Genomic DNA, 57,137 nt, shown 5'->3' on the forward strand with positions numbered 1-57,137 from the left:
GTCTTGAAGATGATCCCAAACCCGAGGCGGTCAGAAATCTCTTTAAGAGCCGATGCGACCTCAAGCGCGTGCGCTCGGCTTTCCAGCTGACAGGGGCCAGCAATCACCGAAATCGGAAGGTGGTTGCCAAACTTCGCGGACTTGAGCTCGACGACGGGATTAGCACGCAATTCGGACATATCTGCACTCCAGGGACACCTGCGGTCTAGTGCATTCTGAGAAGCACTTCAACCCGCCGCTTTGAAGCAGACAAATGGGGCTAATCCGCGTCGTTTACAAGCGCCGCAAACGGCTCAGATCACGTAGTTAGGCTCGACGGGCAAGTAGCCGTTGTCGAACAGCCACTGGAAGATACGCTCGGCTTCCGCTTCCGGCGCCTCACCCTTTTCAGCCACAACGATCTCCGGCGCCTCTGGCGCTTCATACGGACTATCGATCCCTGTGAAGTTGGGGATCTCGCCCGCACGGGCCTTTTTATAGAGCCCCTTGACGTCGCGTGCTTCGGCAATAGCAAGAGGTGTGGCCACGTGGATTTCGACGAACTCGCCGGTCTCCAGGAGCTCCCGGGCCATCTGACGCTCTGCCCGGAAGGGCGAAATGAAGGAGACAAGGGTAATCAGACCCGCCTCTGTCATAAGCTTTGCCACTTCTGCCACCCGCCGGATATTTTCCACGCGGTCCGCATCCGAGAAGCCAAGGTCCTTATTCAGGCCATGGCGGACATTGTCGCCGTCGAGCAGGGTTGTGTGATAGCCAAGGCTTAAGAGTTTTTTCTCAAGAAGGTTGGCGATGGTAGATTTTCCGGCACCTGAAAGCCCGGTAAACCATAAGACGGCCGGCTTCTGACGTTTGATCTCAGCTCTGGCAGCCTTCGACACCTCTAGTGCCTGCCAGTGCACATTGCTGGCACGGCGCAGAGAATGATCGATCAATCCCGCCCCAAGCGTAAGATTGCTGATGCGGTCAATCAGAATAAACGCGCCCGTGGCCTTATTCTCAGCGTAGGCATCAAACGCAATCGGCGCCTGAGTGGCGATGTTTACCGTCGCCACCTCGTTGAGCTTTAGAGTTTTGGCAGCGAGCTTTTCAAATGAGTTCACATCCGTCTTATGGCGGATGTCTGTGACGGTCGCCGTAACCGTACGCGCACCGATCTTTAGGAGGTACGGCCTGCCTGGCAGAAGCTCGTCTTCGTTCATCCAGATGAGGCTGGCCTGAAACTGATCTCCGACTTCAGGCCGTGAGACAGGCGATGCGAGGACATCACCGCGCGAGATGTCTATCTCGTCTTCCAGCGTAACGGTAACCGCCTCGTCAGCGCCAGCCACCGGCAGTTCACCGTCATAGGTCACGATCGACCTGACCTTCGAGGTCTTGCCGGATGCCGCAACGACGATGTCATCGCCCGGCCGCAGAACCCCTGAAGCGATCGTGCCGGAGAAGCCACGGAAATTCAGATCAGGGCGATTGACCCACTGGACCGGCAGACGGAAGGGCTTTTCCCAAAGATTGCGCTCAATCTCTACCGTCTCCAGGTGCTCCACCAGAGTAGGGCCGTCATACCAGGCCATACTCGGCGAACGCTCCAGCACATTGTCGCCAAAACGCGCCGACAAAGGAATGGCTTGCAGGCTCTCAAACCCGAAATCCGCCGCGAAGGCTTTATAGTCCTCATGAATGCGTTCAAAGACGCTTTGAGAATACGCCATCAGGTCGATTTTATTGACGGCCAGCACCACGTGCTTGATACCCAAAAGAGACACGATGAAGGAATGGCGCCGTGTCTGTGTCAGGATCCCTTTGCGGGCGTCTATCAGGATTACGGCGAGGTCGGCATTCGATGCCCCTGTCGCCATATTTCGGGTGTACTGCTCATGCCCGGGCGTATCCGCGACGATGAACTTGCGCTTTTCGGTTGTGAAAAACCGATAGGCGACGTCAATTGTGATCCCCTGTTCGCGTTCTGCCTGAAGGCCATCGACGAGAAGGGCGAGATCGATCTCTTCGCCCACCGTGCCAAAGCGCTTTGAGTCCTTCTCCAGGCCCGCCAGCTGATCTTCAAAGATCAGCTTGGTGTCATAGAGAAGGCGGCCAATAAGGGTTGATTTTCCATCGTCGACGCTTCCGCACGTCAAGAACCGCAAAAGGCTCTTCTTCTCATGCGTGGCGAGGTATTCGGTAAAGACTGAGGTGTCGATCTTTCCCAGAGCGGTCATTAGAAATACCCTTCGCGCTTCTTCTTTTCCATCGACCCCGCTTCGTCGTGATCGATTAACCGCCCGGATCGCTCTGACGTGCGCGCGACCAGCATCTCTGCCACAATCTCTTCAAGTGTTGCCGCTTCCGACTCAATAGCGGCGGTCAGCGGGTAGCATCCAAGGGTGCGAAACCGGACATTGCGGATTTCTGGCACTTCGCCCTCTCCAAGCGGAAGGCGCTTATCGTCGACCATAATCCACTGCCCACCACGTTCGACGACGGGTCTCGGCGCCGAGAAGTAGAGCGGTACGATTGGTATGTCTTCAACAAGTATGTATTGCCAGATATCGAGCTCCGTCCAGTTCGAGAGCGGGAAGACACGGATCGATTCCCCGGGCTTAATGCGGGCGTTATAGAGGTTCCAAAGCTCGGGTCTCTGGTTCTTAGGATCCCAGCCATGGTTTTGGGTTCTGAAGGAGAAAATGCGCTCTTTAGCGCGGGACTTCTCCTCGTCTCTGCGAGCGCCACCGAAGGCAGCATCAAAACCATGGGCAGTTAAGGCCTGCTTGAGGGCATCGGTCTTCATAATGCCCGTATAGACAGAGCTTCCATAGTCAAATGGATTTACGTTATCGCGCACACCGTCCGCATTCGTATGCTTGATTAACTGCAATCCAAGACGGGCGGCCGTGTCGTCGCGAAACTTGATCATCTCGCGGAACTTCCACGTCGTGTCGATATGCATCAGCGGGAAGGGAGGCTTTGAAGGGTAAAACGCCTTCAAAGCCAGATGTAGCATTACTGATGAGTCTTTGCCGATCGAATAGAGCATGACCGGGTTTTTGAACTCGGCGGCGACCTCACGCATAATGTGGATCGCTTCAGCCTCGAGGCGCCTCAAGTGTGTCAAACGTTCAGGTGTAATCGACATGCTTCGCCACAGAGCCTCTTTGCGGTGATCCCGCTCTTTTCCTGTCCGGCTTTTACGAAGGTTGGAAGCGTCCCACAAACGTAAAAGCCTAGCGGCTCGATTCAGAGAAGCTAATCTTTCTTAAGGCCCAAATCACCGTAGGCGACGAAGTAAGGATTAGCAAAATCGATTGCGTCCTGACGGTCGCGCTTTCCATACTGCAGCGGCATTCCGTCGAGGGTCGTAACAAGCCCCCCTGCTGCTCTTAAGATCGCATCACCTGCAGCCGTATCCCACTCCATGGTGCGTCCCATACGGGGATAGATATCAGCAGCCCCTTCCGCCACGCGGCAGAACTTCAAGGACGAGCCAGCTGCAACGAAGTTTGCGACCTCATAGCGCGCAAGCCACGCATCCGTTTCTGCGCTGCCATGCGAACGGCTCCCGATAGCAACAATCTTTGTAGGCGCCCTACGCACTTTCAGGGCGACTTGAGGGCCGATTTTTCCGTTTTCAACACTGGCTTTGAAGGCACCGTGAGATGCGTCGCCCCAGAAGATCTCCCCAAGGGCCGGAGCGTAGACGACCCCCATCACAGGCACCCCGTTTTCAATCAGCGCAATGTTAACGGTGAACTCGCCATTTCTGGAGACAAATTCACGCGTGCCGTCGAGTGGATCGACCAGATAAAAGCGCTCGGCTGTTTGCGGCATGAGCCCGCCTGAGACGGCTTCCTCCGCCACCACAGGCGTCGAGGGACTGAGTTTTGCCAGTTCTTCCAGAATTATGCGCTCGGCCGCAGCATCAGCCTCGGTGACCGGAGATGCATCTGACTTTGCCTCGACGGCGAAGTCAGATGCATAAATCTCCATGATCCTGGTCCCCGCCTTTAATGCCACCGTGTTGATCAATAGTGCGGGAACGTCACTCACTGTCGGACTCCATGAACTGCCTTGCCGGCCTTTAGGCAAATATTGCGCCCGGCTCAAGCGCGATGCAGGCTTCAGACCGAAGCCTTGCCCATTTCATCGATCGCACAGATGATGTGATAAAGGGTTGACGCTGGCGCTGGCTCTTCGACGAAGCTTCCATCAGGATTCATTTTATCGCGATAAAGCCCTTTAAGAGGGACATCGAAATAGAGCTCAAGGCCTTCGGCGGCTTTAATCAGGGTATCGACATATCCAGCCTTTTGGCCGTCGTCTGAAGCGACAGACTGCAAGGCAACATAGGCTTTCATTCGCTCCGTTTGGGCCCAAAGACGCGCCTTATTGTCCTTGACGCTAAAGTCGTCCCAAAGTTCAAAAATCGTGGCATTTCGGGCGTGGTCTGTGCCGTAGGTTTCCGCGATTTCGACGAGACGCTTTGCCGGTGCGATGAACTTCGGATCACCGCTAATGGCCGCCCAGCGTATAAGAAGCCACGCCCATTCAAACTGGTGGCCGGGCTCGATAATGCGGCCCATTTCGCCTTCGATGGGGTTCCAGTCCCCATCGAAATATTCGCGCAAGGAGCCATTTTCCGGGTGCAGAAACTTATCCAGGCAAAGATCGGCTATTTCGGCTGCGATCGTTTTCCAGGTTTCATCACCCCCCGCCTCAATCCAGGCCAGAGAGGCCTCGAACATGTGCATGTGCGGGTTGGTCTTTAATGGCAGAGTGCGCGGATAGGCTTCCTCAAACCCTCTGACGGGGTGTTTGTATCTTGACAGGAGGACGTCACGGATGGCGATGGCCCGGCTTTCGAGGGACGTATCGTGCGGGCGGACCGCCTTGGCAGAGGCATAGGCCAAAAGTGCAAAGGCATGGTCGTAGAAATCGAACTCGCCCTTTACGACCTTGCCATCGGGCGTCAGAACCGCGCTGACCAGACCGTTGTCTGCGGCCGCAGGCCCTGAAAGCCAGGCAAGCCCAGCATCAATCACCGTGTCTACGTCCCCCTCATACCCCATGCGTCTGGCCAGCGCATAGGAGTAGACCTGGCGGGCCGCCACACGGGTTCTGCGGTCCACATCGACGGGGCTCCCGTCAAGACCGAGCGTCTCGTAGACGCCTCCTTTTTCCCTATCGACACCGACATCGCGCCAGATCGGCAGAGCGTTTTCAAACAGCCAGTGTTTCAGACGGATTTGGGTTTGGTCGAGGCGTTGAGACAATGCGGTCATGGAAATTGCCTTTTCGGAAAATATATCCAGAGGCATAGCCCGCGCCTCATAAGAGGCCAATTAAAAAAGAGCGCTTCACTGTGTTTTCATATGAAATTGCAGCTGAATGGCTTTGCCGCTTCCGCCGACGGGCGCTGTTGCACTGGCGTTACCAATCGACACGACCCGAAGAAGGGGCACGCCACCTTCGGGCGCATTGCGCAATTGCGCTAAAGCCGGCTGGGCATTGAGCAATGCCTTATGGAAAGACACGGAGCGCTCAACTGATAGCGCCTGATCGGCCCGCCCCTGCGCTGTATACATGTTCACGTCTGCAGTCCCGACAATCACGACCGCCTCAAGCTTTCCCTGCCCCGGACAGCCTTCGGCGGGCACCCCGTAAGAGAGGCATGGCAGCCGCTTTGCGAGAGATTGCGCCAGATTGGAGACGGCCGAGAGCCCCTCTGGGGTAAGATCGCTCGTTCCGGCGCGAAAGAGCCGGTCCGCATCAAAATTCGTCGATGCGTCCGACAGACTGACCTCCGCCCAGGAGATAGCGGGTGACAGATCAGCCTTCAGATCCGCGGCAAAAAAAGCGACGGACGCCGCAGACCGTTTTTCTTCATCAGACGACGGATTGATGGCTGTCTGACCTGAAAACGCAAAGCAGCGGCGATCCTTCCCACCCTCCGGGCCCACGAGATCAGCCTCCTGAACGCAGACGATGTGATTTTCCCGGTCGACGTCAATGGTGGCATTCAAAGATTTAAGGTCGGTTGCCCGCTTAAGGAGGGCGCTCGTTTGTGGATCCTTCGCCTGGGTGAGCTCTGTGGTTGTCTCCCGGAAATTCAGGGCAAAATAGGCGAGCATGATGATAAAGATGAAAAGGACGCCGACCATCAGATCCGTCATGGAGATGTAATAGCTCTCACCTTCCTCAATCTCTTTTGAGCGACGATGTCGAAAGGCCATCACGCCCCCCCTTTTGCGGCTAAGGAGGCTTCTATCCTCTGGAGCGCTTTTAGCTGTTCCAGCGCGACCTTTTCTGGCGGCATAAAATTCAGGCAGCTATCGAGCATCACAAAGAGTTCCGCTTCTGCCGTCTGGATTGCTCTTCTGCGTGAACGCGCAAAAAGACGCAAAAAAATGGATGAGAGGACGCCTGCAATTGACGTCCAGAATTTTGTGGCCGCGATCGCTAACAACCCCATCAGGGACGCCTGCATGGTACCGCTTGCAGGACTTCCTGCCATGGCCAGTGTGGCTTCTGAAAGCGCGGCGACAATACCTAGAAAGGTAATAACCAGGCCAACCGCGACCATAATATTCGCCCACCATTCAAGCGCGCGTGCGGGTTCATCCAGCTGGTCAAACGCCTCAGCGGCCCTGACCGAACCTACAAAGCTATCGCCATTTTCGACAAGAACGCTCCTATAGTTTGACCAGCCAAGCAACAACGCGCTGTTTGCCTGGCCCAGACCAGCGGAGCTTGAAAATCGCCTGTCCGCCTCACTGAAGCGGGCATAAAAGGATGCCGGCCTCGCACGGCTATCCAGGCCATTGAGAAGGTTCCAACGCTCGCGCAATTCGACCAGGAGCGGTTTGTATGTCCTGACGTTTGAGTACACGATCAACGCCGCCGAGAAAGCCAGGATTGCGCCTGCCAGCAGAAGCGCCACGCCGGGCGATCCAAAGGCCATAACCACCAGGTTTGTGACCGGATCCAGTTTTTGTGCCATCACTTCTCTCAGCGGCAGTTAGCGACTTTAGCTCCATATTCTCTGTGATTGCGACGTAAAGTCGGCAGCCGTATAAGAAACCGGTGTCGCCCCCACTGGAATTTATAATGGGGCAATCCATAGGTCGGCGGCGTTGTTTCCTTCGGATACACCGCCGGGTATTGTCGCCGCAAAAACAGAACAGTAATGCGAACCACTCACGGTTTGATTGATTAAAATCCACATTACAGTCGATAAAAAGTGAAATTAATGAAAAAAAGAATTTTCCGCTTGGTCCGAGATATAGATATATTATTGGTCATGCCGCATCTTTTCTAATTATATTATCGCCCGCCTTTATAGAGGGAATTATTGGCTTTTTTTCGTGGCCCGGCCTGCTTGTTTTACATTTGTTTTGGATTTGCGTTAATATGTGGGTAAACCGGTGCCCAAACTGTGGGCTATCGGTCGGGTGCGAATACAATAAAGACGCTACGTTTCTTCCCTATACTCCTGTCGCCATTCCAAATGCGGAATGTAGCAGATGCGGGTGCCGGATTTGAGGCAACGGCTAGTGGGAATAGCTCACAATTATGCTCGATTGAGACCTCTGACACAGGTTTAGGCCTTTTAACGGCTAAGCTTTAAACTCCTGCGGCCTCTTCAGCGTTCGCGGCCTGAACCTCCAGGCTGGCGTGATTTCTCAAGATCAATTCCGGTGTGGGTCTCAATGTAGTTTGAAACAATACTGGCCTGTAACCGCTCAAGCGTAGTGCCGTTCTGGAGTTTTTCCCAGAGACTGGAGTAGGTCTGAAGAGCATAACTGTCATCGGCGGGCCCGCGGGTTCCGGTTTGGTCAACATCCCTGTTTTCATCTGGCCTACGATCCGGAAATCTCTCAGATCTATAGGTTGCCGCCATCTCGACGCCTCTGTCGCGCAGAGCCTGAGCATATCTCTGGCGTAAGTATACCGGCAAGTTGGCACCCAGATAAAGTCGATCACCCGCTAACGAGCGACTTTTTACGATGAGATGCAGATGAGGGTATTCAGAAGCGCGGGGAGATGGGTCTGTCTCTTTTTTATGCAGAGCCTTCACGTACTGGAATCCTTCGAACACTTCCGCAATAACCTCAGATGCCGCCGACTCTAGAAGGGCGGGGTCAACAGCTTTAGGCGCACAGAAAACGAAGCAGTGATACTCGGTCAGCGTGCTTTCATCAGGGATAGGCGTACCACCATCGCGCCATTCAAGACCCAGTGCGTACACTTGGTCTTCACCGACGATCGTCTCACCGTCTTCGTTTTCAAGGGGAAGCTGGCCTGAACGGCTGATATAGTTGAGGCTGTCTTTTACACGGCGAAAAGACTTTCCCCCACTCCATGACTTGATAACGGCTTGAGGCGCCCCTTTCGCCACCGACAATAGTTCGGACGGCCTGTGCTTTTTCCAAGTCTCCAGTCTGGCTGATAGATCTACTGTGCGGACAAATGCCCCAGTCGCCGAATTGATGCGTCTGCGGCCTTTCGGTTCGACGTCACCCTCATTGAAAACGGCGCCGGCTTTCTTCTTTGGCATGACTTCACCGGGTTATACCCCACCTCATTAGGTTTGCCCGTACGAGTTCGGCGACCAAGAATGTGTGATGAGCTATATCTGTCGAAAGGCGGTCTACCTCACTGGAAGACCCTGAGAAAGCCACGGACCTGAGGGCCCGGCTGAGCTTCAGCAGGGCGAGATTTGAGCTCGTAAGTGCCTCCAGCTCGAGCTGGCCGAAATGGGGTTCGCGAGTAAGATGTGACCTGATGAGCCAGTGGATCCACCGCGCATCACTGAGACCCATGGCTCGGGCAGATTCACGTATGGCGGTCTGCTCAGAAGCTGTGAGGCGAATTTGGCACTTTTTTGTGGCTCCCTCTGTCTGGCCGTAGCTGAACCTGTAAGGGTTAACATCCGTGCCAATCGTCAGGTTAAAGACGGCCTTGCGCACGGCTTCCGCAATCGTAAGGCCATTTTCTTTTGCGAAGGCGCGCAATTCATCGTGAAGAGGTCCGAGCTGGACCTGTAGGTGTGATGACGGCTTTTGCATGGCTAAACAATCCGACCCTAAATTGTACCATGACGTTTATTATAAACTCACTCAATTAAAGATGGCAATAGGGAAAGCCTGTCTAAAGCCCAGATCGCCTGGTGGGTTTCTGCAGAAATGTTTCCACCCGAGAGGATGACCAGAACCGTTTTTCGTTCGGTCTGCGTTTGAAGCCACCGCACTACACCCGCCATCGACATCGCGCAGGTAGGCTCGATCACAAGCTTCAGGAGATGTGACAACCACTGGGACCAGTAGACGATCTCATCTTCCTCCACCTCATAAAAGCCGTCGAGCCTCTGAAGGTAGGAGAGCGTTCTTGAGGACACCGCGAGCGTTCTAACGCCATCGGCAATCGTCATCGGGGTCTCGGAGAGCCTGACGATTTCGCCCGCCTGAACGGAACGATGGGCGTCATTGGCCATTTTGGGTTCGCACGCGTAGACCTTAGCCTGAGGTCGCGCGAGCCGGGTTGCAAGCCAGGTGCCCGACATAAGCCCACCACCGCCGCACGGCGCAAAAACGGCATCCGCTTCAACGCCGTCCTGCAGTGCTTCGAGACAAGCCGTGCCCTGTCCGGCAATGACGTAAGGGTTGTCATAAGGGTGCACAAAGGTTGCGCCCTTAGAGATTAATTCGGCAACAGAGGCTTCGGCAATCTGACGGCTTTCGGTAACGACAACGTCTGCACCGCAGGCCCGCGTGGCGGCGATCTTTACTGCAGATGCCTGCTTGGGAATAAAAATAGTGGCTTTCACACCAAGCTCGCGGGCAGCATAGGCCACGGCCTGCGCATGGTTCCCCGATGAGAAGGCACAGACCGAACGCCCCAACGTCCCCTCTTCCTTTAGGGCCAGGAGCGTGTTCATCGCACCGCGCAGCTTGAAAGCTCCGATCTTTTGCAGGTTCTCAGCCTTAAATATAACGCTGTGGCCTAGGGCCTTGTTGAGCGTGTCAGACTGAAAAAGAGGTGTGCGGTGAATGAATAGAGCGATGCGCGCCTGTGCAGTGAGCAGGTCTTCGGGGAGGACATCAGACATCAGACTTACCCCCCCCTTGTTGCTGAGCGCGAAATCTCGAGAAGAGGCAGATGATCGAACCAGTGGCGATTGCAGCGGGGCTCATAAAGATCACCGTGACCCAGCTGGATCTCTAACTCGTCCTCCACCTTCTTAAAGGTCTTATGAGCGGGCTGACCACAGACAGCGCAGTGCGCTCTCAGTTTGACGACCTCATCGGCCATTGCCATCAGAAGACCCGTGGCCGAGAACGCATCGCCTTTCCAGTTGGTATCAAGACCGGCAGCCACAACGTCGGTACCCGTCTCCAGCAGGCCCTTTATCAACTCGACGACGTCGCGATCCATATTCTGGAAAAACTGGACCTCATCGAAACACACAAGGTCTGCCTCTTTCAGGCGCGTCTCTACATCTGAGAAGGCGTGAAGAACCACGGCTTCTGCCGCCAGGCCGTCATGGGTTATGACTTCTGTGCGCGAATAGCGGACGTCAAATGCCGTCTTAAGGACGAGGACATCTTTGCGCTCGCCATTTCGGGCCCAGAGAATACGCTTCAGGAGTTCCGTGGTTTTTCCGGCAAACATAGGGCCGCAGATGACCGTCAATCGTCCATACATTCGCGTTCTTCCTCACGTTCGAATCATTCGTCAGCTTAATGGTGAGGACTAGCCTGCCGAAAGTGAAAAGCGGGCCTGTCCACCATGAGGGTGCGTCAAGCGAAAATGTCACAGCTTCGGTCTCAGATATTCAATTGAAGATTGTGACGCTTTTATAAAGGCGAGTTTCGGCGTACGGTAACGGGTGCTCTTCGCTTATGCCCGCAAAGTAATCGAAAATGTCGCACCCAACGATCGGGATCACCAAGCTTTCCCCAAGGGAAAAACAGGTTTTACGCCTTACCCTTACTGGTTACACCCAGAAGGAGATCGCGCGTGAACTGCAAATTGAAGTCACCACCGTCAAAACACACGCCAACAGCGCCTGCCAGAAGCTTGGCGAGACGACAACACGGGCCGCCGCGCGGGCTTTCGCAGAAAATGAATATGGATGCGCGTCCTCCGCAGCCGCGGCCCTCATCCGTGAAGGAGGACCTCCCTCAGAGAGGATTTCCGATGATCTCGGTGCCGTGCACGGTGAGGAAGGAGCGGTCACCGCCCAGTCCATGAATGGTCACCGCACAGAAACGTCTAGCGCCGTTTCTGGCCCGGCCCTCCTGCCCGTGTCTTCGATAGCGGTTCACAAATCGCCAGTGACCACATGGGAGGCATTCGAAAAGTGGGTAAAAGCGACCAGCACAACTCAGTGGCTGATCACCCTTGTGCTTCTTGCCATTGGACTGGGGCTGTCGGTGAGTTCGCTCCTGTTTGTCAGTGCGCATATGCTTCAAACCCTTAACCGGATCATCCCCTAGTGGCCGGAGTGCCGGCCGGATTAAAGGAAAGCACACATGAAAAGAGCAGAGATTGTGAGAACAGGTGCAGCCCGCCTTATTCAGGCTGAGGGCGCGATTGAGACGGCGATCTGTGACGTTGCCGATCTAATCAGCTATCTCGGGCGCACAAGAATGGAAGAAAAGATTGCGCTGGAGATCGGAGACGAGGCCATGACCAGCCTCGTTGCGACTATGGCGGCACTCTCCGAGGCGAGATCTTCGATACTATGCGCGCACGGCCAACTCAACGCTGTGAAGGGTCAATTGGGATACAGCACAGTGGCCGTTGGGACAGGCGAAGACAAGTTTACCACCAAGCCCAAGGGCCTTCTGGTCGTAGAGAATACGCGGGAGAGCGCGTGACGTTAGACTTGGGAGCCGTGGATTTATGGGCCTGGACAGGACACTTTTTGATGGCGGCCCTCGTGATTTGGGCGCTTTGGCGGGGTGAAGTAGCTGAACGCCTAAGCGCCCTCATCATTTTTGTCGGCTGGTCGCTCACTCCGATGGTGCAGTCGGTAGGCGTGATCGGCTTAGACCCGGGCACCACCCTTGTTGACGTTATAGCCACGATCTGTTTGATCTGGCTTTCAGAGAGGGAACGAAAGTTGTGGCTACTGCTAGCATCAGCTTGCGCGCTGCTAGGAACAACGGGCCATTTCGCATCTGAAATCTCGCCACCGACAGAATTCCGTGCCTATTTTTTAAACAATGGCTTCTGGTCCGGTTACATGCTCCTGCTCGCCCTTTTTATAGGCATGCTAAATGCCGAACGCGGACGAATGCCCGTTAATAGTCAAGGCTGAGGTTGCGGACGAGAGCCATGATGGCCTTTCGCTGATTGGCCGTCAGCTTGGAAAAGTACGAGGAGAGTTCCGTGCCTTCCTTCGTCAAAAGGAAGTGAGAGACGGATATCTCACTTTCGGACTGGCTGAACTCTCCCCCAAGTTCTGTGCCTTCAAAGAAATAATCTATCGGAACTGCCAGAGCTCGGGCCGCATCATGCATTTTTGACGCACTTATACGATTGAAACCCCGTTCGTATTTCTGCACCTGCTGAAAGGTCAGACCGAGGTTCCTCGCCAGTTCGCCCTGGCTCATACCCAACTCTTTACGGCGTGCACGAATACGCTGTCCCACGTGAACATCGACTGGGTTGGGTGCGTTCAATGCGGTGCTCCTGAATTGCAAAATCGGAAGAATGGCTTAGGCACTTCAACAGGGATATTGGCGGCATTTTGTCTGGATGAACAAGTCAAGAGCCAAAAAAAAAAGGTCACCGCTCGGGTGACCCTTCTCGAGAAAAAATGAACTTGTTTCAAAAAACTCAATGAATAACGAGACGTTAACTCTTTTTTCGCAGCGCACAACAAATTTCTGTCCACACCCCATGAATTGGGTAGGCTCCACAACGCTGTGGCGAAAGGCGGGCGATGAGGCGCATCAAAATCGCTCGAGAGGGGAAAATCTTCAGGCGTCAATCGATCGCCCGCTTTTCTCCATCTGTCAGAAGGTACTCCAGCATCAGGAAGTGGTCCTCAAACATTTGAGAGCGCATAGTCAGCGCCTCTTCCGTACTCACCCATTTCAGTGCGGCCGCATCATCGCCGGCTAGAAGTTCATTTATCGTCTGCTCCGTCAGATCAAAATAAAACGCATGGGTCACGGTGCGACCCCGCGAGCTACGGCTCGGATCATCAAAGACGCGGTTGCGGACAAGAGAGGCTTTCGCCACTTCATAGGAGAGATCTAAACCGGTCTCTTCCCGCAACTCTCTGAAGGCGGCCTCAAAAAGCGTCTCATCGGCATCAAGAAATCCGCCGGGCAGCGCCCACAGACCTTTTCCCGGCATGCCTCCTCTTTGGATTAGAAGCACCTTGTCGACACACTGAATAAGGATATCCGCCGGCACAAGAACGGGAGGATACGGCGCAGCCTCCCAGCTCTTTCTGTACTCAGAAATATAGCTTTGCTCCTCCCAAAGCGGAGTGCGCATCTCAGTACTTAAAGACTGATCGCATATCTGTCCGACGGCTTCAGAAACGTACTCGACGGTGCCTAACTCAAGCAGTCGGTTTTTGGCCATCTCCATTTCCGACAAATTCGGTGCAGCCACAGCTTCCACCGAGCCACCCGACCAGTCCTCCTGGAGGAACCGGCCATAGGCGTGATCAAAAAGAAGGATATCTGCCTCAGGCGCGATACTGACAAACTGCGCATGTCGCGCCTGCCGACCCAGCACCTCGTCGATGGCAATGGCCTCAAACCCTGCCGCCTTTATCATGGCTATCTGCTCTTCAGCGGAGAACGGGTAGCGATGCGATCGGGGCGCATTCGCCCCTATGATACAGACCTTAACATCGTAGCCTGCCTCACGCTTTGCTTTCAGCAAGGCCTCACAGCGCAGGGTCAGAGGGTGGAAACGTCCAATCACCAGACAAACGCGCGTCAACGGCAGCTCCATTGTAGATCATAAAACACTTGCCAGAGCCCACTGGGGGATTAGACTTCGCCCTGCCAATGGCCGGGGGAATGACAATGCAGGACTCATATAAACCTACAGCCCATTTTGATGCGGGGAAATTCATTATCCTGTTGTGTGAAACGCTTCTGGGTCTCGTGGGCGCACTCACATTGATTTTATATTTTATGACGGGTTCTCTGTCCGCGGCGGGGCAAAAGGCCGATGCCGGTCTGGCGGCCATTGGTGCGCTGCTGGCGTCGGTGGCAGGTAACCCTTAGCCCAAAAGGACTTGACCGGGATGCCTTCGGCTTCTAATGCGCAATGCGTTGCGTAAGGATCAAGGCAGACATGGTTCAACATCTCATCGAAAACAACCGTCTCTGGTCCCTCGAAAAGACACGGGTTGATCCTGACTTTTTTTCGCGTCTCGTTCGTCAGCAACACCCGGAATATCTGTGGATCGGCTGCTCAGACTCACGCGTTCCGGCGAACGAAATTGTCAACCTCGATCCCGGCGAGCTTTTCGTACACCGCAACGTGGCCAATCTGGCGCCCCAGCAGGATGCGAACTATCTGAGCGTGCTGCAGTACGCGGTCAATGTCCTGAAGATTAAGCACGTCCTCGTGGTCGGTCATTATGGATGCGGCGGCGTGCGAGCCGCGATTGAATCCACAGACCACGGTCTTATTGATCACTGGCTGTCGCCTATTCGCGACGTTGCGCATGATCACCGCCATGAACTCGAGGCGTGCGACAGTCAGGACAAGCGCGTTGACCGCCTGTGCGAACTCAATGTGATCGCCCAGGTCCGAAATGTTGCTACCAACCCCATCATTCTGAATGCCTGGCGTGAAGGCCAGCCGGTGGCGATCCACGGGTGGGTATATTCCATCGCCAACGGACATGTCACAGACCTCAATATTTCCGTGCGCAACCTCGTTGACCGCGAACGCGTTTTCGATATCTGACGGACAACGCGTTTGCGTCAGGTGACCTTTTTGTAAGCGCGAATATAGTCCACATACATGTAGGATGGGTTTGGCGTGTTCGTGATCGGCCATCCGCCGCCCAGAGCAAGATTTACGAGGATCATCATCTCATGTTTGTGGGTGTCGGGCGTCTTTGTGCGCCACGTTTCAGCCCCATCCAGATAGTAGATGATCCAGTCGGGTTCGACCGATACGCCCCAGACATGGAAGTCAGTTGTAAGGCTATTGGCTCTGACCGGGATCTGAGTATTCCAGAAAGGGCTTATCTGGGTTCGATCCTTCGGCCAGACGGTGACGGTAGAGTGATAGACGTCATTGAACTGTCCATAATACTCCAAGACATCGATTTCGAGGCTCGGATCCTCGAATTGCGGCGGGATCATGCTATCGAGCCAGAACGCGGGCCACACGCCCTCGCCTGACGGCAGTTTGGCCCGCATTTCAAAATAGCCGTACTGCTGCTTGAACCCGACATTTTTAGCGTCCACGCTCGCAAGAAGGCCGGACTCCCATTTTCCGTCTGGCCGCTTTCGCGCCTCAATACGTAAGATGCCGTTTTCGACGGTGAATGGAAATCCCGCGACCGGGTCTGCAAAAAGCGCGTCACCAAAATCACCGTGCCAGGGGGTATGTGCGGTCCACCTTGTGCCCGGGCCGTTGGCAGAAACGTCGAGCGCGTCGAACTCATCATTGAAGGTGAGGGTATAGCCCGGCTTTTCGACCGCGCCAGACGCAGGCGTGGACGATGACGAAGAGGCGCTCACGCTGGCAGATGAGCTTGTGGAGGCTGTTGAAGAAGCGGAGGAGGCAGGTACGGCCGTGGCGGGCGTAGAACCGCCACCTCCACCGCCACAGGAAGCCAAAACGCAAGCCATCAGAGCGAAGGCCGTGGTGAAACTTCTAAAAACGAAGCGGGTACGCGACATACTGTGCCTCTTTTGAGCGCTTTTCGGTCCTTGCGGTCACAAAAACCGAAGGGAAGGCGTGTACCCAAAAAAACGCCTTTGTTCCGCTTACACATACACATAATATAGTTGTCAAATCCCTGCCGGACGCACCTCGCCTCTGGTGCGATCAGATCCTGAGCTCAGCGAGCTGCGACAGGTGCTGACCCTCGCCCTGCAGGGGTCGCGTGTTCAGTAATGTCGCCAGTCTCAGTGCGGCCTTTCCTCATAGACGGCTTTTGTCACCGATAGAGGCTGCGCGGCTTCAGAAAATGTTTCGTCCTAAAGCTTCGGTAAAATAGCCTTTCCACGCCGGTGATTTCGCAGCGCTCTAGCGGCCAAAAATCCCCTGCCAGACCCGTATCATCAATCTCATCAGGTCTTGTATCAGGCTGAGGCGGGAAAACTGAAGGCCTGAGAACGCCGCCTTTTCGTCACTGGACATAGGGTTAGACCTCATCAGAGGAGGGCAGAAGAAGTGTGGTCACGTCGAGGGGAACGGGCTTCGTCTTATCGGGGGTGACATCGCTGATGATCCCAGACCCATACCGGTGGGGGGCGTGAGGGTCGTGGCGGCGTTTATCGACCTTGATGACACGTGTAGCGAGCTTGAAGGCCTCCTGGAGATCGTGGGTGACCATCAAAATGGTCAGCCCGTGCTGCGCCCAAAGACGCAAGATGAGATCGTGCATCTCAAGCCTGATCTCAGGATCAAGGGCGCCAAATGGCTCATCAAGGAGAAGGACGCGCGGATGCTTGACGAGTGCCTGTGCAATAGCCAGTCTCTGCTGCATCCCCCCGGATAAGGCGCTCGGATATATGTTCAGATTATGCTGCAAACCGACGGCCGTCAGCATATCGGTCGCGGTCTGAATGGCATCGCGTCGTGCCTTTCCATAAAGCCGGCCAAGAAAGGGGGACTTAGCGAACTCCAGGCCCAGGAGCACATTTTGCAATGCGGTCAGGTGCGGATAGACGGAGTAACGCTGAAAGACCACACCGCGATCGGGGTCGCACTGGGGCAAAAGGGCTTTGCCGTCGAGCAGGACCTGACCGCGTGTTGGGGCTTCCTGACCTAGGGCCAGTCGCAAAAAGGTACTCTTGCCCGCACCTGAGGGACCCACAATTGAAACGAAGCTTCCCTCAGAAATAGAGAGAGACACACGCTCAAGTACGATCTTTTCACCGTACTCGACCCAAATATCCTTGAAGGTGAGAATTTCGCTCATTTGCCCTTCCCATGATACCAGGGGAAGACTTCGCGACTGATACCACGCAGGATGACATCCATAAGCAGCGCCAGAAGGGCAATCCACGCCACGTAGGGCAAAATGATATCCATGGAAAGATACCGCCGCACCAGAAAGATGCGATAGCCAAGTCCGACATCAGAGGCGATCGCTTCGGCGGAGATTAAGAACACCCAGGCCGGCCCCAGCGACAAACGCAAACTGTCGATAAGACGCGGCAAGGCCTGAGGTAAGGCCACACGCAGAGTGAGCTGCCAGGTACTGGCCCCCAAGGTCTGCGCTTTCAAGATCTGTTCGTTAGGAAGTGCCGCCACATGCGCGGCCAGATCGCGTATCATTAAGGGCGCGATCCCGACCGCGATCAGAACGATTTTTGAGGTTTCGCCCAGGCCAAAAACGATGAACAGGATGGGCAAGACGGCGATCGGCGGAATGACGGCAATGGTCGCAATGATTGGCGCCAATGTTGCGCGTACAAGGGGGACAACACCCAAGGCCAGGCCGAGCACGAGCGCCACCACTGTGGCAATCCCGATCCCGACCCCCAGGCGCTGCAGGCTGGCGATCGTATCGGATAGGATAAGCACCTTGCCCGTCAGCACATCAGGATGAAATGCGACGCGCGACAGGCTTTCGCCCATCTTGTCCAGCGTAGGCAAAAGCTTGTCTGCCGCATTGGCGGCACTGCGCTCTGCCGCCGCCTGGACGTAGAGGAGAAAGATTGCGATCAGGGGCAGCGCGCCCAGCATGAACGCGGCCCCCTGCCCGGGCTTTATGTTGATCAGGCGACGCATCAGTGCGCTTACAAGGCGTTCTCGGCCGCCAGCTTCGTCCATGTCGGGTCGAAGCGGAGCTTGATATTGTCAGAAGACCCAAGCGTCTTGCCTGGCAGAGAAATGCCAATAGCATCGACGGACGATGCACCGGGACCGAAGAGGCCCTGAGAGAAGCTGAACTGGCGCACACGGTCCATTATGGTGGCAAGTTGCGGATCCTCTATGGCTTTCAGGGCATCTTTCGGTGTGTAGTAAAGGAAGGTCGTAGACAGCTGAGACTCGTAGTCCTCGGGCGTTGCGCCCGCAAGGCCCGCCATCGCAGCGCGCGCCGCCGCACCTTGCGGCGTCTTTGCGGCCATAAGAGCCAGGGTCTCGTACCAGATGCCCGTCAACGCCTTACCTAGATCAGGCGTTGCGGCCAAAAGCGCGGTATCGACAACGAGAAGATCGAGGATCTCACCGGGAATTTTGGAAGAATCGAAGATCAGGGTTGTGCCCTTGGTCTTCTTCAACTCGCCAAGTTGCGGATTCCATGTTGCCACGTTCTGCACGTCGGCAGAGGCATAGGCGCCGACAATGTCGGCATCTGACGTATTCACGGTTTTGACGTCGGTCATTTTCAGACCGGCAGATTCCAGTGCGCGCGCCAGAAGATAGTGCGAGACTGACAGTTCAACGAGATTGACACGCGCCCCCTTCAGATCCGCAACCGTCTTGGCGGATTTGGCGACAATGCCGTCATTTCCGTTAGAATAGTCGCCCACGATAACAGCCGTGGTATCCTTGCCGCCAGCGGCGGGTATGGTCAGAGCATCCATACTCGCAACCGTGACACCGTCGAGCTTGCCTGCCGTGAACTGATTGACCGATTCCACATAGTCATTGATCTGCAGGATATTGATAGTGAGGCCGTACTTGTCCGCCCACTTCTTCACGATCCCCGCCTGCGCTGCATAGGGCCAGGGCATCCAGCCCGCATAGATGGACCAGCCGATAGTAAACTCGGTTTTTCCGGTCGCTTTCTTGGGCGCCTCCTTTGGCTTGCTGCAGGCAGCCAGAGAAACCGCTGAGGTGGTGGCAAGAAGTCCCGCCAGAATTATGCGTCGAGAAATGGTCATCTGTATCCCCTCAAAGACCGGTGCAAATTCACTCTGGATCTCAGCGCTCGTCCATCGTCAGATGTTGCGCCGCACCCGCGCTATTGAATGCCGCAAAACAATCCACAGTCCAAACACGAGATTGTAACGGATTGTAATTGTTATTTTCTTTCAAAGTCTGTCGTTATGGAATATTACGATTTACAAATTTCGTAATAACGTATAGGGTAGTCGGCCATGTCTGAAACCGAGACCGATCATCTGGCCCGGCTCAGCATGAGCCTGCCTGGTTCCCTGCTCGATTCTTTCGACAAAATGGTGGCTGATCGCGGCCTGCCGTCCCGCTCCAGCGCCATGACGGAACTGATCCGCGGTGCCGTTGCTGAACACGCTGAACGCATGCGCCCGGACGATGTCGTGGCCGGGACCGTAACGCTTGTCTACGCCTCTGACTCCGGCATGGTTCGTCACCGCGTGGCTCAGAAACAGCGTGATTACCTAAAGGAAGTCATTTCTTCGCAGCACGTTTTTCTTGAGAACGATCAGTCTCTTGAAGTCCTTCTCGTTCAGGGGCCGCCCTCACAGCTTGACGATCTGTGTGACGCCTTTCGACGCATCCGCGGGATGGTACAGGTCAAGCTGGTAACGACGGCGGCGCTGCTTCCGCCTCTTCATGATCACCTGGCACCGGACATCGCGCCACCCACTTCACCATCGGTGGCCGGGGCTGGATAGGCCACGACCACTTTCGCTATCTGATTATCAAGGATACTCGATGACTACCGCCGATCCGAAAGGGGCGCGTGAGCACGCGCGTGCCCAGGCTGGCACGCGTGTCGCGGCCATGCCGACCCTACCCGCTACTGCAGAGGATGTGCCTGAGGGCGCCCGCGTTGTGTGGGAGGAAACCCTCGCCAGCGGCGGCTATAGCGCCAAACGGCTCTCGCGCGGCACGCGGCTGCGTCTCATTGATATGGACGCAGATGGGTGCGTGTCGATGCTCGCTTTCAACGCCGAGATGCCCACTGAGCGCCTCAACATCGCCGATACACTAAAGGTACAGTGGAACGCCTATATCGGCGAAGGCAAGGTCCTTCTGTCCGATCTGGGACGCGTTATGCTCTCGGTAATAACAGACACGGCCGGCACTCATGACGCCTTTTGCGGGGCCTCCAATCAGGCCTCTAACGCCCGAAAGTACGGCCAGGGATTTAACCACAGCCCCTACCCCAATGCCCGTGACCGTTTCATGCTGGGCGTCGCCAAGTTTGGCCTCTCGCGCAAGGACGTCCATCCATGCCTCAACTGGTTTAAAGGCGTGAAGGTTGAGGAAGATGGCGCGACCACGCCACAAATAGGCCCCTTTACAGCAGGTCGGCAAGTGATCCTGCGCGCCGAGATGGACCTTATTGTGGTCTTCGCCAACACCCCTCATGTCCTCGACCCCCGCGACGGCTACCACGTGACGCCCGTGCGCGTGACCGCGTGGAAAGGCGAGATCACACCTGAAGATGATGTGATCCGAACCTCTACGCCTGAGGCTCTACGCGCGTTTCTCAACACTGAAGACTATTACGCACGGTGACCAGCATGTCCGAGACCATCCTTTATGACGAAATCATCGATGCCCTCGCCCCCTGGATACATAAGGTGAAGGCGGGACAGCGTCTGCGTATCATCGACCTGGAAGGCAATCAGGCGGTCGACTTCCTCATCTACTCTGCGCTTGATGACGCCGAACGTTATAGCGCACAAGATACCATTGCCGCGCAGGGCAATCTGTTCCTGCGCGAGGGCGCGTTGCTTTTATCCAACGAAGGCAATCCGATGATGCGCATTATTGCCACTTCGGTCGCCTATCATGACACAATCGGCGGTGCGTGCTCATGCGAGTCCAATACGCTGCGTTACGGGCATCACACCAAGTCCCAGCATTCGTGCGTTGATAACTTCCTGACTGTCAACGCCACCGCCGGGCGCGGCAAACGTGACATGGTGTCAAACATCAACTTCTTCATGAATGTGCCCGTTGAAGCCGACGGGACTTTGGGGATCGTGGATGGGATTTCCGCTGCCGGTCTGACTGTGGACCTGGAAGCGCTCATGGACGTCGAAGTCGTCGTCTCCAATTGCCCGCAGATCAATAATCCCTGCAACGGCTTTAACCCCACCCCCATTCGTATGGTCATTACCCAAAATGTCTAAGCCACTTAACACCGGGCCTTTGTTCACTAAGGTACTGATTGCCAACCGTGGGGCAATCGCGTGCCGTATCATACGCACGCTCAAACGCATGGGTATCGGCTCCGTAGCGGTATTCAGTGACGCCGACGCCGGATCCTTGCACGTCGCTGAAGCTGACGAGGCGATACATATCGGGCCGGCACCTGCGCGCGACAGCTATCTTAATATCGACGCCATCCTCAAGGCGGCGCACGACACTGGCGCACAGGCGATCCATCCGGGCTATGGATTTCTGTCAGAAAACACCGCCTTTGCCGAACGCTGCGAAGCGGAAGGTATCGTTTTTATTGGCCCTACAACCGATAACATCCGCTCTTTTGGCTTAAAGCATACCGCGCGCGACATGGCGCAGGCTCTGAATGTTCCCCTGGCGCCAGGCACGGACCTTCTGACAGATGAGGAGGCTGCTGTCACCGCAGCCACCACTATCGGATATCCCGTCATCCTCAAGGCCACCGCTGGCGGCGGCGGCATCGGCATGAAGGTCTGCACGCGTGAATCTGAGGTACGGGAGGGCTTTGCCACCGTTGCCCGCCTCGGCGCAGGGAATTTCGGAGATGGCGGCGTATTCCTCGAACGCTATGTCGCCGTCGCCCGTCACATTGAAGTGCAGGTCTTCGGCGACGGACAGGGCCATGTTATCGCGCTTGGCGAACGCGATTGCTCTTTACAACGTCGCAACCAGAAGGTCGTGGAAGAAACCCCGGCACCCGGTCTTTCCGCCGCCACGCGTCAGGCGTTGATTGACGCTGCCATCCGTCTGATGTCCGCTGCCCGCTACCGGTCGGCAGGAACGGTAGAGTTCCTTTATGACGCAGATCGCGACGAGTTCTTTTTCCTTGAGGTCAATACCCGCCTTCAGGTCGAACACGGGGTCACCGAACAGGTGACCGGCGTTGATCTTGTTGAATGGATGATCCGTGGCGCCGCTAATGACTTCAGCTTCCTCAACGCCACCCCGCCCTCTGAGGGTGCATCGATACAGGTGCGCCTCTACGCCGAGGATCCCGTTGAGGGGTATAGGCCCTCGTCGGGCAGACTTATAGACGTGAAATTCCCGCAAGGGCCACGCGTCGATAGCTGGGTCGTATCGGGCAGCGATGTCAGCGCCTATTACGATCCCATGCTGGCAAAGCTGATCGTCACCGCTCCTGATCGCGAGACGGCTGCGAGTGCCCTGTCAGACGCCCTTGACCGAACGGTTCTGGCGGGCATCGAAACCAATCTCGACTGGTTACGCACGGTCGTGCGGTCTGAGGCCTTCGTCAGCGGCAAGGTCTCAACCCGCGCGCTCGACAAGATCAGCTACAGGCCAAATACGATCAAGGTCCTGTCTGGGGGCCCGGCGACCACGGTTCAGGACTATCCGGGCCGGCAGGGCTACTGGGACGTCGGTGTGCCACCATCCGGGCCGATGGACTCGCTGGCGTTTCGCCTCGGCAATCGCCTTTTGGGTAATAGCCAGGATGCCGCAGGGCTCGAATTCACGGCCGCCGGGCCCACTCTGACTTTCAATGCAGCAACGACACTCTGCCTGACGGGTGCAGCATTTGAAGCAACGCTGGACGGCGAGCCTGTGGCCTTTTACGCCCCATTTGCCGTTGCCGCGGGACAGACGCTAAAGATCGGGCGCGTTACAGGGGCAGGCCTTCGAGGCTACCTCCTCGTCAGCGGTGGCTTTGACGTCCCGACCTATCTCGGTAGCCGCTCAGCCTTTGTGCTGGGCGAGTTCGGCGGTCATGCCGGGCGCGGTGTGACAACCGGTGACACCTTGCACCTGAAGACCGCAGGTGATGCAAACGAAGGCGCGCTGGCGGAGGGCCTTCGCCCCCAACTCACCCGCGAATGGGATCTTCATGTCCTTTATGGCCCGCATGGCGCACCGGATTTCTTCAAGCCTTCCGACATTGAGATGATTACCTCAACCCAATGGAAGGTGCACTATAACTCCAATCGTACCGGCATCCGGCTGTCCGGACCGAAGCCTGAATGGGCACGCAAGGATGGCGGAGAGGCGGGCTTGCACCCGTCAAACATCCACGACAATGCCTATGCCATTGGGGCCGTCGACTTTACCGGGGACATGCCGATCATTCTCGGCCTTGATGGCCCCTCCCTTGGCGGATTTGTGTGTCCTTTTGTCGTCATTCATGCCGATCTGTGGAAGGTCGGGCAATTAGCGCCCGGCGACAGCGTGCGTTTTGTGCCCGTCGACGATGCCTTCGCGGTGGCGGCAGAAGCCGCGCAGGATTTGCTTGTCTCTTCGCTTGAAACGCCCGCCCCCCTCCCGGACTACAGGGCGTGCGAATCACCTGTTTTGCGCACAATCGCCTCGAAGGGTGAGCGTCCGGCCGTTGTTTATCGTCGTCAGGGCGATCGTCACCTTTTGGTGGAATATGGCCCTATCGTCCTCGACATCGAACTGCGTTTGCGCGTGCACGCCCTCCTCATGGAAATCGAGGCCCTGAAACTTCCTGGCATTATTGATGTAACCCCAGGCATCCGCTCGATCCAGGTCCATTTCGACAGCCGCATTCTGTCCCAGTCGATACTGCTCGACGCGCTGCAATCGGCCGAGGACCGGCTGGGCACGCTCGATGATTTCGAAATCCCATCGCGCATCGTCCACCTGCCTCTATCCTACGCTGACCCCGCCATTTATCAGACGATCGATAAGTACATCGCCTCGGTTCGTGACGACGCCCCGTGGTGTCCGGACAATATCGAGTTCATTCGCCGGGTGAACGGCCTTGAGCATACCGATGATGTCAGGCGCACCGTGTTTGATGCCCATTACCTCGTGATGGGACTGGGCGATGTGTACCTTGGTGCCCCCGTTGCCACACCTCTTGACCCGCGACATCGCCTTGTGACGACCAAGTATAACCCCGCGCGCACCTGGACGCCGCCCAACGTGGTGGGCATAGGCGGCGCTTACATGTGCATCTACGGCATGGAAGGCCCTGGCGGATACCAGTTGTTTGGCCGCACAATCCAGGTGTGGAATACCTACCGCCAGACAGACGCTTTCGTTGACGGCAAGCCGTGGCTTTTGCGCTTTTTCGACCAGATCCGCTTCTTCCCGGTCAGCCACGAGGAACTCACCGAGTGGCGGCGCGACTTCCCGCTGGGGCGCCGCGCCATCAAGGTGGAGGACAGTGTCTTCCGGCTGAAGGACTATCGTGCCTTTCTTAGTGACAATGCGGATAGCATCGGCGCGTTTCAAAGGAAGCGGGAGGCCGCCTTCCAGGCTGAGCGCGAAGAGTGGCAGGCACGAGGCGAATTTGACCGCGTCGCCGCCCTGACGGCCGACACCTCGAAAGACGAGGAAACTGAAGCCGTCATTGCCCCTATTGGCAGCGAATTGATTGAGGCTCCCTTTGGCGGTTCGATCTGGAAATTAAACGTCAAACCGGGTGACATGGTTGAGAAGGGCACGATCATCGCGGTGATCGAGGCCATGAAAACCGAATGCGGGATCGGTGCGCCCCATAAGGGCATTGTGCGCGCGGTCTATGTCGATCAGGGCAAGGCGATCGGCCCCGGCGCGCCACTACTGGCCCTGGAGGCGGTCTGATGGGAGCAGCCCTTGAACGATTAAGTGCCAGCCATATTGCGCAGGCTGTGCGTAGCGGGCAGACGACGGCGTTGGCGGTTATTGAGGGGGTGATAGAGCGTCTTTCAGCCTACGACACCCTTCAGCCACAGGCCTGGATCAGTCGAGCTGAGGGGGATACGCTTCGTCAGAAGGCCCGTGAAATCGACGCACGCGTCGCGGCCGGAAAGCATTTGCCGCTTGCAGGCGTGCCGTTTGCGGTGAAAGACAATATCGACGCTTTAGGCTTTGAGACGACTGCGGGCTGTCCTGACTATGCCTATTGGCCGTCTCAAAACGCGCGCCTTGTGCAAAGAGCTTTGGACGCTGGCGCCATCTTGGTCGGAAAGACCAACCTCGATCAGTTCGCCACTGGCCTCAATGGCAGCCGAAGCCCTTATGGCGCCCCAAGATGCGTATTTAACCGGGCGTATATCAGCGGGGGGTCAAGTTCAGGGTCAGCGGTGGCAACCGCTGCCGGACTGGTAGCGTTTGCTTTTGGAACGGACACGGCCGGATCCGGCCGGGTCCCGGCCGCGTTTAACCACCTGACCGGCTTTAAACCCACAAAAGGTCGCTGGAGCACGACTGGCCTCGTGCCAGCCTGCCGCACACTTGACTGCATCAGCGTCTTTACCGAGGCTCCGGAAGATGCCGCGCTCATCGACAACGTCGTTTCCGGCTACGATCCGGGCGATGATTTTTCGCGTGACCTGGCCCAGATTGAGCACCCGATGCAGCGTATCGGCGTGGCCGCACAGCTGAACTGGTGCGGGGACATCCACTCAGAGTACCTCTACGCAAAGGCGCTTGAGCGGCTTAAACAGATGGGTTTCGACCTTATTGAGATCGACCTTGCCCCCCTGAGCGCGGCGGCGGCTCTGCTTTATTCCGGTCCCTGGGTGGCCGAACGCACCGCCGCGATCAAGGCGTTTCTCAAATCGTCTCCGGGTTCCATCGATCCTACCGTGCGCAGCATCGTCGAGGGCGGCCTGACCGTCAGCGCCGTTGAGACGTTTGACGGTATTTATCAGCTGGCAGGCTTCAAGCGCTATGCCGATCAGATGTGGGACCAGATTGATGCCCTCATGCTGCCGACAACGCCAACCATTTACCGCGTGCGTGAGATGCTGGCCCAGCCTTTTGCGTTGAATGCCAATCTTGGGCTCTACACAAATTTCGTCAATCTGCTCGACATGGCGGCCATCGCCGTTCCCGCGGGCTTTCGCCCAAACGCAACGGGCTTTGGCATCACCTTCATGGGCCCGGCCGGCACTGATCGTGCCCTTTTGACGCTCGCCTCCCAGTGGAGGGGACACACCACCTACCCCGTACCCGAACTCGATCTCACTCAGGAATTTCGCATGGACACGATAAAACTCAGCGTCGTGGGCGCCCATCTTGAGGGCATGCCGCTACACTGGCAACTGACTTCGCGTAACGCTAAATTTGTTGAAAAAACAACGACGGCTAAGACTTACAAACTCTTTGCCATGGCAAACAGCGTTCCACCCAAGCCGGCCCTGATCCATGATGAGGAAGGCGCCGCCATTGAGGTTGAAGTCTATGAGCTCGATGCCGCCGCCTTCGGAAGCTTCGTTGCCGAAGTCCCGCCGCCTTTGGCCATAGGCACGGTTATGCTAGCCAGCGGCGAACAGGTAAAAGGCTTTGTCGCCGAGCCGCGCGCGACAAAGGACGCTGAAGAGATAACCGCGCTCGGCGGATGGCGAGCTTACATGGCAAAACTCAAAAGCTGACCTATCCATCGAACACTCACACCACAGAGACGAGGCCACAAGAACCGGGCCACAGAGGAACCGATGTCCGCATCTACGCCCGGTTTCCAGGGCTGTTAGTGAGTGAAACTAGGATGAGATTACTGGACCGGGACGCCCGCTCTCAGCTCCTCAAGCCAGAGGCTCGCTTCACCGTCAGAGGGCGCTCGCCAGTCACCGCGGGGGCTTAAAGCGCCGCCGGAAATCAGCTTAGGGCCATTGGGAACGGCAGAGCGCTTAAACTGAGAAATCGTGAAAAAGCGGAAGAGGAAAACCTCCATCCACTTACGAATCTCTGCCAGATCATAAAATCGCCGCTCGGCTTCGGGATAGTCTGGGGGCCAATGGCCTGAGGCCACGTCCTTCCAGGCGTGATACTGGAGGAAGGCGATTTTAGAAGGCTTAAGCCCGAAGCGGGTGAGGTAGTAGAGTGTGAAATCCTGCAAGGCGTAAGGCCCCACCTTGTCTTCGGTGCGCTGGGCCTGCCCGTTCTCAACGGGCACGAGTTCCGGAGAAATCTCCCGCTCAAGGACCGAGCGCAGAACGCGGCCCGCTTTGGCGTCAAACTCCGTGCGCGCCGCCCAGCGGATGAGATGCTGGATCAGGGTCTTGGGCGCGCCGCAATTGACGTTGTAGTGGCTCATATGGTCGCCGACGCCATAGGTGCACCAGCCAAGCGCGAGCTCGGAGAGATCTCCGGTACCGACCACAAAGCCCTTATGCTGTCCTGCAAGCCGGAACAGGAAATCGGTCCGCAAGCCGGCCTGCACATTCTCAAAGACGACATCATAAACGCGTTCCCCCTGGCCGTAGGGGTGACCTATATCCATGAGCATGCGTTTTGATGCGGGGCGGATATCAATTTCCTCCGCCGTGACGCCCAGGGCCCGCATGAGCTTATGCGCGTCTGATTTCGACCCTGAGGTCGTGCCAAAGCCCGGCATCGTATATCCGCGGATCTCTGACCGGGGCCGGCCCAGGCGATCAAAGGCTTTGCAGGCAACAATCAAGGCATGGGTAGAATCAAGGCCGCCTGAAACACCGATCACGACGCTCTGAGACTTTGTGCTCTCAATGCGTCGCATGAGGCCGTGGACCTGAATATTGAAAGCTTCAAAGCAGTCTTCATCAAGACGCTCGCGCTCATTTGGCACGTAAGGAAAGCGTTCGACCGAGCGATAGAAATCGCTAAGGCCGTGTGGCGCTTCCTCAAAGACCTGCACGCCTAAAGCCTGGTGCGGGTTAAACCGGCGCGCATCGGCAAAGGTTGCGGTGCGAAGCCGCTCCTGCCTGATGCGGTCAACGTCAATATCCGCTATGGTCAGGGTCTGGCTTGAAAAACGCTCACCTTCGCTAATGAGCTGGCCGAGTTCGTAAATGAGAGACTGCCCATCCCACGCGAGGTCCGTGGTCGATTCACCCGGACCAGAGGCCGTGAACGCATAGGCACACATCAGCCGCTCAGACGTGGCTTCACAGATGCGTTTTCGCACTCTCGATTTTCCGACGGTCACTGGTGAGGCTGAAAGATTGACGATGATCGTAGCCCCGGAGAGTGCAAGGGGTGTGGCGGGGGTGGCGGCCGCCCACATATCCTCACAGATCTCCACGCCAAGCGTGAAGGCATTCAACGCCCCGGCCTGAAACAGCTGGTGGGTAGAGACGCGCACAGTCTGGCCTTTAAAATCGATCAGGGTATCCAGTCCATGCCCGCTCGCAAACCAGCGCTTCTCATAAAACTCACGGTAGTTGGGCAGGAAAGTCTTTGGGACGAGGCCCATCAGTTTGCCCCGATGGACAACCGCAGCACAGTTATAAAGTGATCCGCCAAGCTCCAGCGGCAGGCCGCACACAATCAGACACCGCCAGTCTTCGGACGCCCTCATCAGCCCAAGAAGCGCCTCTGATGCCGCGTCCTGAAGCGTCTTTTGTAAGAACAGGTCGTCGAGCGTATAGCCGGTCAGACTGAGCTCAGGAAAGACGAGGACGTCTACGCCGGCTCCATTGGCCTTTGCCGCCAGATCCACATGCGCGCTGAGGTTCATCTGAGGGTTAGCGATATGGACATTCGGGGTCGCGCAGGCGATCCGAACAAAGCCATGGGATGCGGGGGAGTAGAAGTCGTCGCCAGATTTCGTCATTTTCGACACTCGCATACTTCGATTTCAGCGATATAGGCCCATTTTCGACGAATTGATATCAGATTGATTGTGAAATTTCGTAAAAATGGCAGTTTCTGTTGAATTACCCCTTAAAATTTTCCTTTTTGATTTCATTTGTTACTTTCTTGATTTGGGCTTTCTGATGTGTCTTTTTAGGCTTGGGTTGGTCGGGTTGTCTCTGTTAAGGGAAGACAACTGACATTCGTGTGTGTGAACCAAGATGAGCGTAGATCTTGAAGCGATCCGGGCGGCCGCGGAGCGACTGAAGGGGCATATAGCTGAGACCCCTCTCGCCTTCTCCCAAAAGCTGAGCGCGATGACGCGCACCAAGCTCTGGATTAAGTACGAAAACCAACAGTACACCTCTGCCTTCAAGGAGCGCGGCGCGCTCAATAAGCTCTCAGCCCTGACGGATGAGGAGCGCGCCCGCGGCGTCTTTGCCGCATCTGCGGGCAACCATGCCCAGGGCGTAGCCTACCACGCCCAGCGACTTTCAATACCCGCAACCATTGTCATGCCTCACGGCACGCCCTTTGTGAAAGTCCAAAAGACGCAGTCTTACGGTGCGCGCGTCGTCATTGAAGGGACGACCTATGATGAGGCGTCAACTCACGCCCAGGGTCTTTGTCGCCAGACCGGTGGCGTCTATGTCCATCCATTTAACGACTATGATGTGATGGCAGGGCAAGGGACACTGGCGCTTGAAATGCTAGACGCTGTGCCAGACCTTGACGTCCTCGTCATACCGATTGGTGGTGGCGGCCTGATCGCCGGTATGGCGACGGCGGCCAAGGCGCTCAAACCCTGGATAAAGATTATCGGTGTAGAGGCGTCCATGTACCCCTCTTTCGCGGCCCGCCGACGTGGGCTCAACATGCCGACCGGGGGCTCGACCATAGCCGAAGGCATCGCCGTTCGCGAGGTCGGGGACTTAAGCTTTTCGGTGGCAAACCCTTTGGTAGACGACGTGCTCGTTATCGATGAGGCCGATTTTGAGCGGGCGATTGCCGCCTTTGTCAACGTCGAGAAGACGGTCGCCGAGGGGGCCGGTGCGGCAGGCCTTGCGGCTGTCATGCGCTACCCTGAAAAGTTTGAAGGGCAAAAGGTTGGCCTTGTACTGTGTGGCGGCAATATCGACATGCGTCTTCTGGCCTCGGTCCTGCAGCGCGAGCTTGTCCGTGAGAAGCGTCTTGTGACCTATCGCATTCTGGGTGATGACCGCCCCGGCATGTTGTCGTTGATGGCGGACGTTATCTCGCGTAAAGGCGGTAATATCGTAGATGTCGCCCACAATCGCCTGGTCCTGGACGTTCCGGCAAAAGGTGCTGAATTTGATATCCTGGTCGAAACCCAGGATGCGCGCCATGCCCACGAGATTGCCGAGGGGCTACGCGGCACTGGCTATGCGCTTAGAATGGAATAGAGGAAAATCAATGACTTTTAATTGGATAAGACCGGTCTGTCTTCTATTGCTCGCCGCAACGGCTCTGCCTCTTAGCGCCTGTAATCGCACCGATCCCGCCGCCGAAGCGGCAAGTGAAGCCAATATCAAGGCGGGCGAAGCCTTTCTGGCTGAAAAGGCAAAGGAACCGGGTGTCCAGAAGTTGCCAAAGGGTCTTCTCTATAAGGTGATTACGCCGGCAAAGGATCCTAACGCACCAAAGCCTTCGCTGAGGGATACGGTCAAGATCCATTACGAGGGCCGCCTCGTTGATGGTACGGTCTTTGACTCAAGCTACGACCGCGGCGTTCCGGCCGCCATGCCTCTTGATGGTCTCGTCGAGGCCTGGAAGATTGCGGTTCCGCAGATGAAGACGGGTGAAACCTGGGAGCTCTACGTCCCCGCCCAACTCGGCTACGGCGAAACGGGTGCTGGCCCCATTCCGCCTAATAGCGTACTTGTATTCAAAATTGAGTTGCTGGGCATTCAGCCCTGAACTAGCGTCTTCGCCTATATTTTTCAGACACTATTCTTTTGAGGTTTTTGAATGAGCACTGCAGTCCTCGTTGCCGGTGGCGCCGGCTATATCGGGTCGCAAACCTGCAAAATTCTCGCCGCCAATGGCTTCTTACCGGTCACGATCGATAATCTTTCGACCGGTCACAAAGAAGCAGTCAAATGGGGCCCTTTGATTGAAGTCGATATCCGTGATCGGGAAGCGGTTTTGAAGGCCATTTCTGATTATGACATCAAGGCCGCCATCCATTTTGCCGCTTTCTCCCTGGTTGGCGAGAGCACAAAGGACCCGGCTAAGTACTATGATAATAACGTTGCCGCTGCGACCGCCTTTGCGTCCCACCTCGTTGAGGGCGGCGTCAAGGCCCTGGTCTTCTCTTCGACCGCCGCCACCTACGGCGTGCCGCAGACGCGACTGATTGCGGAAGATCATCCTAAAGCGCCGATCAATCCTTACGGCGACAGCAAGCTCGCCTTTGAAGGTGCTCTCCACTGGCTCTCCCAGGCCCACGATCTCAACTATGTGGTGTTACGCTACTTCAATGCGGCTGGCGCTGACCTCGAAGGCGAGGTGGGTGAAAGCCACCGCTGCGAAACCCACCTCATTCCCCTGATTTGTCAGGCCGCGCTCGGCACCGGCAAGGCGCTGACGGTGTTTGGTGATGACTATGCCACGAAGGACGGCACCCCCATCCGCGACTATATTCACGTGGTTGATCTCGCCAATGCCCACGTCGAAGCCATCCGCTATCTTCTGGCTGGCGGCAAAAGCGATGCCTTTAATGTCGGAACGGGTGAAGGGCTTACGGTCCTGGAAGTGATAAAAGCTGCCGAAGCCATTATGGGCATGCCCGTGCCCCACAGTGTCGGGCCACGCCGCGATGGGGATCCGGAAATCCTCGTCGCCGATGTCAGCAAGATCCGCTCGACGTTTGACTGGTCACCGAAATACTCAGATGCAGAGACCATCATCCGAACGGCGGCGCAGTGGCAGAAGACGAGGCCCTACTAAGCGCGATTAAAAGGCCTTCGATCCCTTCTTTTGTTGGGGGATGGTTGTTCCCGCCGCCCCTTAGAGACTTCGAAGCACGGATGGCCGATACGCTCAGCCATCCCCCTTCGAACTAACGGCTGCGGCATTGGCAGAGGCAAGGAGGCCTGAGACCGCAAGTTGCGTGTCGGGGGCAGCATCGTTGGCGCAGACGCATGCGACGGTCTTATTCCTTTGATCAATCAGGACTTCGCCATACCACATCATATTTGAGCCGTTGTGCCATAGGGTGCCATCATCGCGGATAACCCAGCCCAGGGCATAGCTATCACCAAAATGCGCCTTATGAAGCGTATCCCAGGTTTCAGCCTTGAGAAAGCCTGACGGCTGATTGAGGTGGGCTTGAAGATAGAGCAACATATCAGGTGCAGACATGTGTACGCGTCCGGCTGGACCAAGCGCCACGGGATTGTCGTTCGATACCCCAGGTCCCGCCTCAACAGGCTTTCTATTGTGTCCTTGCACCAGGTGACCTAAGGGCTGATCGCTTTGGCGGAAGTGACCTGGGGCCCCAAATCCCGCGCTTTTAAGACCAAGAGGCGTAAAGACCTCCGCCTCAATCAGCGCCTCCCAGGGCTTATTTGTCAGGACCTCAAGCATCGCACCAGCGATGATGTAGCCATTATTTGAGTAGAGATGCTGAGCGCCGAGCGGACTGACCGGTTTTTGTTTCAGGGCTGTAAGCGCCCATTTAAGGCGCTCTTCGCGGGGATCTGTCAGAGCATCGCGCGTAAAGAACACGAAGTTCATCAGATCGAGGTTTGCCTGAAGGCCTGCTCTGTGACTTAGCAGATGAAGTAGGCTTGCCTGACGAAAGGGCTCTGACACCCGCCCGCCAGGCTTTCCGAGGACGTCGCCCACGGTTGTCGACCACGAGAGCACCCCTTTGTCGATAAGGCGACCACAGAGCGTAGCGGTCATCGATTTCGTGATCGATCCCCAGTGCCACTGATCCTGCGGCTGAACGCTGATTTCATCACCACTTGAGCGAGCGCCGTCAGCTAAAACATCAGATGCAAACCCCGACGCCCATGCCGCCACCATGCCCGGCGTGTAGGCGGCGAGGCGTTTATCGTTCAAAACCTCCCGCGTGAGCGGAGCGACCACGGGTGGTGGCAGGGCTTCAGCCTTGTCACCTTTGGTAAAACGCAAAGGCAAAGGTGCACCTTGCGTGAATGTGCCGTCGATATGACGCTCGCTCGTGAGCGCGCCTGAAAAGCTCGCCTTGATGCTTTTGAAAGAGAGCTTGATGTGCTCGTCCTCAATATCGACGCTGGTTGCCGGAATTCTGGCATTTCCCTGATCGACGCTAATGAGCGTCACCGTCTGCCCACGAATCTCAAGCCTCAGGGTCAGGCGAACCGCGCCGGCGTTTAAGAGACCGGTCCAGATCCCATCGAAAGGCGTATCAGCCGCAGAGGCCAGGCCCGAGGCGGTGACACCGTACGCGGCCGCAGCGAGAGTTTGAAAGTGTCGTCTTGTCAGCATAGGAACGCCCCCGATCAGCGCATCTTAGAAGGCTGCGCCAATGCGTCGCTACTGAAATATTTGTAATGCGATCCCCTCCATGTCGGTTTAGAATTGAAAACATGAACACTCAGGCGCAAATCATCATCGTCGGTGCCGGTATGGCCGGTATGACCGCGGCATTATCGCTGGCGAAGGCGGGACTTACCCCGCTTCTTGTTGAGCGGCAGCCTCTCTCTGAACAGATTGAGCCGACCTTTGATGGGCGCGCCTCGGCTATCGCCTATTCGTGTTTCAGACAGTGGCAAACCCTGGGGGTCGGCGAGGCGCTTGAGGGCTATGCCTGCCGAATGGACGAGATTGTCGTCACAGACGCGCACCTGCCGGGCGCCGCGACCAGGGCGCCGTCGCCCTTCTTTCTTCACTTTAATGCCGCGGAAATCTCAGACCGATCCGGCAACGAGCCACTGGGCTATATGCTCGAAAACCGACATATCCGAGCCGTTCTTTACGAGGCGGTCGTCAAGGCAGGCATCCGCGTCATCTGCCCGGCGAGTGTCACCCAGATTGAGGAGACGGCAAACCATATTCGCCTCAGTCTAAGCATAGGCGAGGTCATCAGCGCGCCCCTGGCGGTTGCGGCAGAGGGTCGAAAATCCGGCCTTCGCGAACACGCTGGCATCAAGACTATAAAGCGCGACTATGGACAGAGCGCGGTTGTTGCGACGGTTAAGATGCAGTACCCGCATAACCATGTGGCGTACGAGTATTTCCTGTCGTCTGGCCCCTTCGCCATTCTGCCTCTGACAGACAATCGGGCGTGCCTCGTCTGGTCGGAGAGCCACGCCAAGGCCAAAGCGCTCCTTGAAGTCAGACCTGAGCTTTTTCAGGCGCATCTGATGCAGAGGTTTGGGGATTTTCTGGGCGAGGTTGAGCTCGCCGGTCCTAAGTTTATCTATCCCCTGTCGATGGCGCTGGCGGAAAACATGTACCGGGGACGCATTGCCCTTCTGGGTGATGCCGCGCACGGGATTCACCCCATCGCAGGACAGGGCCTCAATCTCGGTCTGAAGGACGCGGCGGCGCTCGCTGAAGTGCTTGTCGAGGCCGCACGATTAGGTGAGGATTTAGGCTCTGAAATCGTGCTTGAACGCTATGCCCGGTGGCGACGCTTTGAGAACGTGTCGACCTCGCTGATTATGGATGCCTTTGTGCATCTCTTCTCAAACAATAATCCGCTGATCAGACCGCTTCGCGATATCGGCATGGGCATTGTCAATAATATTGGTCCCGCCCGACGCTTCTTTATGGAGGACGCTGGCGGGGCAACCGGAGACCTGCCAAAACTCTTGCGGGGAGAGGCCGTCTAAGCCCTCCCAATAACCCCCGCCAGCAGCCGCGCCTCGGCCGAGCGCGAGGAGCCTGCCCGCCAGATCACGACGATGTCGCGATAGGCGTGGTCTGAGCGCAGGTGGCGAACGGCGACGGATGAGCGTTCAACAAGGCCCGACTCAATAGCCATTTCCGGCAAAAGCGACACCCCGAGCCCGGCATCAACCATCTGGACCAGCGTGTTCAGGGACGTTGCGGCAAACCCGCCGTTCAGCGATTGATTGACGTCACTGGCGCCCGGCGCATTCCACTGACAAGCGGCGAGCGCATGATCGCGCAGGCAATGCCCATCCTCAAGTAAGATCAGTTCAGATGATTTAAGCGCTTCCGGTTCGACCTCTGCCTCATGTGAGAGGGGGTGGTCCTTTGGCATAACCGCCAGAATTTCGTCCTTGCAGATGAAGGCATGATCAAGCCCACTTAAATCATACGGTAAGGCAATCACCGCCGCATCAAGGTTACCGCTTTTCAGAGAGCTGATCAGACGCGAGGTCTGATCTTCCCGCAAAAAAAGCCGCAGTTGAGGAAACTCCTGCCGCAGTTTCAAAAGAGCCTGCGGTAATAGAAAAGGGGCAATCGTCGGGATCACACCGAGGCGGAAGCGCCCGGCCAGGGGACGATTGGCGCCTTTTGCCGCTTCGACCAGATCTTCGGCCCGTGCCAGGATATCCTCCGCGCGGCGCAGAACATCCTCACCAATGGCGGTCATGATCACCTGACCGCGTGTGCGGTCAATAAGCCTCACGCCCAGAGCCTTTTCGAGCTCGGCAATGCCGGAAGAAAGAGCCGGCTGCGAAACAAAGGCAGCCTCTGCCGCGGCGACGAAACTTTTGTGCTCGTTGAGAAGCTTAAGATACTGGAGCTGGCGCAGAGTCGGGAGCATGCACGCAATATAAGCAATCTTTATTAAAATCGCAAATTGGCGATACCGTCCTTATGCGGCGGGCATGGACTTTCATAGTGAAACTTTAGTTTGTGCCTGCCATCGTTACCTTCACCCGAAAGGAGGCGACCATGTCAGACCGATTCGAGCAGCAATCACAGTCTTTGGTGGACTATGCCGAGCCGCCGGCAGAACCCCTTCTGGCGCGTTCGCTAGACAAAACCGTTGAAGCGGTCAGCTCGAAAAAGCTGGCGCCCAGGGCGAAGATTAAGTCTTTTGCGGCTCAAAGCGTCGTGCCTGATCAACGAGCATAATGGGCACGCCTGAGCGAATAGGAAAGGCGAGGCCCGCCGTGGGTGAGACCAGTTCCTGAGCAACCCGGTCATAGGTCAGCGCCCGGCGGGTGACCGGACAGACGAGGGCTTCTAAGAGACGCGGGTCGATTTCAGACGTATCAGGCACGGGGGAATCACTGGCGGGCGTTTCAATTTCTATTTCGGCCATAAGCGGGCTCCTCAGCTGAACAAAAGGGACGACAGCTTGCGTCGACCCGCCTTTGTGATGTCAGACATCTGACCTGCGGCTGCGAAAATCTTGAACAGATATTCACGCGCCTTCTGATTCTCCCAATCTGGCTCGACCTTTATAATCGCCAGAAGTTCGTCAATGGCCACAGATAATTCACCTTGTCCGGCAAGGCCACGGGCAAGGTCATAGCGGGCACCATGGTCAGACGGATCCGTGAAGAGGCGTGCGCGCAGTTCCTCAAGCGCTGTCGGCGCCCCGTCAGAGAGTTCTAAGGCGGCGCGCAAACCCTGAATGTCCGCGTCCTTGGCGTCGGCCGGCGCCTGATCGAGAACGGCTTTGGCCTGCTCGGGCTGACCGACCTTCATATACATCTTAGCGACCCCGGCGATCGCCTTCAGGTTCTGCGGATCCTGGTCGAGCACAAAAGAGTAGGCCTCCATGGCGCCACCGAGGTCGCCCTGCTCAAGTGACTGGGCCGCAAGCGCCAGCGCATCTTCTATGGAGGGGGCGCCATCATCTGCGCCGACTCCCAGCTTTTCAATAAAGCTTCGAAGTTCGGATTCGGGCTTAGCCCCCATAAACCCGTCAACCGGTCTGCCTCCCACAAAGGCATAAACGGTGGGAATAGACTGCACGCGCAATTGTCCGGCAATGGCCGGGTTCTTGTCGACGTCGATCTTGACCAGCTTCACCTTACCGTTGGCTTCGGTGACGACCTTTTCCAGAGCGGGGCCGAGTTGCCGACAAGGCCCGCACCAGGTCGCCCAGAAATCGACGATGACGGGTACGGTCTGAGAGGCTTCGAGCACGTCGTTCACGAAGGTGGCGTCGGAACCATCAATGATATGGGGGCTTGAAGCCATGATCTGCTCAACCTTTTTTCTGTGTCGTCTTCCTACTCAGGATGGGAAGAGAAGGCAATTGGCGCAAGGTCAGTGTCTGAGATTATTCCGGTGACGGTTCGCGGGGGGGCTCGCCTGGCGCCTCTCCTAACGGTTCCGGATCGCGGAGCGACTTCAGCGGCAGTTCCGGGATCAGGCCCGTGGCTAAAAGCCCCAGGATCGACACCAGAAATCCCGCAAACATAACACCTTTAATCGCCTCAGAGATCGTATCACGCACCACCGGATCAAGCGCCACCTTTGGCCCTCCCGACTGAACGGACCCATCTGTCTGGCTGGCCAGGGCCATGCGCTCAAGTTCCGCCAGGGACAGAACCTGCTCGTGCGCGACACTGGCCTTCGGCGCCATAACCATCAGGTTGTGGGTCAGGACCGCTCCGAAGACGGCCACGCCGATGGTCGAGCCTATCTGACGAAAGAACTGACCGGCGCTCGTCGCCACGCCCAGTTCCCGACGCTCAACAGCGTTCTGAACGGCCAAATTGAACAGGCTTTGCGCCGGCCCCAACCCGACACCGATAAGGGCGACCCGCCAGACCACGTCCCAGGCTCCGGCCGTATTCGGAAGCGTTGCCAGACAAAGCGCACCCAGCGCGGTCAGCGCCGAGCCCCCCAGCATAATCAGGCGGTACTTGCCGAACTTGTGCACCAGAAGGCCAGACAAGGTGGCTGAGGCAATGAGACCCACGGTCAGAGGAATAAGCGCCAGCCCCGATACGGTCGCTGACAGACCGAGTGCCAGTTGCATCAGAAGCGGCAGGAAGGAAACGAGGCCCATAAAGGCCATGAAGATCAGCACGGAGGCCAGATTGGCACTGGCAAAGGTGCGGTTACGGAACAAAGACAAGGACAAAATGGGGTTTTCGACCTTAGCCTCGACGGCCAGAAAGGCAATCAGGGCGACAAACGCACCGATGAAGAGCCCCAGCACCACTGGCGAGGTCCATCCGTCCGTACCGCCCAGGCTCAGGCCCAGCAGAAAGGGCAGGAAGGTGGCCACCAGAAGAATGGCTCCGGCAAAATCGATCTTGCCGCCGGTGCGGTGCAGGAGCTTTGGGGTTTTGGCGAGAATCATGAAGAGGGCGAGCCCTGCCAGAGGCAGGTTGATGTAGAAGACCCAGCGCCAGCCGGCGACCGGCAGACCGAAGATCTGAACCGTGCCCATATCGGTGAAAAAGCCGCCAATAAGGGGACCGATGACACTTGCAATGCCAAAGGTTGCCCCAAAGAGCCCGCCGAGCTTTGCGCGCTCACGCGGCGGGTAAAGGTCGGCGATCACCGCAAAGGCCGAGGTCATCAAGGCGGCCCCACCGAGCCCCTGGACCGCGCGGAACACGATAAGCTGCACCATGCCCCCCCCCAGAACCGGGAGGTCACCAAACTCACCGGCAAGGCCACACAGGCCAGAACCAAGCATGAAGATAACGACACCGATGACAAGGATGGGCTTTCGCCCGTAAATGTCTGAGAGCTTGCCATAGATCGGAACCATTACGGTCGAGGCGAGGAGATAGGCGGTCGTTACCCAGGCATAGAGGTCAAGGCCTGACAGATGGGCCACGATGCGAGGCATGGCCGTGGACACAATGGTCTGATCCAGCGCCGACAACAGAAAGACGATCATCAGGGCAATGACGGTTACCCGGCGTTCGGCGGCAGTAAAGGTTTGCGGCGTATCCATAGATCCCTCTGCTTATTTGAGGGACACCATACCGGCAGTCTTGAGGATCGCGCTACTGCAATCGTTTTGAATCGCCGAAGAAAACCAAAAGCGCCCTTTGCGCCGCCGCGTCCGTCGTCAGACCGGGAGAGCGTATCCGGTCATGAAAGGCTGCACCTTTGCCGAGACCTGTGAGCGGCGCCCGCAAATAGGCGAGCCATCGCACCCCGGCGAATACCGGATGCGTCTGTAGCGAGATGAGCTTGGAGCTCTCGAGCCTTATCTGCGCCAAAAGATGCCAGGTGTCAGGCCCATCGCCACTGTCATCGCGCACTACCGTCAGGGTCTCAAGATCTTCGGCTGTGTAATGGCGCTCCAGACGATGCTGGCCGCGCGACCAGGTCAGTGTCAGAAGACCTGGTCGGATCTCCCACTGTTCATCCGGCGACAGGCCGCCAAAAATGATGAAGGCGAGCCCGACGAAGAGACCACCGGCGATGATCAAACCAAAGAACAGGCTGAAAGGGGACAGAGGCCAAAGGCCCCGCCCCAGTTCGACGACGACCATGACGCAGGCGAAAAGACCCGCGCCGACAAGTATCCAGCGGATAAAGTCCGGCATGGGGGCGCCCAGGCGGATCACCTCATCCGCCTCATCAGGGAATTGCGCTTCCATGCCTTTTTATCGCATGGATCCGTGAAATAACCGCGACGAAACGCGGTTAATCAGCCTTGCATATCGAGGGAATAGCCGGCCGATCGCACAGTGCGGATCGGATCATAATCACTGTCGCCATTGAGCGCCTTTCGCAGTCGACCGATATGCACATCGACCGTGCGCGCTTCGACATACACATCGTTGCCCCACACCGCATCCAGCAATTGTTCGCGGCTGAACACGCGCTTGGGATGCTGCATCAGATAGTCGAGAAGCTTATATTCCGTCGGTCCCAGATGGACATCGCGACCCGAACGCTGAACCCGGTGCGACAGGCGATCAATGACGATTTCGCCGAAGATCACACGGTCTTCTGAGAGACCCGGACGGATGCGGCGCAAGACCGCACGAATGCGCGCGACAAGTTCGACCATAGAAAACGGCTTAATGACATAGTCATCCGCTCCCGTATCAAGGCCGCGGATCCGGTCCGTCTCTTCCGAACGCGCCGTCAGCATGACGATGGGCAGGTTGCGCGTTTCGGTCTGCGCGCGTAACCGGCGGGTGACTTCGATGCCCGACACCTTAGGCATCATCCAGTCGCAGACAAGAAGATCTGGCTGCCGCTCATTAATCATCATAAGGGCTTCATCACCATCTGTGGCGACCCCTACCTCATAGCCCTCTTTTTCGAGGTTGTACTGCAGAAGGGTGGACAGGGCGTCTTCATCTTCGGCGACAATGATGTAGGGTTTTACGCTCATGACAGTTCCTGATGGCCCCTATAGGGTGGACATTTTCGGGCGATCGTCGACATAGTCTTCGCCCGTGATTTCGTAGTGAATATGCTCGGCCATATTGGTCGCGTGATCGCCGATCCGCTCCAGGTTCTTGGCCATGAATAGGATATGGGTGCACGCCGAAATGGTGCGCGGATCACCCATCATGTAGGTCAAAAGCTCACGAAAGAGCGCGTTATAATGCTCGTCGACCTCGGTGTCGGATGTCCACACGGCCATGGCCATGTCGAGCTTGGCCGCCTTATAGGCATCCAGCACATCGCGCAGGCGCGATGATACAAGTTTCCCCATGCGCTCAATCGAGCGCGTAAGCGGCGACAGAGGCTCAGCCTCCGCAATCACCAGCGAACGCTTGGCGATATTTTTGGCAAGGTCCCCCGTACGCTCAAGCGAGGTCGCGATCTTCATCGCAGCGACGGTCTTGCGAAGGTCAGCGGCCATGGGCTGGCGAAGCGCAATTAGACGGATGCATTTGCGCTCGACGTCACGCTCCAGCTCGTCGAGCTTGCGATCGCGCTCAATGACGCTTTGTGCCAGCGCTACATCGCGCCGCGCCACGGCCTCGACCGCGTCGGCCACCTGTGCCTCGGCAAGCCCGCCCATCAGCATGACTTCTGCGCTGAGCTGGTCGAGTTCTTCGCCGTAGGTTCTGACGATGTGGTTGTTCATGACGCGTTATCCTTGACGAAAGCCCATATGTTGAATTTGTGACAGGCTTATTACACCATGCCGTTCATCACGGCAAAACTGTCATTTTTCACTCAGCGCGCGTTCACAAAGCCGATGGCCGGGCTTTCTCTGTAACGCCCAGGCTGAGGGAAGCAGGCCGTAAAGCTTGTATAGGTCTCCACGCTGCCTGTAGGCACAAGGTCGAGGCCCCCATAGGGCAGTAGCGACTTGTCCTCACCTTCAGAGGGCTGAGCAACGGACTCGACGAGCAAAGCTCCCCGGTGACGGTTGATAATGTGCTTGACAATCGCAAGACCGAGCCCCGTACCCAGACGGTCACCGGATTTCTGACCCTCCACACGATAAAAACGCTCCGCCAGGCGTGGCAAAAACTCACGCCGGATACCGGGCCCACGGTCTGTCACACGCACCACCGTATACCAGGATCCGCGCTGATCTGGCCTTAGGAGGACGAGTTTGGCCGCGGCAGGATCACGCGCCCCGAAGGCCTCTTCAAGTGTGCAGTCGGTGAATATCTCAATGTCGATGGTTGAGCCGGAGGGTGCATATTTCAGCGCATTATCCGACAGGTTCTGCACCACCTGCACGACCTGATCACGATCAGCGGTGAGAAAATACTGACCAGGCGCAGGGCCATTTACGCTGACTGTTACCCCCTTCTCCTTGGCCAGAATGCTGAGGCTATCCATTACGTCGCGCGCGCAAAGCGAAATATCAGCCTCACCCGACGGCGGCACGTGCTCGTTCATTTCAATGCGGCTTAGAGACAGAAGGTCCTGTATCAGGCGCCCCATCCGATCGGCCTGGGAGGCCATGATGTTGAGGAATTTATCCCGCGCCTTCAGATCGTCCTTGGCATGACCGCGCAGGGTTTCGATAAATCCCGTCAGCGAAGCCAGCGGCGTGCGCAGTTCGTGGGAGGCGTTGGCGAGGAAGTCGGCGCGCATGCGCTCAATCCGTCGGATATCGGTTTCGTCCCGGATGACAAGGAGGGCAAGACGCCGCAGGCCGCCCTCTGTAACCGGCAGCGGCGAGGTCCAGGCACGCCAGAACTTATCCTGCGCGCCTGAGGTTTCAAAAACGGTGTCACGCGCCACATTACCAAAAAGGGCTTCATCGACAGCTTCCAGAACCTCAGGAAAGCGCAGTGAGGACACGAGCAGGCCCCCCTCTTTAGCGATTCCGAAGGCGTCAACAGCGGCCTTATTCGCGAATACGACCCAGCGGCCGGCAATGTCATTGGGTTCGATCCCCGAAACAATCATCACCGGGTCGGGGATGGCGCGCAGCACCTCCTGAAAGCTTGGGCCTTCCGGCTGAACGCGCACGCGCTCAGGCACGGCTACAACGTCTTCGATGACCGCAGTCTTATGCCGCTTTAGTTCCGCATAGGTCACCCACAGGCTTACGGCGAGGATGCCGACGGCGAGCCATACGAGCCAGTGGGCCCCGGGAGACAACAGGGCGAGCGCGATCAGGACCAGAAGGCCCAGACCGAGAGGCAGAAAGATGCGCTTTCTTGGTTGCGCCGCCATAAATGCCGGATCCTGATATTGTGGCGCCCATAAGACCCCAGCGTGCGTTAACAACCTGTTATCCATCAAAGGTCTCCGCCCTGAGTTTTTATGGGCAGGACCTAGGCTGATTTGAAGACAGGCGCGTGACAGATCCGTTAAAAACCACAGCGCGCATTCATAAGCGCGCTCGGGTGGGCGTCAGGGGCGGGTCTGACCGCTGCCTCGCACGACGTATTTGAAGGTCGTCAGTTGCTCGGCACCAACGGGACCGCGCGCGTGCATGCGCCCTGTTGCAATCCCGATTTCTGCGCCCAGTCCGAACTCGCCGCCGTCGGCAAACTGCGTCGAGGCATTCCAGATGACGATGGCTGAATCGACCTCATTGAGAAAGGCTTCGGCGGCCTCGGCGTCTTCGGTGATAATGGCCTCGGTGTGCTGCGTGCCAAAGCTACGAATATGTTCGACCGCTTCGTTTAAACCACTCACCACCCGCACAGCCAGTATCTTGTCGAGATATTCGGTGCGCCAGTCGTCTTCAGTGGCCTCGACCATCGGCTGGATGGCGCGCGCGGCTTCATCGCCGCGCAGTTCGCAGCCTTTTTCGATCAGGGCGAGAGCGATACGCGGCAACAAGGTCTCGGCTACGGCCTTGTCGATCAGAAGCGTTTCGGTCGCTCCACATACCGAGACGCGGCGCATCTTGGCATTCAGCACGATCGAGACAGCCTTGTCCGGGTCGGCTTCCGCGTGGACATAGGTGTGATTAAGGCCCTCCAGGTGGGCCAGAACCGGCACACGCGCCTCGGCCTGCACCCGTGCCACGAGCGACTTGCCGCCGCGCGGAATAATCAGATTAACCGCCTCATTGAGCCCCCCTAAAAGCAGGCCCACAGCGTCACGATCAGCCGTCGGCACCAGTTGTACGGCGGCAGGCAGATCGGCCTCGGCAAAGGCCTGTTCAAACGCGACGAAAATGGCTTTAGCCGAGTTCAGCGCCTCCGAACCGGTACGCAGGATGGCGCCATTTGACGAGCGGATACAAAGAGCTGCCGCATCAGCCGTGACGTTCGGGCGCGATTCATAGATGATGCCAATGACACCGATGGGCGTAGAGACGCGGGCAATATCGAGGCCGTTCGGACGTTCCCAGCGCGCCAGTTCCTTACCCACCGGATCGGGCAGGGCCGCCACGTCTTCGAGCCCCCTGGCCATGGCTTCTACGCGATCTGGGTTAAGCACCAGACGTTCGACCATCGCACTCGATAACCCCTTCTGGGAGGCGGCCTCCACATCGGCCGCATTGGCGCTCAAGATAGCGTCCTGCTGAGCACGGATATGTCTGGCCGCGCTGAGGATCAGACGTGTGCGTGCTTCCGGACCGGAAAGACGTAGCGCCTCAGCGCCTGCCCTGGCTTTAGCGGCCAGGTCAGTCATGAGGTGGGTCAGATTGCCGTTGGTGTCCATTTTGCTATCCCAGATGGATTGTCTTGCGATAGGGTGAGCGCCATTGTGCGCTCACACCATCACCATATCGTCCCGGTGTATGACCTCATCACCTGACGTGTACCCCAGAAGACCTTCTATGTCCCTGCTCGCGCGACCCTTGATGGCGGCAATGTCGTCTGAACTATAGGCAGCGATGCCACGTGCCAGTTCGCGACCGTCGTGCAGGATCGAGACGCTGTCACCCTTGTCAAAGAGACCCGCGACCGAACTGATGCCTGAAGGCAGAAGCGATTTGCCAGACGCGAGCGCTCTGGCAGCCCCGGCATCGATATGGATTTGCCCTGCGGGTACCACCGTCCCGGCGATCCAGGCTTTGTAAGCGGCACCGGAAGATGCCTGCGCCACAAAGAGTGTGTAGCGCGCGCCCTGGCTGAGCGCCGAAAGCGGCCGCAGAGCCTGCCCGTTCATGATGGTGGTCGAGCAGCCCGCCGCCCCGGCAATGCGCGCGGCAGCAATCTTGGTCGCCATACCGCCCGTGCCCACCCCGGCGGCCGCATTGGCGCCTCCGGCCATGCCTTCAATTTCTGGCGTAATGGCGTCAACGATGGGAATATGTTCCGCTGACGGATTGTTACGCGGATCAGCGGTATAAAGCCCGTCAATGTCCGACAGAAGGACTAAGGCTTCAGACCGGACCAGCATGGCCGCCCTCGCCGCCAGCCGGTCGTTGTCACCATAGCGGATTTCTTCCGTTGCCACCGTGTCGTTCTCATTAACGATGGGAACGACCCCCAGCTTCAGGAGGGTATCTGCCGTTTCACGGGCATTTAGCCAGCGGCGGCGGCGTTCGGTGTCTTCACGCGTCAGAAGGACCTGGGCCACCTTGATTCCGTGTTCGGAGAAAACCTCATCCCAGGCGCGCATCAGGATGGGCTGACCTGCCGCCGCTGCCGCCTGTTTCCGGTCTAACGGCAACTGCCTCGTCGTGAGCCCCAGATAACGCCGCCCCAGGGCGCCTGCCCCGGAGGAGACAATCATAACCTCAACCCCGGCCCGCCTCAGCCGCGCCACGTCCTCAGCCAGACCGCGCATCCACAAAGTATTGGCCGCCCCCGTCTGCGGATTAACGATGAGAGCCGAGCCGACCTTCAGCGTCACGCGCTTTGCCTGCGCGATATGCGCCGGAAAGTCCGATTTTATGGCGGCGACCGTCATGGAAAGTCTTTTCTCAGGCGTCTGAAAATGATAGGCCCGCCGCGAGTGTTTTATCGCGGGCAGCGCCCTTGCGCCTATTAGCGGACAATCCCTTCGCGAAGCAAGAAGGGTTTGAATGCTTTTAAGAAATGGTAACAAAATGAACTATATCGGCACGCGCGGTTTCAAAGAGCAACGCAGCTTTGCGGGCGCATTGCTAGACGGTCTGGCCCCCGATGGCGGGCTTTATGTACCTCAGGCGTGGCCGACTCCGGATTTCGACCTGTCAGCGGCCTCGAATGGCGGCTATGCCGACCTCACGGTGCAACTCCTCAACCTCTTCGGGGTGGGTGTTCTGGGGGATCAGGCGGTCAAGGCGGCGGCTCAGCGCACCGAAGATGCCTTTTTGCGCGATGGGGCCGTGCCTCTGACGCGACTGGAAAACGATCTTTATCTGCTCGAACTCTACCACGGGCCGACGCACGCCTTCAAAGACATGGCCATGCAGATGATGGCCCCGCTGACCGATGCCGCCCTCGCACAGCGCGGCGAAAAACTCACTCTGGTAACCGCCACCTCCGGTGATACGGGCGCTGCGGCCGTGCGCGCCTTCGCCGGCTCTGAACACGTCAAGCTGATCGTTTTTCATCCACTGGGTCGCGTTTCACCCGTGCAGCGCCTGCAGATGACGACAGTTCAGGCCGACAATGTGCTGAATGTCGGGGTGAACGGCGATTTCGACGACTGCCAGAAGATCGTCAAGGCGCTGTTGTCTGAGCCCGCCCTGAAAGCCCAGGGCCTGATCTCTTCGGTCAATTCGATCAACTGGGGCCGCCTTCTGGGGCAGGTGCCCTATTATCTGTCCGCCGCGGCCCATTCGGGCCTCGACAAGCCAGAATTTGTCGTGCCTACGGGCAATTTCGGCGACGCGTTTGCCGGCTGGGTGGCGCGCCAGATTGGCGGCAATGTCGGTCATCTGCACGCTGCAGTGAACCGTAATGACGCGCTCAATCAGGCCATCAATAACGGCCGCTATGTGCGCCGTCAGGCCGTCGAAACGGCCTCTGTTTCGATGGACGTGCAGGCGCCGTCAAACTTTGAGCGGCTGGTCTTTGAAGCCTCCGGCCGTGACGCGGGCGCCACGCGCGACCTGTTTAATGCCTTCGGGCAGTCCGGTGAGGTGGCATTGTCCGGACATCTGCAAGAGGCGCTGAAATCCGAGGTCTCAGCCTCGACCGTTTCCGAAGATCAGACTAAGGCTACCATCAAGCTGGCTTACGAAAAATACGGTCAGGTGATCTGCCCGCATACCGCCGTAGCGCTTTCGGCGGCCCTGACGCGTCGCGAAACGGGCGAAGCCAAAGGCGGACAGATCGTTCTGTCTACAGCCCATGCGGCCAAATTCCCTGCCTTTGTGACCGAAGCGCTGGGCTTTGAGCCTAAGGCTCCGGACGCCATTACCAACCTCTATGGCTTAACCGAAACCCTGAGCGAAATGCCTGCCGACGTCACTGCGGCGGTCACTACCGTGAAGGCTTTCATCGAATGGATCGATTAATCGGTCGAGGTCAATGTCGGGTTTCAAGGCCATCTCAAGTCGTCAGCAAGAAACCTGCGCTTATGGGATTGTAGGGAGAATTTTCTGAAGGCTTGCGTGAAAGAACGCCGCGCCCCATAAATCGAGCGTTTTCGCTTCGGAGGCTCGCAGGAAGCGCCTGACATCCTCCGTTGCGTCGCTCCATACGATGGTGTCGATCTTTTCAGTAAGCACGGCTTTCAGCCAGTTGATATCAACGTCAAGATCAGACTGGCCTGCCCACGGCCCTTTTTGCCGCAAGGCTGCTGAGAGCAGCGTAAGATTAGGCACAACGCGTCGGGCGACATACCATGAGAAGTCGAACCAATCGCGCCCCTTCACATATGGCCGACAAAGAAGCGCGTGTATCTTCAGGGCAAAATTTGACGCGAGGTCTTGATGTCTGACCTCATAATCCGTCGGAAAATCTAGATAGGTTTTCGCTTCTGTTGAACCCACTGGCGGATTTGTATCGATTTCCAGTTTGATTTTGATCGTTTTGTGCCGACTGTTGGCAAAACTCAGGTCAAGTTGGCGCGCGATAGCGGTATCTTTGATTACCGCCTCCCGAATGACACTGTCCATGCGTTCTTTCGATATGATCTCAAGCCTGAGACCAAACTGATTGAAGACCTCGGATAGGGTTTTCAAGTACGGTTGAAGCTCAAAGGACGGGTTCGGCTCCCGCAGGATAAAATCAAGATTTTCAGAAAATCGGGGCAGGCCGTTTAGAATGCGCAGGCACGTCCCCCCCTGAAACAACGCTCTCTCGAAAAAGTCTGCACGCCAAAGCGCGTGGAGCGCGATCTCCTGAAGGATTTCCTTAAGGGCATTTTCCTCTTCAAGCGTGTTGACGACATTGTACTCATTCAGTTTTTGACGGATGATCTCTATCATCGCTTCGATCCATTGCTCTTCAGGCAGGCTTCGTAGAGCTTGTTTGAGAACTCTTTTGTGTTTGTGTGCTTATAGACGTGGCGCAACTCTTCGAGTTTTCGGGGATCGACCCCAGTCAGCTCATCAATGTCGACCCTCAAGCCGTCAGTAATCCACGACAAGCCCTGCCAATTAACTTTGCGGTACGCCACGATATCCATCAGCGCGCGCACAGGTGAGGCAACGAGTGCCGTCGCCTGACCCAAGCGCTTGCTTTCAACACCAACCAAAAACTGGTAGGACTGCAAGGCCAACGGCAGAAAAGTAAAGCTCCCAAAAGTCTCTGTGTCATAGCCAAATGATTTGCGCCCAGGGGTGACCGACGCTGTTTGTAGAACCGCTTCAGGGATCCAGCCGTGAAATGCGAGTGCACTTTCAAAAGAAACATAGCTGCCAGGATGAAGAGCCTGCGCGACGACAAAAGGGTGAAGCGGCGCTGAGCTGAGATGGGTCGGCAGAACATATAGCCCGCGCTTAATCCGTATCAGACTTCGACTTTTAAGCGCTCGGTTTACAATGCCGTAACGACGCGCAGCACTTCCGCCGAGAATGTCGGCTAGCTGCCGCTCATTTAGAATCCGCTCGGTATAACCACTCGATCTAATTACGTCGTCTAACACGCTCATAAAATTCCCAATACTTCCAAATTATGAAAGTTTCATGGATTTCCTTCACACCAGAGGTCCAGGCTGAAACCGTAGCTCTTTTCGGCAAGTAGCATTTTGTCGGCATATTGCGTCTGCCGCGCCATTTTTTGCAATTCTGACGAAGACCAGAAAAGCCCAAATAGGTTGAGCCCCTTCACGCTTTGCCTTCCCATTTGATCGGGGCGTTGCAGCCATAATGGGGGCACAGCCTTGAGTGCGAGATGCACTGCCATAAACACATATCTGCCCTTCGCGTTAAGGTCTTTTTGAACAATGCCCGCTACTCCCCGTTTGGGGATTGATTAGTTACTCAACAAACGACCCGATAGAGGTGGTGTAACGAAGTGGCCAGGGCGCTTATCATCGAGGATAGCCAGATCCAGTCGAGGATTATCGGGCGGATGATCAGAGACATGGGCTTTGAGGTCGACTTTGCGCTTAGTTTGGCGCAGGGGACTCAACATTTAAAAACACTCAAGGTCGATGCGGTCTTCCTCGACGTCTTCCTCGGTGATCACAATGCCCTTCTTTTCGTGGACAGCCTGCGCAAGCTCGCGCCCCAAGCGGTATTCGTCCTTATGACCGCAGGATCGCAGACAGAGTGCGTGGACGTCACGGTATCAAAAGCCCGGCTTGCGAGGGCTGACTTCATGCTCAAAAAGCCCTTCAACGCTTCCGATATTGAGGTCATCCTCCAACAGACATTTGACAAAAGCGCTGGTCTGAAGCGACGCAAACATGTTCTCGTAATTGAAGATAGCGCTCCCATCAGGATGATCTGCGAGCGCGTCCTTAGCGCTATCGGATATCGGGTCACAACGAGTGAAACCATGGAAGATGCGTTCGCCAATGTGGACATTGCGCACGTAGACCTCGTTTTGTGCGACATGTTTATGCCAGGTATGGGAGGCTTCAAAGGCATTCGCTCAATCAGGCGGACATGGCCTCAGGTGCCAGTCATTGCCATGTCTGCGGGTCTTGATGAGGCCGTACGAAATCACGATGTGCTGGCAGCGACAACAAAGCTCGGCGTTAACGCCCAGCTGAGGAAGCCCTTCGAAGCAACCGATCTTCTAGAAGTCGTAAGCGCTGTACTTGAGGAGGGGCACGTCTAGAGAATGCTGGTCCCGGATTAGACATCTGACTTAGGCCCGCGTTTACGGTTGAAGCCCCTAAGAAATTCACTTAGCCTGACATTCGCGCCAGGTTGTCTTGGGGGTCTTGTCTTGCCCACCTATGTTGCCGAAAAACTGATTGACGCTAAAGCCCAGGCCATTGCTCAAATTGCGGCAACGCACCTCGGCACAAACGTAGCTGAACCTGCACAGATTGCGAAATTGCGCGCCTTGGTGGGCTTTGAGCACTATTGCATCTCAGGGCTCAATTATCCGGGGCTGGGCGTAGGCGCAGGCGTTATTCTCGCCAGCGATATGCCCGAAGCGTTCCTTGAGGCGTATTTGACAGAAGGCTACATCCGGTTTGATCCGCTTCACCACATGATCCGGCCAGACAGGCCCTGGGGGAGCTGGCATGCGCTGACCGATCAAGAGCTGTCTCAGCCAGAACTGCAACCTATTCGAAGTTTAGAAGCGCGTTTCAACATCTCACTGCGCTCCTGTCTTGGCCTCTACAGGGGCACCGTTCGGTTTGGTGGACTGACCTTTACACGCGCAACGCCCTTCAGCGCTGAAGAACAGTTTATGATCGAAGCCGTTAGTCGTTGGGTGCACCAAGAGCTCAGTGAGGCCTACATCGCCGATATGTCCCAGCGGGCTGGTATTTCAGGCGGTGAGTTGAAATGCTTGAGCGGGGTTGCCGCTGGCTTCGATCTCTTGGAACTCTCTCGCTCAACAGGCTTTGCCCCGGACACGGTCACCACATACATCAAAAATGCTATTCGCAAGCTTGGATGCCGAAACCGTGCGCACGCGGTTGCTGAAGCGATGCGTCGGCGCCTTTTAGCCTGAATGATAGGTTGAAATCCTTGGACTTATAAACCGGCCAATTCCGACGCAGTCGAAGGTCGGTCAAACTGACTGCGTCGGAACCGGTAGCGCATCGGAAAATTGATGCATAACGACGATATTTCGATTCGGTCAATTGTCAATCGCCCCTTCTTCCACTCCCCGATCTGTGAGTGAATTGTTCCATAGATTGCATTTCAATTAACCACAAGTTTACCAAAAATGATAACAATGTAATTTCAAATGGGTGGCGTTAGAGACGGTACCTGTTTTTTTACCGAAAATACATGATCTTATCAGGAAGCGAAGCGTTCTTCAGACACGGATTCCGAGGCAGGACACCGGTTAGATTTGCAGCCAGTCACCGAAAAGGACGCAGTCTGCGGACCTACCCACCCCATTATGGGGATAGGGAAGAGCAAGGAGGGGGAGATGATCGGAAGCCAGGATTGGGTTGCGGCGAAAGACGGCCCGTCTCACGATCAGGAGGCGCCCCTATTACTTCATCCGTCATTTTGGTCACAAGCTGACGTAGCGGCCGAAATAAAGAAAATACCCTTAGAGCAGATCAAGCCTCTGATCGGGGCACGACTTAACACCATGACACGGGCTTTAGGGGAGCTGTTGCGGGAGATCAGCAAGCTAGAAGACCTTGCAAGATCGGCGGATTCGAGATCGGCAACTGAAATTCTAAGCGCCGCAGATGAGCTTTCAGACTATGCAGCCCGCCTCATAGAGATGACGAGGCTTCTCAACGAACTCCATAGTGCTGAGAGCCCGGCGCAAACCACGCCTTAATAACGAACGCGGCCACGGCCGGTAAGTGAACTCACAGACGATCGTTTCGTATTAGTCTTGTTTGGAGGTTTTTGATGCTCTACGTCCCCGATACGGTAATGAGCGCCTTTCAGGAGCTTTTAGACGACGCGATCACTCCGGCTCAATGCGTGTCCTGGCTTCTCTCCCATTATAAGGGCATCAACCCAGGTCCACGCACCCGCTTTGAGATCAGTGATACGGTAATTAGCCAGGTTGAGGACGTCTTACTCGGGCAAACGACCGTGGTCGAGGCGGTTGAGCGACTAAACCGGCTCGGCATTCGTTAAGTTGCGTCATGCGGCCTCGCTATGGCTCCTACCCATACGCCCGCTGACCATACCACGCGTATAAGGGTGACGGGCCTTGGGTTAGGCCACTTTTGCCGGCACGGTTTTTGTCTCGAATGCGTTAAGCTCCGTTAAGGCGGCAGGCCTTCCGAACAGATAGCCTTGCATGGTGTCGCAGTGTTCCGTCTTGAGGATCTCAAACTGTTGCTCCGTCTCAACCCCTTCTGCGGTTGAAACTATACCAAGACTGGAACACATGCCTGAAACAGCCCGAATTATCGCCAAACATTCCGACCTTTGGCCGAGATCTCGCACGAAAGACTGATCGATCTTTATCTTATCGAACGGAAACGCGCGGATGTAGTTGAAGGAGGAGTAGCCTGTCCCAAAGTCATCAAGTGAGATGCGCACCCCTAAAGCTTTCAGGGCTCGCAAAACCTCGAGAGCCTGACCTGTATCGCCTATCATAACGCCTTCGGTTATCTCGATCTCAAGCCGTCTGGGGTTAAGACCAGACTCTTGCAGGGCACGCGACACGACGCTGACTAAAGAGCGGGATCGGAACTGGACCGGAGAGACATTTACCGCAATCGTTGTGTCCTCAGGAAGGGACACCGAATCCTTACAGGCCTTGTGGATGACCCATGCCCCGATCTCCTCAATAATGCCCGTTTCTTCAGCGACAGGAATAAAATCGGCGGGAGAAACGATGCCACGGGCTGGCGATTGCCATCTTAAAAGCGCCTCGTAACCGCAAACACGCCCCGACTTCACGCAGTAAATCGGCTGGTAAACCAGGAAGAACTCACGCCCGGCGGTTGCCTTGCGAAGATCAGCCTCAATTTTCTGCCGGTGCAGATACCTCTCATGAAGTTGTGCGTCGTAGACGGCAATGTCATTCCGACCGCCTTTCTTAGCCGCGTATAAGGCCTGATCGGCGTGGCGCATAAGATCAATCGGCGCCGCATCGGGATTATCGATAAACTCAATCCCAACGCTCGCCCCAATAGTTATCTCAAGCCCATCAAGCTCATAGGGGGCGCTGAGGTGGCTTACCAGTCGCTTAGCCACCCGATGAGCGTCTTGATGAAGGTTTATTTTCTCCATAAGAACCGCGAACTCATCTCCGCCTAAACGTGCCGCCAGATCACCCGGCCGCAATACGTCAACGAGCCTGCGCGCCACCTTCGCTAAAAGCGCATCACCCGTGGCGTGGCCATAAAGGTCGTTCACCGCCTTAAACCGATCGAGGTCGAGACAAAGTATAGCGGCCATGGACTTGGTGCTTGCACGCACGACCAGGTCTGCGAGGCGCTTCTTGAAGAGATTGCGATTGGCTAGACCTGTGAGAGAGTCGAAATTGGCCATGCGTTCAATCGTCGCCCGTGCCAGGTGCGACTCGGTGATATCAGCAATGACATCGAGATAGCCGCCACCTTCCACACCCGTGCGTGATACCCGCACCGTGCGCCCTGACGGCCAGATATGCTCAGCTTCGTTGTGTCCAGTTTGGGGTATAGCCAGATATTCCAAAATCAGCATCAGGCGATCGTGACTGGCGCTTACGCGCTGGCCGGCGGCTTCAAGCGTCTGAACAAGCGTGAGCCCTCTCGCATCGCCAAACCCCTTGATTTCAAAGAAAGACAGATACGCTCGGTTATACTCCAAAATGCGTCCGTCTTTGTCATAAAGACATATTCCGTGTGGCAATGTCTCTATCGTCGCCTGAAAACGTAGCCCGTTTTCCCGTAAATCCCGCAAGCTCTGGCGCAGCTTTTCGTTAGCCATTTCAAGCTCATCGGTCATCAACTGCGTGGCCCGATCAAGCCGTCGGCTATCAAGCTCATATTCGCTATAGGCAAGGCTTACGAGATCAAGGAGCACATTGAGATCTAAAGAACCCGTTTTATCGGTCGCCTTCTGAAGTTGTCGATCAAGCAATCTGTGCATCATACGACCTCCGAAAGAAGGGTAAGGCACATGGTCTGATTGTGCAGGCCGGCGGTCGAATAGTCAGGGTAGGGCGCTATTTCGCCATAGGAATAAAAGCCAAACTGCACCGTATCCGCGTCCAGACGTTGCCCAACCGCCTCAACCTCATCAAGGGTTCGCTGGCCCATCAAGAGGCGGCGTCCAACACAGGAGACGGTAAGGCATAGTTGCGGCTCCAGATCAGGGTCATGGATCCTCAGATGCGATAGCGCACGGTCAATCGCCGCCTCTGCACCTGAAACGAGATGGTCCGGTTGCCCTCTCATCAGGCGCGCGGGCCAGTTCTGCGGGATACTTCCGGCAAAAGTGAGTGTTTTGGCGGATCTGTCTATACTCAGGACCGTTCTGACGACCTCACGTGTGGGGTGATCAGGATCATGGATCTTCAGCGGAAACATGAGTGCGGAAGCGGGGAGTTGGGCGGCTTCTTCCCCAAGGTAGGTTTCGTAAAGATCAAGCGCTGGACCATCATCAAGTGTTTTGAGGACGGTGCCGACAGCGCTTGTTACCTCTCGCTCAGGACCGAACGCCTTCCACCCGCCGCCGGTCGCAGCCCCCACTCTTAAGGCCTCGCCGTAAAGGGCTACGGCCACAATGTCTTTAGACGAGACGCTGTCAGCGTTAAGAACGTAGGTCTTTTCAAACGCGGCGCCGTCACCGGCCAGCCCGCCTGTGATGATAACATTCTCCCCCACCCCTTCTGAGACAGCATCGATCAGGGCGGAGCCATCGACATCAAGGCCGGGGCTTAAGAGGAGAAGGTAGCGCAGATCGGGTGCGCAGAGCGATTTCGCTAGATCCTTCCCCGCCTCGTAAGACTGGGCTTTCGTCTGTAATTTGACTGAAGCATGCCTTATGCGCACTTTTTCAAAGGACAAAGCAATGCCGCTCCAGCCCGCCTCGTTGAGCGACCTCCCTTCAATGGCCGTACCCGTGGTGGTCCCGGTAATGATCGCCTGTGGGGCCGCCTTACGCAAAAGACTGAGGTGACCCTCTTCACCCGGAAGGTCCTCTTCAAAGGCACGCCTTGTACCGAACACTAGAATTAATTGAGCCTTAGAAAGCGTCTTGACCGATACCTTGTCACTGAGACTGGCCTCATTTACGCGCAACGTCCACACGACTACCACTCCATTACAGAATGGCGTTATGCGCCAAAATCTTTATCGCAGATTTAGGAAACGCAGTTAACGCGCGTTTGAAGGCGTTCAGAACGGAGTCGACCATTTCGGTCTTGGCTGAGTACTAGATCCTGCCTCTATCGAGTGGATTTAGGCCTGCGAGCGCTCGTGCTTTTTGGCTCGACATCAATCCTGAGGTGCTGAGACCCGGTAGCCTTTCGCCCGCAGCTTTTCGAGCACGCCGCCTTTGCGTAACAACTGGCCTAAGGGCAATACGGCCACCGTCTTGCCGGGTTTACTCAGGGCTTCAGAGACAGCGCTCACGGAGTCGGTAATACTGCGGTTCAGTGTCGCGGTAGCGGTGGGAGATCCCGACAAGCATTTCATCAGGACTGAACCCTGATAAAGGCTGCGAAGTGTTGAGATATCCCCTACCGTCCAGGCTTGCGCAGCGCGCGGTGCACGATCCATATCAAAATCGATATCGTCCAGCGTATAGCGAAGGCAGGCTTCTCCCGCCTCTTCGCTCATAGCATTGACTGCCTTAAACAAAGGGCCGCTGTCGTACCGACCGGCTGCACGTGCCGGCACCCTGGCACTACGCGCCAGCCGCTTGATCGTTGTCACAGGCTCGTCTTCGCTCAGGCCATATTTACGTAGCACCTCACGGCGCAAACGCGCCCCGGCCCAGACCGGTTTGTCTTTAACAAAATCCTTGGTCGACACACCCGCCCGACGCGCTGTGGCTTCATAGCGGGCATAGAGATCGCTTGGCAGAGCCTCTATCAGCCTGGCGCCTTCCGGCAAACTTTTGTTCCGCATCAAGGACCAGAGATCGGCGGGGCCCGTGGTGTTGTCGGGTGGTGTAATCAGACCATTGGCACCGCTCAATGCATTCTCGATGCGAGTCGTCTTCCAGGGCTGCTTCTTGGGAAACACCGGCAGGACACCAATAATGATGACTTGGCTGTCGTCGTCCGATACCCGCCACAAGGCCGGACCGACTGCCGCCTTGGCACGAACAACAATCTCGGTATCTGCCCAATCCTCCTGTGCACGCGCCTGCACCGCCGAAAGCGTCAAAAAAAGCGACATCAAAACGAAAGCAAAAGGTCTCATCAGCGGCACTTTGCTGTGATTTGACGACAGTTTTTTAAAACCCGTCCCTGTAACCAATGCCAGCTCCCACAGGGGCAATACCTGCACGAGATCAATCCATTAAGCTGGAATTAAGACGCGAACGCTAATGTCCGGATGAGTAAAGAGTAACCCTTGGGTAACCATATGCCACAAAAAATCGCTCATGGCGAAAAGGCGACCCTGACAGATTTGATCACCGTTTCGGTGGTGGCAATCTTTTGCCTCCTTCTCCTTTGGCTCGTTTACCTAAGCCCACGACAAGATGAGCCGGTCGCTGTTGTCTCAGCGCCCTGGCAACATCGCTCTGCTGCGGAAATCGTCGCGCGTGCGGGCGGGTATCTGGTTTCAAGTTCCTATAGCGGTGCACTCATAATCGCCCGGTCTGGTGACCCTGCCTTTTCGCGCAATCTAAGTGCGCAAGGTGCTCTTTTCGTTTTTAACCCGCGCCTTCTAGCGGGCTGTGGAGTTAAGCCGTCATGATCGAACTTAAAAGTGTTCAACACGCTTTTTCAAAGGCGCTCATAGGCTTTTTGTGGCTGAACTGCGCTCTATTAGCCATCATACCGTTTGCCTTCGGTGCGGGGGCAACGGGCCTTGTGCCGGTGACGGTTTCGGTCCTCCTGAACACGGTTGTCACTGTGTTCTGGAAAACGGATCCAATCGGATTTCGAACGCGCATAACGTCGTCTCTGGCGTTGGCTACGATTGTGGCGCTAGTCGTCTATGAGTTTGACGGCCATTCCTACCAGCTCGACATGCACATGTACTTTTTTGCCTGTCTGGCGCTCCTGGCTGGCTGGTGTGACTGGCGTGCGCTTATAGCCTATTCGGGTCTGGTGGCGGTTCACCATCTGGGACTGACCTACCTGCTGCCCTCGGCGGTTTTCCCTGAAACCCAGCCTGACCTGACGCGCGTCCTGATCCATGCGGTTATTCTGATCCTCCAAACGGGGCTTCTGGTGTGGCTGGTCTTGCGGATGCAGACAGCTTTCGAGGCGGCGGCGAGGGCGCTGAACGCTGCGCAACAGGCTGAGGCTGAAGCCTTAAAGCTTGCCAAGGCGCAGGACGAAACCAAGGAAGAGGAACTTCGCCAGTCCATGAAGCGCGACGCACTCTCGCGCGAGCTGGTTTCAAAAGTTCAGCGCCTGGTCAAAGACTTCAATGACACGGCCTCTAACATCTCAACGGCCGTCAAAAGTCTAAGCGGGTCGGCCGCCCAGACCCATCAGACGGCCCAACACGTCACTCAATCCGCTCAATCTGCGTCTTTGCGCGTAGAAACGGCAGCTGAGGGCTCTGAAGTCCTCGCGGCATCGATTGATGAGATTAACAAAGAAGTCTCCCGCTCCGCCTCGATCGCTCAAATCGCCGCCTCTGAAGCCCAGTCAACGCGTGCGAATGTCGTCGCCCTGTCTGAATCGGCGGCAAAGATCGGCGATGTAATCGAGCTCATCCGCGCGGTGGCGTCTCAGACGAACCTCCTGGCGCTCAATGCGACGATCGAAGCGGCTAGAGCCGGAGAGGCCGGAAAAGGTTTCGCCGTCGTTGCCACGGAGGTGAAGTCGCTTGCTAATCAGACGTCTAAAGCCACCGATGAGATCGCCGCAAAGATTAGCGAAATTCAGGCGGCCACCGAAATAACTGTGGGATCAATCGGCCGGATAGTTTCCACGATCGATAATATCTCTGACAGCACCGCAGCC

The 57,137-nt window shown here is 56.6% G+C and carries 54 protein-coding genes (2 of these 54 running past the window's edge); 20 read left to right on the forward strand and 34 right to left on the reverse strand.

The features are described 5' to 3' along the window. The 10 genes from kdsA to PQU94_RS00965 all read right to left on the reverse strand — a co-directional run. On the reverse strand, positions 1–179 hold the 5' end (the start) of the coding sequence (kdsA, locus tag PQU94_RS00920; protein ID WP_272739620.1) for a 3-deoxy-8-phosphooctulonate synthase. It extends 682 nt beyond the left edge of the window; the window shows 179 of its 861 coding nt (coding positions 1–179); its start codon is at positions 177–179; its stop codon lies off the left edge, out of view. 114 nt (positions 180–293) lie between these two features. Further along, positions 294–2,216: a sulfate adenylyltransferase subunit CysN gene (cysN, locus tag PQU94_RS00925; protein ID WP_272739621.1), complete on the reverse strand. Its 1,923-nt coding sequence runs from the start codon at positions 2,214–2,216 to the stop codon at positions 294–296. Beyond that, positions 2,216–3,130, reverse strand: coding sequence for a sulfate adenylyltransferase subunit CysD (gene cysD, locus PQU94_RS00930; RefSeq protein WP_272740041.1), 915 nt, complete (start codon positions 3,128–3,130; stop codon positions 2,216–2,218). The genes cysN and cysD overlap by 1 nt, the downstream gene beginning before the upstream one ends. Positions 3,131–3,240: 110 nt before the next feature. Beyond that, positions 3,241–4,041 (reverse strand): 3'(2'),5'-bisphosphate nucleotidase CysQ, encoded by an 801-nt coding sequence (cysQ, locus tag PQU94_RS00935; RefSeq protein WP_272739622.1) that lies wholly within the window; start codon positions 4,039–4,041, stop codon positions 3,241–3,243. A 71-nt stretch (positions 4,042–4,112) separates the two neighbouring features. Next, complete coding sequence (locus tag PQU94_RS00940; RefSeq protein WP_272739623.1) at positions 4,113–5,273, reverse strand: AGE family epimerase/isomerase; 1,161 nt, start codon at positions 5,271–5,273, stop codon at positions 4,113–4,115. 75 nt (positions 5,274–5,348) lie between these two features. After that, positions 5,349–6,224 carry a hypothetical protein gene (locus tag PQU94_RS00945; protein ID WP_272739624.1) on the reverse strand — a complete coding sequence of 292 codons (876 nt, stop codon included), beginning with the start codon at positions 6,222–6,224 and terminating at the stop codon, positions 5,349–5,351. Beyond that, on the reverse strand, positions 6,224–6,991 hold the full coding sequence (locus PQU94_RS00950; RefSeq protein ID WP_272739625.1) for a hypothetical protein: 768 nt from the start codon (positions 6,989–6,991) through the stop codon (positions 6,224–6,226). Before PQU94_RS00950 ends, PQU94_RS00945 begins: the two co-directional genes overlap by 1 nt. Positions 6,992–7,633: 642 nt before the next feature. Further along, positions 7,634–8,548 carry a relaxase family protein gene (locus tag PQU94_RS00955; RefSeq protein ID WP_272739626.1) on the reverse strand — a complete coding sequence of 305 codons (915 nt, stop codon included), beginning with the start codon at positions 8,546–8,548 and terminating at the stop codon, positions 7,634–7,636. A 558-nt stretch (positions 8,549–9,106) separates the two neighbouring features. Beyond that, positions 9,107–10,099 carry a serine/threonine dehydratase gene (locus tag PQU94_RS00960; RefSeq protein ID WP_272739627.1) on the reverse strand — a complete coding sequence of 331 codons (993 nt, stop codon included), beginning with the start codon at positions 10,097–10,099 and terminating at the stop codon, positions 9,107–9,109. A gap of 5 nt (positions 10,100–10,104) precedes the next feature. After that, positions 10,105–10,695 (reverse strand): thymidine kinase, encoded by a 591-nt coding sequence (locus PQU94_RS00965; RefSeq protein WP_272739628.1) that lies wholly within the window; start codon positions 10,693–10,695, stop codon positions 10,105–10,107. A gap of 218 nt (positions 10,696–10,913) precedes the next feature. On the opposite strand from PQU94_RS00965, the gene PQU94_RS00970 reads away from it, so the two are divergent. The 3 genes from PQU94_RS00970 to PQU94_RS00980 are packed head-to-tail and all read left to right on the forward strand — an operon-like array spanning position 10,914 to position 12,316. Continuing rightward, the gene (locus tag PQU94_RS00970) at positions 10,914–11,489 is read left to right on the forward strand and encodes a response regulator transcription factor (RefSeq protein ID WP_272739629.1); all 576 of its coding nucleotides are present in this window, start codon (positions 10,914–10,916) and stop codon (positions 11,487–11,489) included. Positions 11,490–11,525: 36 nt separating this feature from the next. Then, the gene (locus PQU94_RS00975) at positions 11,526–11,873 is read left to right on the forward strand and encodes a hypothetical protein (protein ID WP_272739630.1); all 348 of its coding nucleotides are present in this window, start codon (positions 11,526–11,528) and stop codon (positions 11,871–11,873) included. Beyond that, on the forward strand, positions 11,870–12,316 hold the full coding sequence (locus tag PQU94_RS00980; RefSeq protein WP_272739631.1) for a hypothetical protein: 447 nt from the start codon (positions 11,870–11,872) through the stop codon (positions 12,314–12,316). The genes PQU94_RS00975 and PQU94_RS00980 overlap by 4 nt, the downstream gene beginning before the upstream one ends. Here the strand turns inward: PQU94_RS00980 and PQU94_RS00985 are convergent. Beyond that, positions 12,300–12,650, reverse strand: a complete 351-nt coding sequence (locus PQU94_RS00985) for a helix-turn-helix domain-containing protein (RefSeq protein WP_368407055.1) — start codon at positions 12,648–12,650, stop codon at positions 12,300–12,302. The genes PQU94_RS00980 and PQU94_RS00985 overlap by 17 nt on opposite strands. A 337-nt stretch (positions 12,651–12,987) precedes the next feature. Next, complete coding sequence (locus PQU94_RS00990; protein WP_272739633.1) at positions 12,988–13,974, reverse strand: NUDIX domain-containing protein; 987 nt, start codon at positions 13,972–13,974, stop codon at positions 12,988–12,990. Positions 13,975–14,048: 74 nt separating this feature from the next. Here PQU94_RS00990 and PQU94_RS00995 point away from each other — a divergent pair, with 74 nt between their 5' ends. Further along, positions 14,049–14,252 (forward strand): hypothetical protein, encoded by a 204-nt coding sequence (locus PQU94_RS00995; protein ID WP_272739634.1) that lies wholly within the window; start codon positions 14,049–14,051, stop codon positions 14,250–14,252. A gap of 70 nt (positions 14,253–14,322) precedes the next feature. Next, positions 14,323–14,943 (forward strand): carbonic anhydrase, encoded by a 621-nt coding sequence (locus PQU94_RS01000; protein ID WP_272739635.1) that lies wholly within the window; start codon positions 14,323–14,325, stop codon positions 14,941–14,943. A gap of 17 nt (positions 14,944–14,960) precedes the next feature. Here the strand turns inward: PQU94_RS01000 and PQU94_RS01005 are convergent, their stop codons facing one another. The 4 genes from PQU94_RS01005 to PQU94_RS01020 all read right to left on the reverse strand — a co-directional run bounded on the left by PQU94_RS01005 (position 14,961) and on the right by PQU94_RS01020 (position 19,052). Then, positions 14,961–15,890: a glycoside hydrolase family 16 protein gene (locus PQU94_RS01005; protein ID WP_272739636.1), complete on the reverse strand. Its 930-nt coding sequence runs from the start codon at positions 15,888–15,890 to the stop codon at positions 14,961–14,963. A 467-nt stretch (positions 15,891–16,357) separates the two neighbouring features. Further along, complete coding sequence (locus tag PQU94_RS01010; RefSeq protein ID WP_272739637.1) at positions 16,358–17,137, reverse strand: ABC transporter ATP-binding protein; 780 nt, start codon at positions 17,135–17,137, stop codon at positions 16,358–16,360. Next, positions 17,134–17,952, reverse strand: a complete 819-nt coding sequence (locus tag PQU94_RS01015; protein WP_272739638.1) for an ABC transporter permease — start codon at positions 17,950–17,952, stop codon at positions 17,134–17,136. Before PQU94_RS01015 ends, PQU94_RS01010 begins: the two co-directional genes overlap by 4 nt. Before the next feature lie 8 nt (positions 17,953–17,960). Then, the gene (locus PQU94_RS01020) at positions 17,961–19,052 is read right to left on the reverse strand and encodes a putative urea ABC transporter substrate-binding protein (RefSeq protein WP_272739639.1); all 1,092 of its coding nucleotides are present in this window, start codon (positions 19,050–19,052) and stop codon (positions 17,961–17,963) included. Between the two features lie 216 nt (positions 19,053–19,268). On the opposite strand from PQU94_RS01020, the gene PQU94_RS01025 reads away from it, so the two are divergent. The 5 genes from PQU94_RS01025 to atzF are packed head-to-tail and all read left to right on the forward strand — an operon-like array spanning position 19,269 to position 26,627. After that, the gene (locus PQU94_RS01025) at positions 19,269–19,766 is read left to right on the forward strand and encodes a CopG family ribbon-helix-helix protein (protein ID WP_272739640.1); all 498 of its coding nucleotides are present in this window, start codon (positions 19,269–19,271) and stop codon (positions 19,764–19,766) included. A 40-nt stretch (positions 19,767–19,806) separates the two neighbouring features. After that, positions 19,807–20,616, forward strand: a complete 810-nt coding sequence (locus PQU94_RS01030) for an urea amidolyase associated protein UAAP1 (protein ID WP_272739641.1) — start codon at positions 19,807–19,809, stop codon at positions 20,614–20,616. 5 nt (positions 20,617–20,621) lie between these two features. Beyond that, positions 20,622–21,236 (forward strand): urea amidolyase associated protein UAAP2, encoded by a 615-nt coding sequence (locus tag PQU94_RS01035; protein ID WP_272739642.1) that lies wholly within the window; start codon positions 20,622–20,624, stop codon positions 21,234–21,236. Further along, on the forward strand, positions 21,229–24,852 hold the full coding sequence (gene uca, locus PQU94_RS01040) for an urea carboxylase (protein ID WP_272739643.1): 3,624 nt from the start codon (positions 21,229–21,231) through the stop codon (positions 24,850–24,852). The genes PQU94_RS01035 and uca overlap by 8 nt, the downstream gene beginning before the upstream one ends. Then, a complete protein-coding gene (gene atzF, locus PQU94_RS01045; protein ID WP_272739644.1) occupies positions 24,852–26,627 on the forward strand; it encodes an allophanate hydrolase in 1,776 nt (591 codons plus the stop codon). Before uca ends, atzF begins: the two co-directional genes overlap by 1 nt. Positions 26,628–26,746: 119 nt before the next feature. Here atzF and PQU94_RS01050 read toward each other — a convergent pair whose 3' ends face one another. Then, positions 26,747–28,786 carry an NAD(+) synthase gene (locus tag PQU94_RS01050; protein ID WP_272739645.1) on the reverse strand — a complete coding sequence of 680 codons (2,040 nt, stop codon included), beginning with the start codon at positions 28,784–28,786 and terminating at the stop codon, positions 26,747–26,749. A gap of 241 nt (positions 28,787–29,027) precedes the next feature. Between PQU94_RS01050 and PQU94_RS01055 the strand changes: the two genes are divergently transcribed. The 3 genes from PQU94_RS01055 to galE are packed head-to-tail and all read left to right on the forward strand — an operon-like array spanning position 29,028 to position 31,776. Next, positions 29,028–30,230: a threonine ammonia-lyase gene (locus PQU94_RS01055; RefSeq protein ID WP_272739646.1), complete on the forward strand. Its 1,203-nt coding sequence runs from the start codon at positions 29,028–29,030 to the stop codon at positions 30,228–30,230. A gap of 10 nt (positions 30,231–30,240) precedes the next feature. Next, a complete protein-coding gene (bamJ, locus tag PQU94_RS01060) occupies positions 30,241–30,744 on the forward strand; it encodes a BamJ family beta-barrel-assembly machinery protein (protein ID WP_272739647.1) in 504 nt (167 codons plus the stop codon). 51 nt (positions 30,745–30,795) lie between these two features. Further along, complete coding sequence (galE, locus tag PQU94_RS01065; protein WP_272739648.1) at positions 30,796–31,776, forward strand: UDP-glucose 4-epimerase GalE; 981 nt, start codon at positions 30,796–30,798, stop codon at positions 31,774–31,776. Between the two features lie 93 nt (positions 31,777–31,869). Here galE and PQU94_RS01070 read toward each other — a convergent pair whose 3' ends face one another. After that, positions 31,870–33,303, reverse strand: coding sequence for a serine hydrolase domain-containing protein (locus tag PQU94_RS01070; RefSeq protein WP_272739649.1), 1,434 nt, complete (start codon positions 33,301–33,303; stop codon positions 31,870–31,872). A gap of 101 nt (positions 33,304–33,404) precedes the next feature. On the opposite strand from PQU94_RS01070, the gene PQU94_RS01075 reads away from it, so the two are divergent. Further along, complete coding sequence (locus tag PQU94_RS01075; RefSeq protein ID WP_272739650.1) at positions 33,405–34,652, forward strand: UbiH/UbiF/VisC/COQ6 family ubiquinone biosynthesis hydroxylase; 1,248 nt, start codon at positions 33,405–33,407, stop codon at positions 34,650–34,652. On the opposite strand, the gene PQU94_RS01080 is transcribed toward PQU94_RS01075, so the two are convergent. The 10 genes from PQU94_RS01080 to proB all read right to left on the reverse strand — a co-directional run bounded on the left by PQU94_RS01080 (position 34,649) and on the right by proB (position 44,973). After that, a complete protein-coding gene (locus tag PQU94_RS01080) occupies positions 34,649–35,557 on the reverse strand; it encodes a hydrogen peroxide-inducible genes activator (protein WP_272739651.1) in 909 nt (302 codons plus the stop codon). The genes PQU94_RS01075 and PQU94_RS01080 overlap by 4 nt on opposite strands. A gap of 267 nt (positions 35,558–35,824) precedes the next feature. Further along, on the reverse strand, positions 35,825–36,061 hold the full coding sequence (locus PQU94_RS01085; protein WP_272739652.1) for a Trm112 family protein: 237 nt from the start codon (positions 36,059–36,061) through the stop codon (positions 35,825–35,827). 11 nt (positions 36,062–36,072) lie between these two features. Continuing rightward, positions 36,073–36,948, reverse strand: coding sequence for a thioredoxin (trxA, locus tag PQU94_RS01090; RefSeq protein WP_272739653.1), 876 nt, complete (start codon positions 36,946–36,948; stop codon positions 36,073–36,075). Positions 36,949–37,030: 82 nt separating this feature from the next. After that, on the reverse strand, positions 37,031–38,668 hold the full coding sequence (locus PQU94_RS01095; RefSeq protein WP_272739654.1) for an MDR family MFS transporter: 1,638 nt from the start codon (positions 38,666–38,668) through the stop codon (positions 37,031–37,033). Between the two features lie 52 nt (positions 38,669–38,720). Beyond that, positions 38,721–39,323 (reverse strand): hypothetical protein, encoded by a 603-nt coding sequence (locus PQU94_RS01100; protein ID WP_272739655.1) that lies wholly within the window; start codon positions 39,321–39,323, stop codon positions 38,721–38,723. A 50-nt stretch (positions 39,324–39,373) separates the two neighbouring features. Further along, the gene (gene phoB / locus PQU94_RS01105; RefSeq protein ID WP_272739656.1) at positions 39,374–40,069 is read right to left on the reverse strand and encodes a phosphate regulon transcriptional regulator PhoB; all 696 of its coding nucleotides are present in this window, start codon (positions 40,067–40,069) and stop codon (positions 39,374–39,376) included. 18 nt (positions 40,070–40,087) lie between these two features. After that, complete coding sequence (phoU, locus tag PQU94_RS01110; RefSeq protein ID WP_272739657.1) at positions 40,088–40,774, reverse strand: phosphate signaling complex protein PhoU; 687 nt, start codon at positions 40,772–40,774, stop codon at positions 40,088–40,090. A 92-nt stretch (positions 40,775–40,866) separates the two neighbouring features. Continuing rightward, complete coding sequence (locus PQU94_RS01115) at positions 40,867–42,330, reverse strand: sensor histidine kinase (protein WP_272739658.1); 1,464 nt, start codon at positions 42,328–42,330, stop codon at positions 40,867–40,869. A gap of 180 nt (positions 42,331–42,510) precedes the next feature. After that, complete coding sequence (locus PQU94_RS01120) at positions 42,511–43,776, reverse strand: glutamate-5-semialdehyde dehydrogenase (protein WP_272739659.1); 1,266 nt, start codon at positions 43,774–43,776, stop codon at positions 42,511–42,513. Between the two features lie 51 nt (positions 43,777–43,827). Then, a complete protein-coding gene (gene proB / locus PQU94_RS01125) occupies positions 43,828–44,973 on the reverse strand; it encodes a glutamate 5-kinase (RefSeq protein ID WP_272739660.1) in 1,146 nt (381 codons plus the stop codon). A 139-nt stretch (positions 44,974–45,112) separates the two neighbouring features. Here proB and thrC point away from each other — a divergent pair, with 139 nt between their 5' ends. Further along, positions 45,113–46,510 (forward strand): threonine synthase, encoded by a 1,398-nt coding sequence (gene thrC, locus PQU94_RS01130; RefSeq protein ID WP_272739661.1) that lies wholly within the window; start codon positions 45,113–45,115, stop codon positions 46,508–46,510. Positions 46,511–46,570: 60 nt separating this feature from the next. Here the strand turns inward: thrC and PQU94_RS01135 are convergent, their stop codons facing one another. Genes PQU94_RS01135 through PQU94_RS01145 form a run of 3 tightly spaced genes read right to left on the reverse strand, consistent with a single transcriptional unit; the run spans position 46,571 to position 48,344 of the window. After that, a complete protein-coding gene (locus PQU94_RS01135; RefSeq protein WP_272739662.1) occupies positions 46,571–47,425 on the reverse strand; it encodes a nucleotidyl transferase AbiEii/AbiGii toxin family protein in 855 nt (284 codons plus the stop codon). Then, complete coding sequence (locus PQU94_RS01140; protein ID WP_272739663.1) at positions 47,422–48,090, reverse strand: type IV toxin-antitoxin system AbiEi family antitoxin domain-containing protein; 669 nt, start codon at positions 48,088–48,090, stop codon at positions 47,422–47,424. The genes PQU94_RS01135 and PQU94_RS01140 overlap by 4 nt, the downstream gene beginning before the upstream one ends. 32 nt (positions 48,091–48,122) lie before the next feature. Then, on the reverse strand, positions 48,123–48,344 hold the full coding sequence (locus PQU94_RS01145) for a hypothetical protein (protein ID WP_272739664.1): 222 nt from the start codon (positions 48,342–48,344) through the stop codon (positions 48,123–48,125). A 111-nt stretch (positions 48,345–48,455) separates the two neighbouring features. Here PQU94_RS01145 and PQU94_RS18125 point away from each other — a divergent pair, with 111 nt between their 5' ends. The 4 genes from PQU94_RS18125 to PQU94_RS01165 all read left to right on the forward strand — a co-directional run bounded on the left by PQU94_RS18125 (position 48,456) and on the right by PQU94_RS01165 (position 51,181). Then, positions 48,456–49,226 (forward strand): response regulator, encoded by a 771-nt coding sequence (locus PQU94_RS18125; RefSeq protein WP_272739665.1) that lies wholly within the window; start codon positions 48,456–48,458, stop codon positions 49,224–49,226. 111 nt (positions 49,227–49,337) lie between these two features. Beyond that, positions 49,338–50,078, forward strand: a complete 741-nt coding sequence (locus PQU94_RS01155; RefSeq protein WP_272739666.1) for a helix-turn-helix transcriptional regulator — start codon at positions 49,338–49,340, stop codon at positions 50,076–50,078. 429 nt (positions 50,079–50,507) lie between these two features. Then, entirely contained in the window at positions 50,508–50,873 is a 366-nt protein-coding gene (locus tag PQU94_RS01160) for a hypothetical protein (protein ID WP_272739667.1), read from the forward strand. A 74-nt stretch (positions 50,874–50,947) separates the two neighbouring features. Beyond that, positions 50,948–51,181 (forward strand): hypothetical protein, encoded by a 234-nt coding sequence (locus PQU94_RS01165; RefSeq protein ID WP_272739668.1) that lies wholly within the window; start codon positions 50,948–50,950, stop codon positions 51,179–51,181. Positions 51,182–51,262: 81 nt separating this feature from the next. Here the strand turns inward: PQU94_RS01165 and PQU94_RS01170 are convergent, their stop codons facing one another. The 3 genes from PQU94_RS01170 to PQU94_RS01180 form a co-directional block, all read right to left on the reverse strand. Next, positions 51,263–53,134, reverse strand: coding sequence for a putative bifunctional diguanylate cyclase/phosphodiesterase (locus PQU94_RS01170; protein ID WP_272739669.1), 1,872 nt, complete (start codon positions 53,132–53,134; stop codon positions 51,263–51,265). Further along, positions 53,131–54,294, reverse strand: coding sequence for an FIST signal transduction protein (locus PQU94_RS01175; RefSeq protein WP_272739670.1), 1,164 nt, complete (start codon positions 54,292–54,294; stop codon positions 53,131–53,133). Before PQU94_RS01175 ends, PQU94_RS01170 begins: the two co-directional genes overlap by 4 nt. 186 nt (positions 54,295–54,480) lie before the next feature. Then, the gene (locus PQU94_RS01180) at positions 54,481–55,500 is read right to left on the reverse strand and encodes a TraB/GumN family protein (RefSeq protein ID WP_272739671.1); all 1,020 of its coding nucleotides are present in this window, start codon (positions 55,498–55,500) and stop codon (positions 54,481–54,483) included. 410 nt (positions 55,501–55,910) lie between these two features. Between PQU94_RS01180 and PQU94_RS01185 the strand changes: the two genes are divergently transcribed. Further along, a protein-coding gene (locus PQU94_RS01185; RefSeq protein WP_272739672.1) for a methyl-accepting chemotaxis protein crosses the window boundary here: on the forward strand, positions 55,911–57,137 show its 5' portion. Its footprint extends 237 nt past the window's final position; the window shows 1,227 of its 1,464 coding nt (coding positions 1–1,227); it begins with the start codon at positions 55,911–55,913; its stop codon lies off the right edge, out of view.

This window comes from Asticcacaulis currens, from assembly GCF_028550395.1.
Lineage (GTDB): Bacteria > Pseudomonadota > Alphaproteobacteria > Caulobacterales > Caulobacteraceae > Asticcacaulis > Asticcacaulis currens.

Excerpts from the sequence above, each read along its gene's own strand:
- PQU94_RS01080 (WP_272739651.1), bottom strand. The coding sequence starts at position 35,557 with ATGCTCCCGACTCTGCGCCAGCTCCAGTATCTTAAGCTTCTCAACGAG.
- PQU94_RS00960 (WP_272739627.1), bottom strand. The coding sequence starts at position 10,099 with ATGTCTGATGTCCTCCCCGAAGACCTGCTCACTGCACAGGCGCGCATC.
- PQU94_RS01140 (WP_272739663.1), bottom strand. The coding sequence starts at position 48,090 with ATGAGCGTGTTAGACGACGTAATTAGATCGAGTGGTTATACCGAGCGG.
- PQU94_RS00940 (WP_272739623.1), bottom strand. The coding sequence starts at position 5,273 with ATGACCGCATTGTCTCAACGCCTCGACCAAACCCAAATCCGTCTGAAA.
- PQU94_RS01135 (WP_272739662.1), bottom strand. The coding sequence starts at position 47,425 with ATGATAGAGATCATCCGTCAAAAACTGAATGAGTACAATGTCGTCAAC.
- PQU94_RS01070 (WP_272739649.1), bottom strand. The coding sequence starts at position 33,303 with ATGCTGACAAGACGACACTTTCAAACTCTCGCTGCGGCCGCGTACGGT.
- phoU (WP_272739657.1), bottom strand. The coding sequence starts at position 40,774 with ATGAACAACCACATCGTCAGAACCTACGGCGAAGAACTCGACCAGCTC.
- PQU94_RS01005 (WP_272739636.1), bottom strand. The coding sequence starts at position 15,890 with ATGTCGCGTACCCGCTTCGTTTTTAGAAGTTTCACCACGGCCTTCGCT.
- PQU94_RS01095 (WP_272739654.1), bottom strand. The coding sequence starts at position 38,668 with ATGGATACGCCGCAAACCTTTACTGCCGCCGAACGCCGGGTAACCGTC.
- PQU94_RS01035 (WP_272739642.1), top strand. The coding sequence starts at position 20,622 with ATGTCCGAGACCATCCTTTATGACGAAATCATCGATGCCCTCGCCCCC.
- galE (WP_272739648.1), top strand. The coding sequence starts at position 30,796 with ATGAGCACTGCAGTCCTCGTTGCCGGTGGCGCCGGCTATATCGGGTCG.
- PQU94_RS01020 (WP_272739639.1), bottom strand. The coding sequence starts at position 19,052 with ATGACCATTTCTCGACGCATAATTCTGGCGGGACTTCTTGCCACCACC.
- phoB (WP_272739656.1), bottom strand. The coding sequence starts at position 40,069 with ATGAGCGTAAAACCCTACATCATTGTCGCCGAAGATGAAGACGCCCTG.
- PQU94_RS00965 (WP_272739628.1), bottom strand. The coding sequence starts at position 10,695 with ATGTATGGACGATTGACGGTCATCTGCGGCCCTATGTTTGCCGGAAAA.
- PQU94_RS01000 (WP_272739635.1), top strand. The coding sequence starts at position 14,323 with ATGGTTCAACATCTCATCGAAAACAACCGTCTCTGGTCCCTCGAAAAG.
- PQU94_RS01055 (WP_272739646.1), top strand. The coding sequence starts at position 29,028 with ATGAGCGTAGATCTTGAAGCGATCCGGGCGGCCGCGGAGCGACTGAAG.
- PQU94_RS00950 (WP_272739625.1), bottom strand. The coding sequence starts at position 6,991 with ATGGCACAAAAACTGGATCCGGTCACAAACCTGGTGGTTATGGCCTTT.
- PQU94_RS00970 (WP_272739629.1), top strand. The coding sequence starts at position 10,914 with ATGTCGCACCCAACGATCGGGATCACCAAGCTTTCCCCAAGGGAAAAA.
- PQU94_RS00955 (WP_272739626.1), bottom strand. The coding sequence starts at position 8,548 with ATGCCAAAGAAGAAAGCCGGCGCCGTTTTCAATGAGGGTGACGTCGAA.
- atzF (WP_272739644.1), top strand. The coding sequence starts at position 24,852 with ATGGGAGCAGCCCTTGAACGATTAAGTGCCAGCCATATTGCGCAGGCT.
- PQU94_RS01075 (WP_272739650.1), top strand. The coding sequence starts at position 33,405 with ATGAACACTCAGGCGCAAATCATCATCGTCGGTGCCGGTATGGCCGGT.
- PQU94_RS01165 (WP_272739668.1), top strand. The coding sequence starts at position 50,948 with ATGCTCTACGTCCCCGATACGGTAATGAGCGCCTTTCAGGAGCTTTTA.
- PQU94_RS00990 (WP_272739633.1), bottom strand. The coding sequence starts at position 13,974 with ATGGAGCTGCCGTTGACGCGCGTTTGTCTGGTGATTGGACGTTTCCAC.
- PQU94_RS01120 (WP_272739659.1), bottom strand. The coding sequence starts at position 43,776 with ATGGACACCAACGGCAATCTGACCCACCTCATGACTGACCTGGCCGCT.
- uca (WP_272739643.1), top strand. The coding sequence starts at position 21,229 with ATGTCTAAGCCACTTAACACCGGGCCTTTGTTCACTAAGGTACTGATT.
- proB (WP_272739660.1), bottom strand. The coding sequence starts at position 44,973 with ATGACGGTCGCCGCCATAAAATCGGACTTTCCGGCGCATATCGCGCAG.
- PQU94_RS01015 (WP_272739638.1), bottom strand. The coding sequence starts at position 17,952 with ATGCGTCGCCTGATCAACATAAAGCCCGGGCAGGGGGCCGCGTTCATG.
- PQU94_RS01170 (WP_272739669.1), bottom strand. The coding sequence starts at position 53,134 with ATGATGCACAGATTGCTTGATCGACAACTTCAGAAGGCGACCGATAAA.
- cysN (WP_272739621.1), bottom strand. The coding sequence starts at position 2,216 with ATGACCGCTCTGGGAAAGATCGACACCTCAGTCTTTACCGAATACCTC.
- PQU94_RS00945 (WP_272739624.1), bottom strand. The coding sequence starts at position 6,224 with ATGGCCTTTCGACATCGTCGCTCAAAAGAGATTGAGGAAGGTGAGAGC.
- PQU94_RS01145 (WP_272739664.1), bottom strand. The coding sequence starts at position 48,344 with ATGGCAGTGCATCTCGCACTCAAGGCTGTGCCCCCATTATGGCTGCAA.
- bamJ (WP_272739647.1), top strand. The coding sequence starts at position 30,241 with ATGACTTTTAATTGGATAAGACCGGTCTGTCTTCTATTGCTCGCCGCA.
- PQU94_RS01085 (WP_272739652.1), bottom strand. The coding sequence starts at position 36,061 with ATGGCCGAAATAGAAATTGAAACGCCCGCCAGTGATTCCCCCGTGCCT.
- PQU94_RS01100 (WP_272739655.1), bottom strand. The coding sequence starts at position 39,323 with ATGGAAGCGCAATTCCCTGATGAGGCGGATGAGGTGATCCGCCTGGGC.
- PQU94_RS01030 (WP_272739641.1), top strand. The coding sequence starts at position 19,807 with ATGACTACCGCCGATCCGAAAGGGGCGCGTGAGCACGCGCGTGCCCAG.
- PQU94_RS01115 (WP_272739658.1), bottom strand. The coding sequence starts at position 42,330 with ATGGCGGCGCAACCAAGAAAGCGCATCTTTCTGCCTCTCGGTCTGGGC.
- PQU94_RS00975 (WP_272739630.1), top strand. The coding sequence starts at position 11,526 with ATGAAAAGAGCAGAGATTGTGAGAACAGGTGCAGCCCGCCTTATTCAG.
- trxA (WP_272739653.1), bottom strand. The coding sequence starts at position 36,948 with ATGGCTTCAAGCCCCCATATCATTGATGGTTCCGACGCCACCTTCGTG.
- PQU94_RS00995 (WP_272739634.1), top strand. The coding sequence starts at position 14,049 with ATGCAGGACTCATATAAACCTACAGCCCATTTTGATGCGGGGAAATTC.
- PQU94_RS01050 (WP_272739645.1), bottom strand. The coding sequence starts at position 28,786 with ATGACGAAATCTGGCGACGACTTCTACTCCCCCGCATCCCATGGCTTT.
- thrC (WP_272739661.1), top strand. The coding sequence starts at position 45,113 with ATGAACTATATCGGCACGCGCGGTTTCAAAGAGCAACGCAGCTTTGCG.
- PQU94_RS01010 (WP_272739637.1), bottom strand. The coding sequence starts at position 17,137 with ATGAGCGAAATTCTCACCTTCAAGGATATTTGGGTCGAGTACGGTGAA.
- cysD (WP_272740041.1), bottom strand. The coding sequence starts at position 3,130 with ATGTCGATTACACCTGAACGTTTGACACACTTGAGGCGCCTCGAGGCT.
- PQU94_RS01025 (WP_272739640.1), top strand. The coding sequence starts at position 19,269 with ATGTCTGAAACCGAGACCGATCATCTGGCCCGGCTCAGCATGAGCCTG.
- PQU94_RS01160 (WP_272739667.1), top strand. The coding sequence starts at position 50,508 with ATGATCGGAAGCCAGGATTGGGTTGCGGCGAAAGACGGCCCGTCTCAC.